Consider the following 57,671-nt stretch of genomic DNA (forward strand, 5'->3'; position numbering starts at 1 on the left):
GCTACGGCCATCAGCGCGGACGGGCCCATGAACATCTGGCAGGCAGTACAGGTTGCGGCAGATGTAAGCGCGAAAGGGCGCGGCGTGCTGGTGGTGATGAACGGGCAGATTAACGCAGCGGAAACCGTTACCAAGGTCAATGTGAATGCGCTGGAAGCGTTCCGGTCACCGGGCGGCGGGCCTGCAGGCGTTATCGTAGACGGGAAGGTTTTCTGGAATGAGTGCGGCGCAGTATGCGTTCTCCAAACAAAGCAGCGTGGAGCGTCAGGACAGGAAGCCGGTGTGGCGAAAAATGAGGCATGTGTATGCCTGGAAAACAAACGGTACTTTTCTGTTAATAATCTTACGCAGCTTCCTAAAGTCAGAATTATCTACGGCTGCGTGGGCGGCGACGACGGACTGTTCGTGAAGGCGGCTCTGCAGGATGGAGCCGGGGGATTGGTGTATGCGGCCTGCGGTAACGGCAGCGTGCCGGAAAAACTGGCAGGATTGTTTAAGGAAACGGTTGCTTCCGGTGTGCCGGTGGTGATTGCTACCCGTTGCGGCGGCGGGATCGTGGTACTGTCTGAGGAAATGACGGTAAGGAATGGATTCATTGCCAGCGGACTTCTGAACCCGCAAAAGGCAAAAATTTTATTGCAGCTTGCGCTGACGAAAACAAACGAAATGAAAGAAATCCGGGCAATGTTCCAACGCCGGTAAACTGATCTGTGAAAAGGAAAAGAAGCAATCCCATGAAAGCAATTTGGAAAAAAACGGCAGCTGCGGCACTAGCCGGGCTGTTCATGCTGGCAGTTGCTGGCTGTGGCAGCGGTGAGAAAAAAAACAGCCAGAAAGAAATCCTGAAGGTCGGCGTTGCCGGCTTTGCGGACAATCTGGAGTCTGCCAGTCAGACAGGCGGTTTGACTGTGATCCGTTACGGCCTGGGGGAAACGCTGGCAAAGTTTGGCAAAGACATGCAGGTGGTTCCCTGGCTGGCGGAAAGCTGGAAGGTTGGCGCTGACAAACTGACCTGGACCTTTACGGTCAACGATAAAGCGATGTTTTCCAATGGAAATAAAGTGACGGCCGAAGCAGTTAAATCTTCCATAGAGCGGACTCTTTCCCTGTCTGTGGAGGCATCGGATTGGGCCAGGATAGATTCCATGAAAGCAGAAGGGCAGACCCTGACCGTCAGAACAAAAACACCGCTGCCCGGTTTGCCGGGCGTATTCTGTGATCCCCGGTTTAGCATCGTGGATACATCTGTCAGGGACAGGGATATTCCGCACCTGGGTCCTGTTTGCACCGGTCCGTATACAGTCAAGTCTTTCGCCCGTGACAAAGCTGTCATGGAGGCCAATTCCCATTACTGGAAGGGGCCGGTTCCTTTTAAGGGAGTAGAGATTCTGTCTTTCGATGATCCTCATACCCGTGCCATGGCTCTGAAGAAAGGGGAAGTGGACGTTGCGGCCGGTATTTCTTCCGGCGATCTCAACCTGTTTAAGGACGCCAATGCGTTCCGCATCAGCGAGAGGAATTCCCTCAATTCCGTTTTGGCCCGGCTCAATATACAGCCGGGACGCCCGCTGGCCGATCAGCGAATCAGGGAGGCGCTGGCTTTTTGTCTTGATCGTCCAGCTTATTGCAAGGTGCTGCTGAGGGATACGTTTATCCCCGGCGGGCCTGTGCTGGCGCCGGGTCTTGGCTACGGTTACAATGAACTGATGAAGCTGGATGCATGCAGGCGGGATGTAGCGAAATCCAAGAAACTGCTGAAAGAAGCCGGCTGGAAAGATACCAATGGAGACGGCATCGTGGATAAAGGCGGAAAAAACCTGGAAATCGGTTTTACGATTTACACCAGCCAGGCTGAACTGCCGCTGTTGGCGGAGGCGGTGAAGGCAGACGCCAGAAACGTCGGGATAAAGATCAATATCAAAGCGGAAGATTACAATGCGGTGGAGCAGGCAGAAAAATCCGGTGATTACGACATGCTGATCCATACGGGTATGACGCTGCAGGCAGGAAGCCCGCTGTATTATATGAATATGTACTGGAAATCAAATACAAACGGTAACAATCCGCATAATACATCCGGCTACAGCAATGTAAAATTTGATGCCCTAAGCGAAGCGTTGTCCGTGGAACCGGATCCGGCAAAACAGAAACAGATGACTATTGATATGCAGAAGATTTTGCTGGAAGATACGGCAGCCATCGTATTCGGCTATCCGAAAACGAATATAATCAGCAGTGCTGCTATTGCTAATGCGGACATTATGCCCTGTGATTATTATTGGATCACCGGGGACTGGCAACGCAGCAAATAACATAAAAACTTTTAATATTAAGAGATGTTTCATGCAGGCTGTTATATAATTGGTTCAGGGGGGGATAATATGCAGTCGAATCAGACTGAACACCAACATAAATTCAGTATGGGGATGTTCCTTGTAGCGCTCGGTATCGTATACGGCGATATCGGCACGTCCCCGATGTATGTAATGAAATCCATCATCGAAGGAAACGGCGGGCTTGGCCATGTGGATCAGGAGTTTATTGTCGGCTCGCTGTCACTGGTAATCTGGACAATCACGTTGCTGACAACGATCAAGCATGTGCTGATCGCGCTGCGGGCCGATAACCATGGTGAGGGCGGGATCTTTGCGCTTTACAGTCTGATCCGTCAGTGCGGAAAATGGCTGATCATCCCTACGATGATCGGCGGCTGTACCATGCTGGCCGACGGCGTTCTGACCCCTGCTGTTACTGTCACAACGGCAGTAGAAGGGTTGCGCAGTATTGAAGCGGTGGACGCTATGCTGGGAACCGGGGAGCATATTGTGGTGCTGATCACGCTGGTGATTATCAGTGTTCTGTTTCTGATTCAGCGGAGCGGGACCAGTTCCATCGGCAAACTGTTCGGTCCGGTTATGATGGTGTGGTTTTTGTTTCTGGGCATCACGGGCGCCTGGCTGACCCTTAATGATCTTTCAATCTTACGGGCATTTAATCCGTTGTATGCTGTACAGGTCCTGCTCAGTCCCCACAATAAAGCAGGTTTCCTGATATTGGGAAGTGTATTCCTGTGTACCACCGGCGCGGAAGCCCTGTATACGGATATGGGGCATGTGGGCCGCAACAACATCTTCGTCAGCTGGCCTTTTGTAAAAATCTGTCTGATTTTGAATTATATGGGACAGTGCGCCTGGATCATTCAGAATCATACCAATCCGGCCTTATGGGCTTTGGAGGATTTTAATCCGTTTTATATGATGCTTCCGGAGGTTCTCCGGCCGGTGGCGATCCTGCTGAGCGCGCTGGCTGCGATCATTGCCAGCCAGGCCCTGATCAGCGGCAGCTATACGTTGGTGCATGAGGCTGCCAACCTGGACCTCATGCCCCATTTAAACGTGCGGTATCCGTCAGATACGAAAGGACAGATCTATATTCCTTTTGTCAACAACACGCTGTGGCTCTTCTGTGCGCTGGTGGTTCTGTACTTCCGCAGCGGGTCCCGGATGGAAAACGCCTACGGTCTGGCCATTACCATCAGTATGCTGATGATGACAATTATGTTTTGTGTTTATATCGGCGTGCTGCATAAACACCCGGTGGCTGCTTCTGTATTCGGCCTGGTCTTCTTTGCCCTGGAAGGCGTATTTTTCGTATCAAGTCTGGGAAAATTCGTGGTGGGCGGCTATGTGGCCATTATTATCTCCCTGGGAGTTCTCTTTATTATGCTCGCCTGGTACCGCGGGACGCAGGTTGAAATGGCGCAAAACACATTCCTGAATATGCGGGAACATCTGGCAGCCATTAAAAAACTGCAGAACGATGAATCCATTCCGTTATGCAGCCATAATGTGGTGTATCTGGTCAAAGGGGAAGACCCGGAAAAAATCGACCGGGATATCCTGTATTCGATTCTGGATAAAGATCCGAAGCGGGCGGACGCCTACTGGTTTATCAGTGTCAATACCACCAACGAACCGTATCAGAAGCAGTATGAGGTGGAAACCTTCGGAACGGATTACATCTTCCGGGTGAATCTGTATCTCGGCTATAAGGTAAGGCCCAGCGTCAACATCTATCTGAGGCAGGTCGTGAGCGATCTGCTGGCATCGGGCGAATTGCCGAAACAGCATCGGCAGCATTCCATCTACGGGCCTTCGGACATAGGTTCTTTCAAATTCTGCCTGATTCGGAAAATGATGCCGCAGGAAGGGGATATTGATGAAGTGGATAATGCGCTGATACGTGCGAAATATGCAATCCGCCGCTTCGTCGGGAATCCGTTCCAGTGGTTCGGGCTGGAAACATCCAACATACTTATCGAATATGTGCCGTTATTCCTTCCCCAGAGGCAGAAAGCAGACCGGCTGGAACGGGTTTGAAACGTTCCTTGTGGTATATCTTTTCAAAATATCATATGGGCAAAAGCCGAAGCGATAACAAGGCTGATGACCGTCCGTTCTAAGAATAAGACAAAAAGTTCCGGCAGGTTCACCGGGATTTTGGAACCCAGGATCAGGCCGCCCACTTCGGACAGGTAAATCAGCTGGGTGACGGATACAACCGCAACGATAAACCTTGTCATGTTGCTGGTGATGGTGCTGGCCGCCAGGATGGACGGGGTAAACATGTCGGTGAATCCCACCACCATGGTTTTGGATGCGGCGGCGGCTTCGGGAATATCCAACAGGTTCAGCAAAGGCATAAAGGGGAGCCCCAGGGTTTCAAAAACGGTGGTGTTTAATGCCAGAACCAAAGCCAGGGTGCCGATGCACATGACGACAGGCAGCACGCCGAACCACATGCCGGCGGCATTCTTCAGACTGCTTTCCAGGAACTGTTCAAGTCCTTTGTATTCCGCAACCCGCTTGCAGGCCAGGTCCAGACCGTAGTCCCAGGAAGAGGTGTAACCTTCGGGAAGTTCTTCCCCCATGGCTTTACCGGGGACAAGGAACGTATCCTTTTTCAAAGACAGGGGAGGGATGCGGGGCAATATCAGGGCGCAGATGATCCCGATGACGCAGACCACCAGATAATAAATCCCAAAATAATCCATCAGCTTGACCTGGGCCAGCACCACGATGCTGAAAGTGATGGAAACGGCGGAGAAGGTGGTGGCCACAATGGCCGCTTCCCGTTCGGAATAATAGCCGTCTTCATACTGGTTGGCAGTAAGCATGACGCCCAGCGTGCCGTCGCCGATCCAGGAAGTGATACAGTCCACCGCCGCGCGGCCCGGAATGGTGAAAAGGGGACGCATGACTTTTGTCAGCAGTGCTCCGATAAATTCCAACAGGCCGAAATCCAGAAGAAAGGGGAGCAGCAGTCCGGCCAGCAGAAAGATGATGACAAGGACAGATAACAGTTCGGTGAGTACGAAGCCCCCGGCGTCTGCCATGGTAATCATATGGATAATACCGGTGGCATCTTCCCCGGCGTCAACCTTCAGGTACGTCAGCCAGATAAAGACGGCACCGATGACCCGGATCAGGGCCCAGACGGGCGTGGCGGAAAAAGTTTTATCTATGATGGGGTAGGTGGTAATGAAGCTGGGACGTTTCAGTGAAATTACTCCCAAAATGGCTGAGACAGTTACGATGGCGACGCACAGCAGCGGCAGGTAATCGCCCAATGCCGTGCCGATCATATCGGCAAGTATTTTGACTACGATGGTCCAGTTGTCATTGTATTTTATCGGTACCATAAATAAAAGAATACCGAGGAGCGAGGGGATCAGGAACCCTGCCATGAGTTTTCCGTTTCTTGTTTTCATAAACGTATTGTAATCCGGCGTTTCGTTCAGGGAGGCCGGATTTTCCTTTCCCCCGGTTATCCGGGTTGATTGGTTTGTTTCACAATGTGTTCCTTTCAACGGCTTTACGCGTTTGAAAATGGGATGCGGCTTACTTACGATAACTATATCACTAAATCGAAAAAGTTAAAATAACAAAATGTAAAAAAGAAACTTCTTCATTGTGTTTCTGCCGAAACTGTGATAAATTTTACTTGTAGAAACCGAAGCGGAAAATCGGGATAAACGTATCCGGCCGTATTTGTTTCTGGCTGTAAAACCCCGGGCAAATCCGGGAGAAAGGAAGATCCGGTCACGTTTCAGGAGATTGGATCATAAGCAAAGAAAATGAAAAAATATTTATTGTGCTTCATCAGTATCCTGATGGCACTTTTCGTTACCGCAGGTTGCGGTGTAGAGAAAAAAGCAGAGGGCCCTAAGGTGCTGAAAGTCGGGACGGAAGTCACATTCCCGCCGTTTGAATTCAGAGAGAAGGGTAGCAAGGAGATTGCCGGTTTTGATATGGATCTGATCCGCGCGATCGGAAAAAAACTCGATATGCAGGTCGAAATCCTGGACATGGACTTCGAGGCACTGATCCCTGCTGTCAAACGCGGGAACCTGAATCTGGTCATTGCCGGTATGACGATTACGCCGGACCGGCAAAAAATCGTAGATATAAGCGAGCCTTATTATACTTCGGGGCTCGTTATTGTAGTGGATAAAGGGAACACCGCAATTCGAAAACCGGAAGACCTGAAGGGGCGGGCTGTTGCCGTCCAGACAGGGACAACCGGGGAAGAAAAAGCGAAGCAGCTGGCCGGAGAAAAGGTCCGGAACTATAAGACCAACGAAGAAGTTTTCCGCGCCCTGAAGGATAAGTCTGTGGAAGCCATCATCATCGACAAGCCCGTTGCCCGGTATTTCATTAACAAATATCATCCGGATGCAGTGATTGTTGGAAATACGTTTGAAACAGAAACGTATGGCATCGTGATGCGCCGGCACGGAGAACTGACACCGAAAGTCAACAAAGCTCTCGCGGAACTGAAAAGCAGCGGGGAATACGACAAGATTTACGAAAAATGGTTTGGGAAAGAAAGCAAGTAATAGAAAACTGATTCTCCCGGCAGGCATAAATAAACAGGACGCTTTCAACTTGTTTGAGTTGAGATGCGTCCTGTTTTTATTACCCGGTGTTTTTGCTATTCTAAAAAAATAACGTCAACCTATTCGAAAATAAAGTTGACGTATTTGCGATTCCGCCTTATAATTTTAACGTAAACCAATGCCTAAAGCGCAGTTAACGTTGCAGGGCAAATGGTGAAGGCATCTATTAAACCAAAGAAAGAGGGTATGGGTTTGCTTGCAATAGGCATTACAGCAACGGATACGGAAATGGGAAAAACCGTGGTGACAGGGGCGTTGGCAGCTGCATTGCGTTTTCGTGGAATTACACCGGGCATTTTCAAACCGGTTGCTTCCGGATGTGTGCGGCGGCAGGATGGGGAACTGATTTCAACAGATGCGGAGTTCCAGATGAAATGTGCGGGTTATCCTGACACATTGCGCAAGGAAGTGATTCCTGTAATATTAGAAGCTGCTTTGGCTCCGGCAGAAGCCAGCAGACTGGAAGGCGTAACACTTCAGCCGGAAAGAATGATTGAAGGCGCGAAGGCCTGTATGACCGGTCATGAGGTTTCCGTGCTGGAAGGTATTGGAGGTATCACGGCGCCGATTACGGAAGAGTTTCTGGTGAAGGACTATTTTAAAGCACTGGGCATTCCGGTTTTAATTGTAGTAAAACCGATATTGGGAAATGTTAATCACGCGGTGCTGACTTCCTATTACTGTCAGCAGCACGGTATTCCGGTTTTGGGATTTATAGTGAACGAATGGAATGAAGAAACAGCGGGAGATTTGGAGAAAGGCAATCTGTATTACTACGAAAAGCTGACGGGGCTTCCGGTTTTGGGAAAGCTTCCCAGGATGACAGAAGAAGAAATGAACGATCCACGGAGGCTGGCCCTGACTACGGAGCAAACTGTTGAACTGGACAAAATCCTGGAACTGGCGAAAGAAATGCGTAATTAAAGAACAAGGAGACGCTTCGATGAACAAATGGGAAGAATTGGACAAAAAATATATCTGGCATCCTTTTACCCAGATGAAAGGATGGTTGGAGAATCCCCAGCTAGTAATTGACCATGGGGAAGGCGTGAAACTGTATGATACGGAAGGAAAAGAGTATCTGGATGCTATCAGCAGTCTGTGGGTCAATATCCACGGGCACCGGCGGAAAGAAATTAATGAAGCGATTATTGCGGAATTAAACAAAGTGGAACACAGCACGCTGCTGGGACTGATTAACGAACCCTCTGCCGAACTGGCGGAAAAGCTGGTGGAAGTTACGCCGGATGGATTAAATAAAGTCTTCTATTCCGACGACGGTTCCACTGCCGTGGAAGCTGCTATCAAGATAGCATTCCAATACTGGAATTACGCCGGACATCCAGAGAAGAAAGATTTCATTAATTTAGGCGATTCCTATCACGGCGATACGGTAGGCGCAGTTTCCGTTGGTAATGTGGAAGTGTTCCACAAGGCCTATAAACCGCTGCTGTTTTCGACTCACCGTGTCAGCTGTCCCTCGTTCTACCATACCAGGATGGACGTACATTCGGAAAAGGAATTCCTGGATGCTTTATTAAAGGAACTGGAAGCGTATCTGAAAGAGCACGCGTCCCATACGGCGGCCATGATTATCGAACCGTTGTGCCAATGTGCCGCAGGCATGCTGATGCAGCCGAAAGGTTACATCAAAGGCGTCAGGGACCTGACGAAAAAATACAATGTGCTGCTGATTGTGGATGAAGTAGCGGTGGGGTTTGGGCGAACCGGATTGATGTTCGCCTGCAATCATGAAAATGTGTTGCCGGACATGATGTGTCTTTCCAAAGGCATCAGCGCCGGTTATCTTCCGTTAGGAGCGACGCTGGTGACGGACGAAATTTACAACGCGTTTTTGGGCGAGCCGACAGAATATAAGACGTTTTATCACGGACATTCCTATACGGGGAATAACCTTGCCTGCGCAGCGGGACTGGCCAGCCTTCGCATTTTTAAGGAGGATAATGTGATTGCCGGCCTGCCGCCTAAAATGGAAATGATCCGTCAGCATTTTAATCGTATCAATGAAATGGAATATGTGGGAGAGGCGCGTCAGTGCGGCATGCTGGGTGGCATTGAACTGATGCGTGACAAAGCGAACCGGATTCCCTTTGATCCCGGTCTCTTAATGGCGGGCGGTATCTGTCAGAATGCGCGGAAGTACGGACTCATTATTCGTAACATAGGTGATGTAATCGTCTTTATGCCGCCTTTGTGTTCCACACCGGCAGAAATTGATGAAATGCTGTCGCGCTTGACAAAATCTATGGAAGAAATCTTTGATAGGGTACGTAAACAGGACGTGAAAGCGTTTTCCGATCCCTGCGCGTTTTGATAGGAGGCCTCTGCTGTGCGCAATTCAAAATTACGAAACCAGATTCTGTGTGCGATTTTTACCGCGCTGATTGCCATCGGAGCATTCATTCGCATTCCGGTTCCCGTAGTGCCGTTTACCCTGCAGTTTCTGTTTACAACCTTGGCAGGCGTACTGTTGGGTTCACGCCTGGGAGCAACCAGCGTGATCCTGTATATCGTGCTGGGGCTGCTGGGAGTGCCTGTCTTTGCGGAAGGCGGTGGGCCCGGCTATATCCTTAAACCAAGCTTCGGTTATCTGCCTGGATTTGCCATCGGCGCCTATATTTCCGGATACTTTGCGGAAAAAACCGGAGGCTCCTCATTCAAAAATCTGCTGCTGGGCAATGCATTGAACCTGGCCGTTGTGTATTTGTGCGGTATGGTTTACTGTTATGTGATCAGCAATTATTACCTGGGAACACCTATTGCAATCTGGCCGCTGGTGTTGTACTGTTTCATTCTGGCAGTGCCGGGGGATGCCGTGTTATGCGTGGTCGCTGCCATTTTAGGTTCCCGGCTTGTGCCGGTGATCGGTGTGAAAGCGTGTCATACGACCGGAAGCCACGTATAACTCTATTGAAAAATCAGGGCTCTTCATTTTTGTGAAGCCGTCCTGATTTTTTTTGTAAAAGTGGGTACCATTATGTTATAGTAACAGTAAGCAGCAGTAACATATTTCCATAAAAGTGAAAAGGAAAAGCAAAACCAGTATGAAAAATAACAGAACGGCCCCCCGTCACATAATCGTCCGCGGGGCAAAGGTACATAACCTGAAAAACATTGACGTGGACATTCCTCTCGGCAAGCTGGTGGCTATTGCGGGCGTTTCCGGATCCGGAAAATCTTCGCTGGCGCTGGGCACGTTGTACGCGGAAGGGTCGCGACGGTACCTGGAAGCCCTTTCCACCTACACCCGACGCCGCATTACCCAGGCCGGCCGGGCCGAGGTAGACGAAATCAAACATGTTCCGGCTGCGCTGGCCCTGCACCAACGTCCGGGTATTCCCGGCATCCGCAGTACATTCGGAACCGCTTCGGAACTGCTGAACAGCCTGCGTCTGCTGTTCTCCCGCCTGGGCAGTCACTGTTGTCCTAACGGACATCCCTGCCCGCCGGACATGAACGTGGCGCTGATGCTTCCCACAAAATGTCCCGTCTGCGGTGAAGAGTTTTACGGCCCCGGTGCGGAAGCGATGGCCTTTAATTCGGAAGGGGCCTGTCCGTCCTGTTCCGGCACGGGCGTGATCCGCACCGTGAATGAGGATTCGCTGGTGCCTGATGATTCCCTGACTATCGACGAAGGGGCCGTGGCACCCTGGCAGACCCTGATGTGGTCCCTGATGAAAGATATCGCCCGGGATCTGGGCGTGCGCACCGATGTACCGTTCCGCGACCTTACTCCGAAAGAAAAGGAAATCGTCTTTCACGGCCCGGCCAAAAAGCATCATCTTCTCTATATGAACGAGAAAACGAATATGGCGGGAGAGATGGACTTCACGTATTATAACGCTGTCTATACGGTGGAAAACGCGCTGGCCAAAGTCAAAGACGAAAAGGGCATGAAACGGGTGGAAAAATTCCTGCACGAATCTGCCTGTCCCGATTGCGGCGGTACCAGATTATCGGCGAAAGTTCGCTCCACAACACTGGCCGGAAAAAATCTGGCGGAAGCGACAGCCATGACACTGGCGGACCTGATTCCGTGGGTGCAGGCTGTACCGGGAACGCTGCCGGAAGAGATGCGTCCCATGGCGGATAGTATCATCCAGTCATTTTTGGACAATGCAAAACGACTAATTGACCTGGGCCTCGGGTATCTTACCCTCGACCGGGCCAGCAATACGCTGTCTACCGGTGAACGGCAGCGGGTGCAGCTGGCCCGCGCCGTCCGCAACGAAACAACGGGCGTCCTGTATGTGCTGGACGAGCCCAGCATCGGGCTTCATCCGTCTAATATTGACGGTCTGATGAACGTGGTGGACAGTCTGATTGCCGACGGTAACTCCGTGGTGCTGGTGGACCATGACGTCCGGGTGCTGAAGCAGGCAGACCATATGATCGAACTGGGACCGCTGGCCGGTACCCAGGGAGGAACTGTCCTGGCCCAGGGTACCATCGGTGAGATTATGGCAGCCGGCGCATCCAAAATTGCGCCCTTCCTGGCAGATACCGGGCATAGGAAGATACGCAGACGCGCCAAAGCGTCGGACGTGTTCCATCTGGGTACGATTCGTATGGAGACGTGTCCGATCCACACCGTGCACGCGCTGAACGTTGCCATCCCCAAAGGCAGGCTCACGGCGGTCACGGGCGTGTCCGGCTCCGGCAAAACGACGCTGGTGCTGGAGAGCCTGATTCCCGGTCTGGCGACGCACTGCGCAGGGGAGAAACTGCCGTTTCCGGTGAAAACTGTGGAGGCGGAGGGCATCCGCCGCGCCAGTCTGATCGACGCATCGCCCATCGGCATCAATATCCGTTCCACGGTTGCAACCTACAGCGGTATTCTGGATGAACTGCGCAAGCTGTTCGCAGGGACGGATGCGGCGAAAGCCGGGAAACTGAAAGCCGGAGACTTCTCCTACAACACCGGTTCACTGCGCTGCCCGGTCTGCGACGGAACCGGGCAGATTTCCCTTGACGTACAGTTTTTGCCGGATGTAACCATAACCTGTCCGGAATGCGAAGGAAAACGCTACAGCGGGGAGGCGGAGAAAATCCTCTGGAAGCCGAAAACATCAGAGAAGGCTTTTTCTCTTCCCGAACTGATGGCGATGACTGTGGACGACACGATGGAACTTTTTAAGGACAGGAAGAAAATATACGAAAAGCTGAACGTGCTGCACGACCTCGGCCTGGGCTACCTTACGCTGGGAGAAGACACCCCGGCTCTCTCCGGCGGCGAAGCGCAGCGTCTGAAACTGGCCAGCGAAATGGGACGGACCCAGGAAGATTCCGTGTTCGTATTTGATGAACCCACCATCGGCCTGCACCCGCTGGATGTGCAGGTATTGCTGGGCGTGTTTGACCGTCTGGTGGAAGCTGGCGCTACCGTTCTTGTGATTGAACACGATTTAGACGTAATCGCCAACGCGGACTATGTTATCGACATGGGACCGGGCGGCGGCGAACAGGGCGGGCGTATCGTGGCCTGCGGAACTCCGGAGCAAATCCGGCAGTCCAAAGAAAGCATTACCGGCCGGTATCTGTGAAGAAACGCTGAACATTTCGTAAAAAACCGGCCGGTGGCCAGTCATTTCCGAGTCAGACGGTTCATACAACAGATACGTAAAAGAGGTTGTTTCGTTGTAAAAAGCGCTGATAAGTAAGTCAGAGAGAACAGGAGGGAAGACCATGAGTTCTATTCTGGATAAGTATAAGGTATTTTATAATGACAAGGTAATCGGTTACTACTATATCTACAGCAACCACAAGGCAACGTATTACACAGAATGGGGCTGCCCCTGGGATATGGAAGACAAGTTGAAGGAACTGGGGCTCGAAAAGGAATTACAGGAAACAACCCCCCTGAAGGTGTTCACCGATTTGATCAATGACGCAAACCGGGTGCCTGGAAGAAGGCGTATCCTGTATCAGAAGGGACCCTTGCTGCTGGAACGTTATCCCATGGATACAGGGGAACGGTTTACAGTCTACCGGCGCGGAGCAAAGAAAGGGACGCCGGAGTATTCGCCGCTTTCTCACGATGCGCCGCATTACGAAGGACCAAAAACCCCGGAAGGAATGCGCGAATGGGCTTCCTGGTATGCTTTCAACAAGATGGATGACGGAACGTATGAAGCGGAACTGGATGAAGCATGGTGGTGGGGCGGCGGTCATAATGACGGCGGTACCATCCACCGTGAGATACCGGAGGAATGGTTTGACTTGCCCTACGAGGACTTTCTGCGGAACGTAGTGACTCTTGCGGCGGCATCCCACTATGGATTTACTGCTGAATTATTGCTGGAGAAAGACGGACTGAAAGAGTTCTTTGGATTCAGCGGATGATATGGCCGCTGCGGAATCCCTCCAGTTGGTTGCGGACGTGTTAACAAAATATACAAAATTTATACCGCCGGACAAAGGCGGTGGAAAGGATGGATCATGAAAGTATCTGTGAAAAAAGTTCTTCCGATTTTATTGACCGCATCTATGGTGGCTGCCTGTGGCGGCGCTACGGCGAAACAGCAACCAGCCCCGGAGAAGAAAGCAGAAACCAAACCGGCTGCGGTGGCGACCGTTAATACAGACGGCTCCAAATATATTCCGATGGATAAACGGAGCGGCCCGAAATCCGTGGTGTATTTCACCCGGGATCTGAGCGCCAAAGGGCTGCAGAAAATTTATGAAAAAGTGAACCAGGATATCACCGGCAAGGTTGCCATTAAGCTGCACACCGGTGAAAAGAACGGCCCGAACATCATTCCCCGTGACTGGGTGAAAGAACTGATTGCAAAGGATATCCCCGGCGCGACCATCGTGGAAACCAACACTTACTACAACGGCGACCGTTATACGACAGAAGGACACCGGGAAGTCCTGAAGGTAAACGGCTGGACCTTCTGCCCGGTAGATATCATGGACGAAGAGGGTACGGTGATGCTGCCGGTGAAGGGCGGCAAATATTTTAAGGAAATGTCCATGGGAAGCCATGTGACCCGGTACGATTCCCTGGTGACGCTGACCCACTTCAAGGGGCATACCATGGGCGGCTTCGGCGGTTCCAACAAAAACCTGGCCATCGGCATGGCAGACGGGCGCATCGGTAAAAAGATGATTCACGCCGGCGACAGCGGCTCCCAGTGGGGCATTACCAAAGAAGAATTTATGGAACGCATGGTGGAATCCACCAAGGCTACCGTAGATCACTTCGGGAAACACATCACCTTCATCAACGTGCTGCGGAACATGAGCGTGTCCTGCGACTGTGAAGGAACGGCAGCTGCCCCTGTCACCACCCCGGACATCGGTATTCTGGCCTCCAAAGATATCCTGGCGGTGGACCAGGCTTCCGTGGATATGGTTTATGCCTTGCACGACGGTAAGGGCCACGACCTGATTGAACGGATGGAAAGCCGTCACGGCCTGCGACAGCTCACTTATATGAAAGAGATGGGCATGGGCAACGATCTGTATGAAATTGTAGATCTGGATAAATAAGAAAACAGCTCTGCATAACATATAACCAGCCGGTAACCGGAAGGCTTACTGTTGCGCAGAGCTTGTTTTTTGGGGCAGAAAAACACAACGGGTACGGGTTATACATTGCGGAGTTTGCTGATGGCAAAGGCAATAAACCGTTTTGCTGCAGGGGATAGTTCAGTTTCTGACGGATAGGCAATACCGAGGGAGATAAACTGCGGGGGTTCCGCCGCAGCACTGAGGCTTCCAAGTTCAACAGCCTTGATGACTGCTTCACATTGAATAATTTCCATGGTGAGATCATCTTTCTATGAATTAATTCATGATAATGATAACAAAACATCATTTTACTTATGGATGATTTCATTTATAATCTGTTCCAGAACGAGTCAAGGAGGCAACAAGATGAAAACAGAAAGTAAAAAACTGTCCTTTGCATGCGATTATATGAAGGGAGCGCATCCTTTCATCATCCGCAGGATTGCGGAAACAAATATGATGAAAACCGCAGGGTACGGTCAGGATGAGATTTCCGCGGAAGCCAGGAAGAAAATCCGGAAAGCCTGTCAGAGCGAAGATGCTGCTGTAGAGTTTTTGCTTGGGGGTACTCAGGCGAATGCGGTGATGATCGATGCGCTGCTGCATTCTTACCAGGGTGTGATTGCGGCCGAAACCGGGCACATCAGCGTACATGAAGCCGGAGCTATTGAAACAAACGGGCATAAAGTTCTTGCGTTGCCGCACAAATTCGGTAAACTGGATGCCGAAACGGTGCGCCGTTATGTGAGGGATTTTTACAATGACGCAAATCATGAACACATGGTGATGCCGGGCATGGTATACATTTCCCATCCCACGGAATACGGCACACTGTATTCCAAAAACGAGCTGAAGGCATTGCGCGAGGTTTGCAATGAATATCGTCTTCATCTTTATCTGGATGGGGCGCGGCTGGCCTATGCCCTCGCCTGTCCCGAAAACGATATTACGTTGCCGGACCTTGCGGAACTGTGCGATGCTTTCTATATTGGCGGAACCAAATGCGGCGCTTTGTTCGGGGAAGCTGTGGTCATACCCGATCCGAACCTGATTCCGCACCTCTTTACGATTATTAAACAGCATGGCGCATTGTTTGCCAAAGGGAGGCTTCTGGGGATTCAGTTTGATGAATTGTTCCGGGATGATTTGTATCTTCGGATCGGTCAGCCGGCGATTCAGGCTGCGGATAAAATACGGGATGCATTGCTTGCAAAAGGATATCAGCTGTTTTTTGAAACGCCGACCAATCAGGTTTTCTGTGTTGTGGAGAACGGAAAACTGGAACAGCTGGGGCAGGCGGTCGAGTACGGCTTCTGGGAAAAGTTTGATGCCACACATACCGTGGTCCGGTTTGCTACGGACTGGGGCACCACACCGGAGGAAACAGAAGCATTGATAGAAGTTTTATAAATTGTTATGTTAAATTAATATACGGAATAAAAGAATTAAAGAAACACGATACATTTATTTTGGTGGGATTGCAAATGAAACAATATGTAGTTGACGCATTTTCCAAAGAAGTATTTCACGGTAACTAGGCGGCGGTTTGCGTGATGGAGCAATGGATTCCGGAAGAACTCATGATGAACATTACCAAAGAGAACAATTTTTCCGAAACCGCCTTTACCGTAAAAGAAGGAAATGCGTATCACCTGCGCTGGTTTACGCCGGGTGGGGAAATCGACCTGTGCGGCCACGCGACGCTGGGAACGGCGTATGTGATTCTGAATTTTTATGAAACGGAAGCGGAGCAGGTGAACTTTCAGACACGCAGCGGTCTGCTTACGGTGAAGCGGAGCGGTGATTTATATGAAATGGATTTTCCTGCTTACAATCTGACGCCGGTAACGGTTACCGATGCAATGGAACAAGCGCTGGGCGCAAGGCCTGCAGAAGCGTTTATGGCAAGAGATCTTCTTTGCGTGTTTGAAGAGGAACAAACGGTACGGAACCTGACGCCGGATCTGGAAAAAGTGAAAGAACTGGAAGGGCTCCTGTTGCATGCTACGGCAGCAGGAAATGAATACGACTGCGTTTCCAGAAGCTTTGCGCCAAAACTGGAAGTGCCGGAAGATCCGGTCTGCGGCTCCGGGCACTGTCATATCGTTCCGTATTGGGCAAAACGAAAAGGAAAAGAAGAAATCGTGGCGTATCAGGCTTCGGCAAGAGGCGGTGTATTATACTGCCGTATGGATGGCACGCATATCAAAATGAGCGGTCACGTGGCCGTGTATTCAGAAGCTGAATTGTTCGTGTGACAGCTGCGGGATTGTTTACAAGAGTAAGGTTTCTGGTATGCCTTAAAAGCATTACAGGTAATTGACAGCAGGTATTTGTTTTCCCTTCATATATTGCTTATAATGATCGTGTAGCAATACAACCTATGAGGGGGAGCAAACATATGAAAAGGAAATGGAAAACCGTGGCGGCAGCCTTTGCAGGCGCGTCAATCTTACTGTCAGTGAATTTGGTAAACGTGGAGGCGGCAACAATGACAAACGCAAATCAGAAAGTTGCAAAGAAAATTATACAGACGGCAGGCAGGAATGCATTGGGTGAATTCGCACCCGATTTTGCCCGCTACAACGATGATATTTTGTTTGGCGAAGTGTGGTCGAAGAACGATGTGTTATCCTTGCATGACCGGAGTATCGTGACCGTATCGGCGTTGGTGTCTTCCGGCATCATTGACAGTTCGCTGAAATATCATCTGCAGTCTGCCAAAAATAACGGCGTGACAAAAGCGGAGATGGCGGAGATCATCACCCAGTTAGGTTTTTATGCCGGCTGGCCCAAAGCATGGGGCGCATTTAACATGGCCAAGGAAGTGTATGCGGAACCGGCGGCAGCAAATTCCGCAACGCTGACAGATAAGGAAAAATTCCAGCAGGAAATCATGTTCCCCATCGGCGAACCGAATACAGCATATGCCGACTATTTCATCGGCCAAAGCTATCTGGCTCCTGTTTCCACTCAGCAGGTGGCCATGTATAATGTCACCTTCGAACCGGGCTGCCGAAATAACTGGCACATCCATCATGCCAAAGCCGGCGGCGGCCAGATGCTGATCTGCGTAGGCGGCGAGGGCTGGTATCAGGAATACGGCAAACCGGCGGTGAAACTGCTGCCCGGAACCGTAGTCAACATTCCTGCCAATGTGAAGCACTGGCACGGAGCGGCGGCAGACTCCTGGATGTCCCATCTGGCCATTGAAGTAGCTGGCGAGGAAACCAGCAACGAATGGTGCGAGCCGGTAACGGATGAAGAGTATAAAAAGCTGAAATAAGAAAACAGGTCAAAGAAAGAAAAAGCATAACAGCAAACCGTACTGCTCTGGATCCTTTGATATTTTAGTTAAAGCGAGGCTTTTATTATGGAACTGCGCCAGCTTTTATATTTTGTCACCTGCGCGCGTTGCGGGTCGCTGACAACGGCGGCAGAAGAACTTTATACAACACAGCCCCACGTCAGCATGGTCATTCGCGAATTGGAGAAGGAACTGGGAACGCCTCTGTTTTTGCGCCGGTCTAACGGCGTCGAGCTGACGGAGGCGGGCACGCGGGTCTACGGTTATGCCCAGGACGCACTGCGAAACGCTGAACTGTTTCGTTCTGTGGGGGCCGAGCAACGGAACCATTCATTGCGCGTGCTGACAAACAATAGCAGCAACATGGCGGTCATGGTGACAGCGTTTTACAACGAGCGGACCCGTGACGACAAAAAGGAGCCGGGTCTTTATTTGCAGTTTACGGAATGCGGCATTGAAAAGATGATTACACTTCTTTCCGCAAACGAGTACGATTTGGGCTTTCTCTTTGTTCCGGACACAAAACGTTCCGCGCTCCGTTATCTGATTGACCGGCGTCAGCTCATGTTTACACCGCTTCTCGATACGGATCTTGTTCTTTATGTTGGAAAAGATCATCCCCTGGCCAACCGTTCTTCCGTAACCCCGGAGGAACTGGCATCGCTTTCCTTCATTCAACTGGAAGACGATTTCTTTACCGTTGAAGATCTGTTGACAGGATCGCCCGCGTTCAGCAAACAGACGCTGGCTATCCGCCGCATGGTACGGACGAACAGCGACCACATGATGATCCGTATGTTGGAAAAAACAGAGCTTTGCAATCTGGGCAGCTATTGGTTAAGGGATACCTATCGTCAGTACGATTTCCGCCGCATTCCCGTCGAGGGCATGCAGGGGCGTATTGCTTTTGGTTACATCTCACGCAAGAGTGAGCCGTTGAGTGCAGATTCGACTGACTTTCTGGGATTTCTGCGCCGCACATTACAATCGGATGCGGTGGGAGCAAAATGAAATATTGATACAGATAACTACGCCCTGATTCGTTTGCAAGCTGTCTGCGCACAGGAAATGTATGCAACAGACCCATAAGGATTTGTTATACCCTGACATAAAAATCATACCATATCGAAAATACGTCTTATTTGCTATACTTTTTTAAAACAAGAATGTAGCAGGGAAGGCGTTTTTTTTATGAATATTACTTCTTGTGGCAAATCAGATCAGGAATCTCTCTCAATAAAAGACAGGAACTCATCCGGATTGCCTGAAGAAGCGGCCACGGGCGAGGTGCGCATGGACGTGGGCCCTATTCACCGGAAACTGCTTGCGTATGCTGTGCCGCTGCTTCTTATGCAGCTTTTGCTGCAATTTTACAATATTGCGGACTGCGCGGTAATCGGACGGTTTGGCGGCGCTTTCGGTCTTGCGGCGGTTGGCGTTGCCGGGCTGGTGCTGGCGGTACATATCAATTTCTTTATCGGTTTTGGCGTCGGCGTCACGTCCGCTGTCTCACGGCTCTTTGGTGCGTGCCAGTATGACAAACTGCGCCGGGCCATTGCCACATCGGTGGCGATTGCGACTGCTGCAGGTATTATCCTGATGTTTATGGGGGAGCTGCTGGGCAAACGTTACCTGTTATGGCTCTCCTGTCCGGCTGAAGCGATGAGTGAAGCGCTTTTGTACGTTCACATCTGTTTCCTCGGTCTGATTCCGCAACTCGTATATAATGTTTCCAATGGTGTTTTGCGTGCCCTTGGCAATACGAAAACACCGCTCTGTTTTCTGGCAGGCTCGGCTGTTTTGAACGTAGTTCTCGACCTTGTGCTTGCAGTGGGAATGAACTGCGGTCTGGAAGGCGTCGCCTGGGCCACGGTGTTCTCACAGTGGGGGCTGGGGCTTGCCATGCTCTGGCGGCTTACGCGGCTCGATGAACGTTTTCGTCTTACTGCCGGTACAACTCTTCTGCCTATGTCCGAACTGCTCAGGCTGTTACGTCTTGGTATTCCGTCGGGAATGCAGGCTGCGTTCATGAGCATTTCTTCCCTGTTGATCCAGGTCAGCATTGACGGTTTTGGACCTGCGGCCATGGCGGGTATGGTAGTCTATGCGAAAATCGAAGGCTTTTTGTATTATCCGGCCTTTGCCTATGGCATGGCGCTGACGGGTTTTATCGGGCAGAATCTTGGCTCCGGACGGCTTGACCGCGTGGAGGAAGCCATGCGCATCAGCCGGCGCACGGCGATATACGGCACGATGGCTGTCGGTGCCGGTCTGATACTGATCGCACAACCATTGGTAGCCTTTTTTACGGAAGACGCGGCGACCCATGCAAACGCCCTTGCCGCCGTATACTGGACCTTCCCGTTCTATTTCCTCTATTCATTGAACCAGGTGTACATCGGTGGGCTCAAAGGCATTGGCGAAACGGGTATCCCCATGTTTTCCGCGCTTTTTGCTTACGCCCTGTTCCGGGTGCTTTGGTGCGAAGCGTTACTGCCTCACTGGAATGATATGGCGGTCATCTACAACGCCTATAACGTCAGCTTCCTCATGTCATTGGCGATTCTCGTGCCTGCCTACCGGCGTGTTTATTATAGATTGTACACATCCAGTGCCTTTGAAAGACCGGCACTGTGAAACTGTATTGTTCTAACAGTCTGTTGACAGGTTTAACAAATTCTGTTATTATATCATTAGTTAGCAAACGCTAACCAATTTTTAAATCATGATGTTAGCGATTGCTAACTGCGGTAACTGACTATGTGCGAAGAAGATATCATCCGTTATTGCGCTCCCACGCTGGCTGGGATGAAGGCCGGCAGCCTGTTTGCCTGCTGTTATCCCTGTAAAGCGTTGTTGCGGGAGGAAGTGCGCAGCCTGAACCGTCGCCTGGGTGGGAAGGGGCTGCGCGTGCTTCCCTTAAATTACAAAAAGAACCGGGCGCTTCTGTATTTTTTCCGGCCGGATATGCTGAAACAGAGCTTACGCAATTCCCTTGCCTGCCAACTTCTGGAACAACGCGGATATCCTTGTGAGAATCTGGATCGTTGCATTATCAGGCTGATGGAACAGCTCAGGGCTGCACAGGAATTCCCGCATGAAATCGGACTGTTTTTGGGATATCCGCCAGAGGATGTTAAGGGTTTCATAGAACAGCGGGCGTTGAACAGTAAATGCACCGGTTGTTGGAAGGTGTACGGAAACCGGGAAGAAGCGGAGCAGACTTTTGACCGTTACAAAAAATGCACGGATTGTTATCTCCGGAACTGGAAGCAGGGAAAGTCATTGGAGACTCTGACAGTTTCCATGTCAGTAAAGAACAGGTCATGATGTTTTAAAATTTATTAATCAGACAGGAAAGGTGATCAAAATGAGTAAAGTAGCAGTAGTGTATTGGAGCGGAACCGGTAATACGGAAATGATGGCGAATGCAGTCGCGGACGGCGCGAAAACGAAAGGCGCGGAAGTGGAAGTTTTCACTCCCGCAGCGTTTGACTCCGCCAAAATGGATTTGTACGACGCCGTTGCATTCGGCTGCCCGGCTATGGGCGCGGAAGTGTTGGAGGAAAGCGAATTCCAGCCGATGTTTGATGAGTGCGCGGCGAAATTATCCGGGAAAAAGATTGCCCTGTTCGGTTCCTGGGGCTGGGGCGGCGGCGAATGGATGCGGAACTGGGAAGCTCAGTGCCGTGATCTGGGCGCGGTTCTTGCCTGCGATTCTGTCACCTGCGCCAACCAGCCGGAGGAAGATACGCTGGGCGCCTGCATGAATCTGGGCGCCGCGCTGGCGTGATGCCGGTCTTTTCTTGTTCTATTGACAAAAACAAGTTTTTGTGTTACAGTACCAACTTAATAAGGGAGTAGTCAGCACGTATATCGTGCGGGATATCAACAGACTGGAGCAATCCTGGTATCACCTTAATTGGCGAGACTTATCTGCAGCGAGTGGATAAGGATCGCCTTTTTTATTCACCGCTGAATAAACCATCAGGGGAGATAAAAATTATGACGTTTTTAGAGTTGCTGCTTCTGGCAGTAGGATTAAGCATGGACGCCTTTGCCGTTTCGATTTGTAAGGGGCTGGCTATGCGAAGGGCGACATTCAGGGCGGGAATGACCTGCGGCATCTGGTTCGGCGGTTTTCAGGCTCTGATGCCGCTGATCGGATTCTACCTGGGCATGTTATTCGCGGATACCATTCGCGCCATCGATCATTGGATCGCCTTTGTTCTGCTGGGGCTGATCGGAGCCAATATGCTGAAGGAAGGGTTTGCGCAGAAAGAGGCAGGCGAAGTGGATGGAAAAGGCGCGGACATGTCCATGAAAACAATGTTTTTGCTGGCGGTGGCTACTTCCATTGACGCCCTTGCGGTCGGTATCTCCCTGGCTATGGCGGGCAATGTGGATATTTGGACAGCCATTGCCCTGATCGGTATCTTTACCTGTTTCTTCTGTGCGGCCGGGGTAAAAATCGGCAATGTGTTCGGCAACCGGTTTGAAGATTCGGCGCAGATTGTCGGCGGTGTCATTTTGATTCTGCTGGGTACTAAGATTTTGCTGGAGCACCTTGGTTACCTTGCGTAATCGGGGATGCCTGAAATGTGACGGACTGCTTTGTGCAAACAGATGCGGTTTGCGGCTGCAGGAGTTTGTCTGCAGATTAAGTTTAAAATAGTAATGGACGACAATGACGATGGGAACTCTTATGGTGATGTTGAGCGCTGCGATGTGGGGGCTCAGCGGGGTATGCGGACAGTTTCTGTTTGAGAATTATCATCCGTATCCGGTCTGGCTGATTGCAGTGCGGCAGGTGGCAGCGGGGATATTATTTCTGCTGGTTATGCGTATTAAAGGAGAACCGCTTTTAGCCTTGTGGCGGAGCGGTCGCAAAAATATTACAGAAATGCTTTGGTTCACTCTGGGACTTTTGGGCGCGCAGTTTATGTACTATTACACAATCAGCGTTTCTAATGCGCCCACTTCGACCATCCTGCAGTATCAGGCGCCGATATTTATTATCCTGTGGCAGGCTTTTGTCCAAAGGCGCATGCCGGAAGGGAGGGAACTGCTGGGCGTTGTGCTGGCCATGACCGGCGTGTTTCTCATCAGCACCCATGGCGATCCGTCGCATCTGGTCATTTCACCTGTGGCGCTGGTGTCAGGCGAGCTTTCGGCCATTGCGCTTTGCATTTATATGATTGCGCCGGAAAACATCCTGAAACAGTTTCCAACCATGCTGATCATGGGCTGGGGCCAATTAATCTCCTCGTTATTCCTGTTGCCTTTCTGTAATCTCGCTGATTCCGGCGTAAGTCTCTGGACACCGGCGGCTGCGGGCGCGGTAACATTTATTATTCTGGGGGGAACGATTATTCCTTTTACCCTGTTTCTGGCAGGGGTGAAAATTATCGGGCCGACGAAAGCGTCGCTTATCAGCTGTTTTGAACCCCTCGCCACAATCCTCTTCACCGTTTTCTTTTTGGGGACCGTGTTGCTTCCCGTCGATTACGCAGGGATGGCGTTCATTATGATTACGGTATTTTTGTTAAGCGTGAAGAAAAATACGTGAAGGTTGTAAACGCAAGGAAGGGATAAATGAGCGTGGATTACGTTCATCATTTTTTGTGCCCGGGGGATTTTTGCTATAATGAATAAAAGAGTCGCTGAGTATTTGGGGGAGAAACCTGACTTGAAGTAATGGAACAATATGTTATAATAAATATAATAGTATAATTAAAAAGTAATTCCAAAACGTGAGCATTATAAAAGATAAAGACGAAAGAAGTACAAAGCGAAAGAGCGCGCTCGCGGGTGTTAAAGAGAATGTAAAAAATACAAAAATAGTTCCGTAAAAGGGGTTGACAGGAAATGTCAGGTCGGACTACGCTTTTCAGAGTAGAGCAGAGCAGAGCAGTAGCTAACTGCGCCCTTTTGCAATTACATATAAAACAGGTTAACCGTTTGATGTAACATGATGCATGTTGCATTAAGCGGTTATTTTGTTTTCCAGGGTAATTTGCTTACGTGTCAACCGGTAAAGACGGAGGGAATGTCCATTGAGCGGATGTATTTTAGTTGGTTTAGCGATTGCGTGCTGTGTGGCAGGTTTTGTTCTGAACAGCAGGTATTCAAATAAATACGGCGAAGCGGCGGTACAGTGGAGACCTTTCGTTTTACAATTTGTATTTCTTTGCGGTGTGTTATCGCAGCTCCCCGGCGATGGGATATCCTGCTGGTTCTTATTCTGGGCAATCGGTGTAGTAATTTCTTGTGCAGCAGGCTTGTGGATGTGCCGACAACATGCAAAGCGTCAACAGGCCGGAGCTGATGACACGGTTGCCGCCATGGCAGCGCAGGTGATTTTGCCCATTGGTATAGCAATTGTGGTTCTGTTGGTTGCCGGTATGATAGCGTTTGGCTTTCTTTGGGATCATTAATTCATGATGAGATACATAGATTTTATGGGGAGGTGAAAATTCGGTATGAGAAAAAGCGTGCGATTCGGCTTGGCTGTAATGTGTGCAGCATTAACTCTGCTTTCTGTTACAGATACGGCAAACGCGGCTCCTGCAACGGGGAAGAATGCGGAACGTTCTGTAGCGAACTGGTATTGGAGCGATGAGGGCGAAATATGGCCGCCTGCTGCCGGACGGTATGAACGGAAAAATGACAACGGTGTGACAAATGCGTATATCAATGTAACGGTGCTGCCGGATCAATGGCCGGTGATCACACTGCGCGCCTGTGATTACAATGGAACCGATGATGAAAAAGGCTGGGAAGCGTTATCCCAGGCTCCGGCTGTCGCACTGGGCGGGCAGATTATCGGTCTGGCAATCACGGATTCCCCTCCGGACAAGAAATATATCAAAGCAGGAATGAAACCTGTCCAACTCCGTCTGGGCGCCCAGTTCGCCACTGGCGCCGAAGTCCGGGGTATCCATAGAGGAAACGGGACTGGGTCCATGCTGGATGATGCACAGATCCAGCTGATGCATGCAGGCGTCACTTCGGAAAAAGACGGACTGGTTCTGGACTATTTCGGGCATAACGGACTGCGTTTACCAGACGTCCGCGGTGAATATGTATTGAATAAAAACCGTACGCCGCGGGCTGACGAGTTCGCCGCCTGTGCACTGGTTGCCGCGCTGCCTGTTCGCGAAACCGACACCGACTTTACGGATAAGACGTTGCAAATCATACCGGAGGCTGTAACGGGCAGCATGATGCCGAAATACAAATACATCATTAAGAATTATGGCTTTGCCGTTAAAGTATTCCAAAATGGTAAACTGCTCCGCACCTTCATGGTGCCGAAAGATTTAAGCGCTGTGTACCGCTTCGACAGCGATGGCGGCGATGTGATGATTTACAATATCGACGGATCGAAAGGGTGATGAACAGATCCTCCGCATGGAATGGAAATGAGGGAGGATGTATTATTCAGGTTGTTTAATATTTATACACATTTAAGGAGGTTTGTTATTATGGATCGGGCACGAAAAATTATAGCCCTAAGCCTTGTGGCGGTATTTCTTGTTACCGTGACAGTGTTTGCTGCCGTAAAAGGGTTTTCGTCAAAAGTAACTTTTAACGGTACAAAAGGCTTTGCGTGGATGTCTTGGGCAGGACATACTTCGCAAAGGGGAGCTTATATCCTGGACAGTAAAAATAAGAGAATCGCGAATTTTAAAGTCATGAAGCCCCAAAAAGTGTATAAAAAGAATAACACAACTTACGGGTATTACTCATACCGGCTTAACATGTCCCGGTTTAAAGCCGGAAAATACAAACTGGTCACGTATAAGCCGTATTACAATTGGGGTGAAGAATATATTACGATTCCTTTTACATACCCCGGTGCTTCTTTTCTGCAATATCATTCTACAAAGGTTATCCGGAACGATAACGGCGACCTGATGCAGCGGTTATATTTCAAACGGAATAATGCCAGAGGAAAAGGTTTGCATTTCCAGATATTCAATAATAAAAATCAACTGGTGCGTAGTTTCAACTTCAAGTCGAGTAATTCTAACCAGTGGTTCTGTTTCGACTGGAACGGCTGGGCCGCAAAGAATTCGGGCAGACGTTCTCCCCGAGGTGTATATACGATTAAGTACTGGGTTGACGGCAGATCGCCCCGTACGGCAAAATTCAGGCTGGCACTGTAAGGAGGCGTAAGGACATGAAACGAAATATTAAGATAACAAAGCTTGCGGTTTTTATGCTGACGCTGATTGTAATGCTGGCCGTTTCCGCTGTGGGCATGGCTAAAGGCGGCGAGGAATGGAAAAAGGCGGAAGGCAATTATACCTGGAAAGAAAGCTCCCAGTACAACAACGGGCACCTCATTATTAAACCCATGGAAGAAGGTCTCTTCCTGTTTGAATTTGACGTAATGCGGGGCAGTGAAGCGGAAGACAGTTCATATGATTTCAGTACGGCCGGCATTTTACTGGTCAATGATAACGGCGTGGGCGAAGCTGAATTTGATGTAGATAAAAAACCGGTGAAACTGACATTTACCCTGAAAGACAAAACGATTACCGTGAAACAGGAAGGCTCCATGCCGGCTGATGTGAGCGGCGCTTATGAATTTATGGAAAAGGGATTTGACGTTTCGGAAGCGGCGGCGATGGCGGTCCTGGAAGGAATTTCCCCGGTAAAGACCAGCCTGAACAGTGCTAACAGACCGTACCGGCTGATATATGCTCATGAAGCCGTTGGAGGTTGGTTCTATGATATACGGGCCATTCATCAGCCGGATAACAAACTGTTTGCCCGGTTCCTGGTGGCAGCAGACCTGACTGCGGTCTACCGCAACGATGATGTTAAGAACCCGAAGCTGATTTACGGCTCGCCTGCTACCATGCTCACGACAAAGAAAGCGCCCCTGTTACCGGAAGAAGAGGAAGAAGAGGTTCCCGTGCCGGAAGGGGCTACTGAGGAAAAGACAGATGGGAAAGATGCAGACGCTAAGGACAACCTGTTTACTATCAGTGCCGTGGTGAATGTGGAACCGGCAGACCCTGCCATTAAAGTAGGAGAAAGCAGCAAACTGAGAGTTACCATTCCCGGTAATCTGAAATATAAATTGTCCGATTTAAAATCCAGCGCCGATGACAAAGTCAGCGTGGCCGGTGACGGTACACTGGCCGCCAAAGCTGACGGCACTGCGACAATCAGCGGAAAATTAACCGTAGATAATGCCTCCCGTGATTTTAAGGTGGAGGTGACTGCTTATGTCCCAAAGCTGGAATGCAATGCACTGCCTGCACACGTTGACGTTAACGAAAAGTTGGAGTTGTCAACTTACATCACCGGACAGGAAGGGGAGGTAAAGCCCCAGTGGAGCGTCAGCGACAGCAAGATTGCAGAAATTAAAGACGGCGTGCTTGTGGGTAAGGCTGACGGCGTTGCAGATGTGACTGCAAAAAACGGTGATATGACCCGCACCTGGAAGGTTGCGGTAGGAAAGGCAGAGCTGCCAAAACCCAAAGCAGGAGAAGCGGACGACAGCGACTTTGATATTTTTGACCTGCTGATCCTTGGCCTGCCGGTGATTCTGATCGGCGGCGGCATCTGGATGTTCATGAAACGCAGAAAGAAATAACAGAATATCCTTATCTGACAAAAAGCCGTAGAGGATGAAGCAAAAGAAGAAAAAAGTAATGAAAAATCGTCCAGTACAACTGGACGATTTTTATCTTTTCTAATATACTGACCAGTAGGAAGTTCAAGCCGTCGGAAACAAAATATATTTAAAACACATATAAGCATGATGCAAATCCGATAAATTCGGTTTTCTGTGTGCAAGCCTGCGCCTCAGTTTGGGAGTCGCAGGTCTTTTTTTGCATTTTACGCGATACGTATCCGGTACGTTCCGCTTCGCAAGGGCGCGCTTCTGAAAATCCTGCAGCAACGTGCGCATCCGTTGATCCGGGATCCACACATAAACGGGCTGGGTTGAATCCTGCACGCGTACGTTGGAGCGCCAGATGAACTGTACGAGTTCGGACAGCGCGTAATTGTCGTCATTGAATTTCAGCTCCGGATTCTTTTCCACTTCTGCCCGGTCCGCAAGAAAATGCGTGCAGGTTACGTCAAAGAACCGGTTGCACAGATAGGCCACGCCGGTGCAGTTGCTGTATTTGTTGGTGGCTTTCGTATTGCAGGGCAGGAACCGGCGAAGGGACGGGTAATGCCTTCCGTTACTGCGCAGCAGCTCTTTGTAGGCGTTAAACGTGGTAAACATAAAGGAATCGCTGCGCACGCCCCGGGCTTTCATGAATTCATAGGCATTGCGGAACTTCTGTTTCAGTTCTTTCAGTCCTGCCTGGCTTTTATCTTTGGCGGCGCGGCTGTACCAGCGTTTGGAGAGGCTACTGTCCATATTAAACGGCTTCCCGTCCAGAACGACCAGTTTCTCAATTCCGTCCGGATAGGTTTCCATGAACCGGCCGCCGGGATTCCGCATGATGCGCCTGTCGACGATCTGATAATATTCCATATCAATACGGTTTAACGCGCAATACTTGTGCAGCATGCTGTCCTGCGTCAGGTAGGAAAAGAACCAGCATTCTTTAAAGCAGGAAAACAGTTCCCGTCTCGCGAACGCGATGATGGAAGTGAACCGTCCATCTTTATTTCCGTAGGGATACAAGGTGCAGCTGTAACTCAGTTTTTTTACAGCGTCGAATATTTTGTAATCGGAATCGGTTTTTGCGTAATCGCATTTGGGATTGAATTCGATTGCGCCATTGAGGACTCTGACCATGCCGGTCTGCTGCATCAGTTTAACATCGGCAGGACCGAAACGTATGCTTCCCGGCGGTTCATCCAGCTTGTTGCCCACGCCGACCACATCCTGGAAGAGCGGGGGTACTTCGTCGAAAAGCGCTATATAGTGAAACCCGCAACGGTGAAACGCTTCAAGTGTCTCATCGTTGAACGTGCTCCAGAGCGCATGGGTCGTGACAATGTTTTCGCCGTTACGGATTAAATCCAGGATACTTTTATTATAAGGTTTCGTTTCCGGGCATTTCAGATTCACCACCGGTGCATACCGGCAGTCCCGTTCCCGGATGGTGGGAACGAACACGATGAAACGCGTAGGTTCCTTGTCATCCCAGCTGTTGTGAAAGCGGATCCGGTCGATGAGGGTTTCGCTTTTCCCTATGCCCATGGGCGAATCAACGATATTGAATTTCAGCGACTGCTGTTTATGGATCGGTTTACTGTAATGCAAAGAAATGCCTCCTGTTTTTTTGGATTACGGAGTGGAAGCTGTTGCCAAAGACCGGCAGCAGGGTTTATTTCCTTTTTCCGTACAGGAATGTATTATACGCTTATCAATCCGGGAATGCAAGCAGGACTGGAATGCTGCAGGTAAACTGCCGGGAGCAGCCGTAATTGAAAAAAAGGAAGTAAACCGTTTTTGGCGGGTCGGCGTACTGGCAGCTCTCGCGAACAAAGCAATAGAATGAACGAAATGTATGCCATCTGGAGACAGATAAACAGACTGCCTATATTAATAACAGAGAGCAGGCTGAAAAACCGCACGGCCACTGGAGTTGCGAAAAAAATCCGGTCACTTAAGTGACCGGGGACGGGTAAGGGATCCGGCGTTCAGACCTTTAACATATCCCGGTCTGATGGTATAATGTTACTGCAAGAGGATAAGACGAAGAACGAAGGCTTTTGTTACTTCATGGTATTTGAAAAGAAAAAAACGGCCTGGGCCGGTTGCAAATCAAAACAGTAGTTTCTTTAGTGACAAAGAAAATAACTATTACGCACAGGAGGGAGAAACATGAAATCTAAAAAATTATTCGCACTTACGCTCGCCCTGGCGGCGGCGCTCACACTTACGGGCTGCGGCGGCAGCGGCAGTGGAGGCGGAAATGAAAAGAAACCCGCGTCCCCGAAAAAAACCGTAGCGCCGATTGTAGAAATGGTGCAAAAAGATGGCGCCGAACTCAAAAATCAAAATGTCAGCATCAGAGTCCTCAAACTGGAGAGCGATGTTAAAGGGCTGTCCAATGGCGCCTATATGCCCCCAATGCGGTATCTGGACGGTGCGTTCTACGCGGTTTCCGGTAAAAAGGATCTGGTGAAGCTCGTTCTCAAAGATAAAAAACTCGTGGTGGATCAGCCGTCGCTGGCGCAGAACGTCAGCTTCCTCACCGGTGTAGCAGGAGACCGTCTGTTCTTCCGTCAGCAGGTGCAGGGCAAGCACCGCACGCACGGACTGGAAAAAGACAAAGACATCGGAGAAGTTTACGCCAACCTGGGTTATTTGACGCCTACCACTGATAAGAACAACGCGCTTGCCTGGACAAACAGCGGAGCGTTTCTAAAGACGCAGGCCAAGGCGGACGGAACTTTCCCGGTTCCTAATGCTAAACAGGCAGGCGGCTACCTGCCCCAGAACGATCCTTATATCACCTGCGGCTGGTTCAGCGTACATGGAGACCGGGCTCTGGTCCGGGGGCGCGTTAAGAGCGAAGCCCCCAACAATCACTATGTCCGTGAGCACGACCTGGATATGCGTCTGGTCAGGTCGTATGGTCCCAGCAAAGATTTTAATTTCGGCAGCTTTTATCTGACGGATGCTTATATGGTACATGCGCGCTCGAACAGTAAAGGGCTGGACATTTATTCCCGCAAGGATGCGAAGCTCGTGGCTAATTTCACGCCTAAGGAATTAGGTATTAACGCGACCTATGGCTGCCAGATTGACGGAAACACAATCGCGCTGCTGGATCACTGGACGGGCAATCCCAAACTCGTGCTGATTGCTTTCAAATGACGCGCCGGCTGCGTGGTATACGCTTATTCATCAGGAACCGCAAGATTACAACTTTGCGCTTTGTCTGCAACCGCGGTTGTATCGCGTAACGCCTGCAGGGTAAGCAGTGCATTGGCGCGCAATAACCGGATTAGTTGACGTTGTGGGATCTTTATTGGTGAATGCGATGCAAGCGGATGATTTTGTCCCAGGGAGACGATGGAAAAAGGTGCCAGCGTGCTTAAGATGGCAGTATATAACCGGGGATCCTCTTCCGGAAGATTCAGATATTCGCTGAAGATACTGACGACCACGGAAAATTTCGGCAGAATTTTTTTGGGGACTACCAGCTGCAGGAACGGAGAGGGTTCCATAAGTTCCCGGGTCCAAAGCTGCACGGGCCAGTTGTTTTTTTTGAAAACGGATGAAATAAAAAAGTCTAAGAATGTTTCTATTTTTTCCCGGGAAGAAATCGGAGAATTTTTGATGCGGCTCAGGGAATTCAGTTCCGTAATACGGTTTTGTATTTCTTCCAGTACCGCCAGATACAGTCCGTCCCGGCTACCAAAATGATAATTGACTGCGGCCAGATTCACATCTGCCATAGTGCAGATGCTTTTGCTCGTTGTTTTATCATATCCGTCCCTGGCAAACAGCTTACCGGCGCATTCGATGATCCGGTTGCGCGTTTCCTGTCCGTCCGACCGTATTACGGTGGGCGGATTTTCTTTTTTCAGTTTCAGGTTGAAAACCTGTGACGAATTATTCTTGGTGTGTTTCATGTTTAACCTCCGGGTCAATGCTTTCTACAGTTTATGGCGGAACATCCAGCCTGCGGTGGGCAGCGTAACAGAGGCTACGGCAAGCATGGGAATGAAATTTGGCGCAATCGTTGCCAGTGTGGCCCCTTCCAGATAAATCCGGCGGACGGCGTCGATGGCAAAACGAAGCGGGTTAATATAGGTGAACCACTGCAGGGCTTCCGGCATATTCCGTACCGGTGTAGCCATACCGGACAGCAGCATGATTGGCAACATGACTACGAAGCTGTAGACCATGACCTGCTGCATGCTGCCGGAAACAGCGGAAATGGACAGGCCGATCCCCACACAGCTTATTAAGAAGATAAAGATAGTCAAAAACAGCGTGGCCAGCGATCCCATAAATTTAACTTTAAACCAGAAAACCGCGACGAAGAGAATGATAATGCTCTGAAGCATTCCTATCAGAATCGGCGGAACCGCTTTCCCAATCAGGATATCGGTCGGGCCTAAGGGGGTGACCAGCAGTTGGTCGAAGGTGCCGTCTTCCCGTTCCCGGGCGACGGATAGTCCGGACAGCAGCATGACCTGTGAGAGGCTCATCATGGGAAGAAGGGATGCCAGGAAACTCCAGCGGGTGATCTGGTTTGGATTGTACCAGGTCACCGTCTTCACGTTGATCAGCTGTTTTCCGTTTTGTAACTCACTGTTGTAACTGGCGATTACAGAAGCCGCATAACCGGAAGCGAGCCCGCTGGTCATGGTGTTGCGCCCGTCGGTAATAATCTGGACCGGGGCAGTCTGTCCGGAATTAATCTGTTTGGCAAATTCTGAACCGATGGTGATGACCATAACGGCATCGCCGGAATCGATACAGTCTGCAATCTGGCTCGTGCTGTCCAGGGTGCGGATCCGTTTAAAGATGCCGCTGCCGTCCATTTTCGCCAGCAGTTCCGCAGAATATTTGCTGTGGCTCTGGTCCAGCACGGCGTAGGGCGCCTCATCCAGATTATACGTGGCTACATAACCGAACAGCAGGCTCTGCACAATGGCAGGCAAAACCAGTATAGCCCTGCTTTTCGGATCTTTCAGTGTGGCAAGCATCTCTTTGCGGATCATAAACAGGATGCGCCGCAGTGTTACAGAAAAAATTTCCTTCATTATTCCAGCCTCTTTTTCGTAACTTTAAAGGACAATGCAAGGAATGCAATGGCATACACTGTCAAAACGGAACAGTTCTTAATGATCAGCGGCCAGTTGTTACCTGAAAGGAACAGGGATTTTAACAGTTCCATAAAATATGTGGCCGGCAATATATGCCCAATGGCGCTTACTACAGCAGGTACGCTGCGCAGATCGAAAAGAAAACCGCTCAGCATCATGGTGGGCAGCATGGATACGATAACGGCCAGCTGTGAAGCGAGATACTGATTCCGGATGACGGATGAAATGGTAAGCCCCATTCCCAAAGAAGCCATCAGGTAAATGACGGAACTGAACAGAATAACCAGAAAAGAACCGTGGATGGGAACTTTATACAGATAGCGGGCAGAGAACATGCAGAGCCAGAAACCGGTCATAGCTACGCAAAAGTAGGGGATAATTTTCGAAAGAAGGATTTCCAGAATCCGGACGGGAGTAATGAACAGCGCTTCCAGTGTTCCGTGTTCCCATTCTTTTGCCATGACCATGGTAGTCAGCAGAACGCCCACCAGTGTAATGATCAGTACTACCAGTCCGGGCACAAAGACCCAGGTGCTGGTGTTGGCGTCGTTGAACCACTGGCGCGCGACGACCGTGATTGCGCCTTTTCCGGTAGACGCTGTAAGATATTGTTGCATGTGTAAGGCCTGCCATTGGGCAATACCGGCTTCGATGTAGCTTCCTGCTGTGCGGGCTGTTGTCGCGTCAACGCCCCAAAGGATAATCTGGATATCCGCGTTACCGCGTTTCAGCTGTTCCGTAAAATTACCGGGGATGCGTACGATGGCATCAGCTTTCCGGTTATCCATCAAATCTTCGGCCAGATGCATGCTGGTCACATAAGTCGGGTCGAAATAATCGGAACCGTTCAGGAAACTCACCACATCCTGGGACGTAGGGGAAGCGTCTTCCAATACTACGGCTACCGGCACGTTCTTTACATCTAACGAAAGACCGTAGCCGATGAGCAAAATCAGCATGATGGGGATGACAATGCCAATGATAAGGCTGCTACAATCCCGGATCAGCTGGTAATATTCTTTTTGTATCAGTGCCTTTAAGCGGCGGAGAAAATCATTCATACTGAATCACCGTTTGCATTTATATTGCGGTTCTGGTTCACAATAGAAATGAACGCTTCGTTCATGGTGCTGCTGTTACCACCTTTGCGCCTCACTTCTTCCGGCGTTCCCAGCACCAGCATTTTGCCCTGGTCCTGGATCATGATGCGGTCACAGTATTCCGCTTCTTCCATAAAATGTGTCGTAATGATGATCGTAGTTCCTGCGGCTGCAAAGGCGGTGATCTGCCGCCAGAAGGTACGCCGGGCTACCGGATCAATGCCGCTGGTTGGCTCGTCCAGAAACAGGATATGCGGCTGGTGGATCAGGCCTACAGCCATGGAAAGCCGTTGCTTATATCCGCCCGGTAATTCGCCAGCCGGTTTATCCATTACAGCTGTCAGGTCAAACTGACGGAGCATGGCATCCATCTGTGCTTTCAGGCGGCTGCGGTCAAGTCCGTAAACGCCGCCGAAGAATTCCAGGTTCTCTTTTACGGTCAGCGTTTTGTATAAGGAAAACTTCTGGGCCACATATCCTACGTTGGCCCGGGCCTGCCGCCTCGCATCCCGCAGGTTGACCCCGGCTACGGAAAGAAAGCCGCTGGTGGCGGGGAGCAGGCCGCACAACATTTTGAAGGTAGTCGATTTGCCTGCTCCGTTAGGGCCTAACAGGCCAAAAATTTCACCTTTATGAACCTGAAAGGAAGTATTGTTGACAGCGATGAAATCGCCGAACTTACGTACCAGATCCCTGACTTCGATCACGACATCCTGTGACGGAGGACGGACTGTGCTGTAGTCTAACGCAAATTCAGGATTTTTTTCTGCAGACTTTTCCGCATTGTGCAACAGGATCATGAAACTGTCTTCCAGACAGACCGGTACGGGAAGCGGTTTTAATCCGGGGAAAGGCTGCAGGGCTGCCAGTCGGCTGATACAGTCTGGCTTATAAACGGAAAAACGCACTTTTCCACTCTCGGGAACGGCGTCAATGACATTTTCTTTGTCGTCCAGCAGAGCGGCCTGCAGGTTCCGGGCCGGGATACCGGGTGGCGGTGACGCGACATAACAATGGTCGCGGGCGATTTCCCTCAGGGTTTCCGGGGAACCTTCCGCTAAAATATCTCCCCGGTTCAACATAAATATCTGCTGGCACAGTTCCGCTTCGTCCATGTATGCTGTGCTCACCAGTACGGAAATATGCTCTTCCGCTACCAGCTCCTGTAAAATAGCCCACAATTCCCGGCGGGACAGGGGATCGACACCGACCGTCGGTTCATCCAGCAGCAGGAGTTGGGGAGACCGGACCAACGTACAGGCCAGGCCCAGTTTCTGTTTCATGCCCCCGGACAACTGGCCGGCCAGCCGTCCGGTGAAAGGCTCCAGCCCCGTCATGTGCAGCAGTTTTTGGAACCGTGCCTGACGGATATCCCGGGGAATGCCGTGGAGATCTGCGTACAGATCCAGATTTTCCTGACAGGTCAGGTCTTCGTAGAGGCCGAACTTCTGGGGCATGTAGCTCAGTTGATCCTGCACTGCCTGGGGGTTCTGCGTAATATCATGTCCTAAGACGGTCAGCTTTCCGTTGGTGGGGAACAATAAACCGCAGACCATGCGCAGGAAGGTTGTCTTGCCTGCACCGTCCGGGCCGATCAGGGCTGTGATTTTCCCTTTTTCGATTTTCAGGTTAATGTTTTGCAGGGCGGTAATGGGTTTGCCTGTCGTTTTATCTTTGAACGTTTTATACAGGCCGTCTGATTCTGCAATGTATGTATGACTCACGGTTCTTCTCCGGTGTTTTTAAAATGTTACGGTAGCCGGCATGCCCATGCGCAGCACATTGTTATCATCGTTTACGTAAATGCGGATTTCATACAGCAGCGAGCTGCGCAGCTCTTCCGTTTGTACGGATTTCGGCGTAAACTCCGCCGTGTTGGAAATGTAACCAACCTGTCCTTTGATGGGCTGGTTGGGAAAACTGTCTATGGTAACAGTGGCTTCCATGCCTTCCTTTACTTCGCCTAAACGTTTTTCCGAAATATAAGCCCGGACCCATTTTGTGTTTTCCAGTCCGATCATATAAACAGCTTTGGAAGGGGAGGCCATATCGCCGGGCTCTGCCAGACGGGAACGGATGACTCCGTCCTGCGGTGCGGTCAGGGTAGCCTGGCTCAGATTATATTCCTGGGTCTGCAATGCAACTTTTAACGCTTCCAGCTGGGCTTCCGCAGCAGCGATATCTTCCTGCCGGGGACCAATGTTGCTTAACTGGAGAGCGGCCCTTGCATTTTCCAGATTGGCAGCGGCGGCTTTCCAGCGGGCTTCTGCATCATCCCGGCTCTGGCGGCTGACAGCGTTTTTGTCATATAGTGACTGCATGCGCTGATAATAGGTGCGGGCGTTCTCTTCTTCCGCAGCCATGGTGTTGAAAGAAGCCTGCGCCTGAAGGATTTCTTCCGGGCGGGAGCCGTTGTGCAGCTTGGCGACCGCGGCCTGCTGACTGGCAATCTGGGCTTTCGTCTGGGCAATGGCCAGCTTCAGGGTCTGTGTGTTCAACGTGGCCAGCACATCGCCCTTTTTGACACGGTCGCCTTCCTCTGCGTTCATCTTGTCGATCCGTTCGCTGGCATTAAACGCCAGTGAAATCTGTCGGATATCAACATTTCCATATAAGACCAGTGCTTTTTCTTCCGTTTTGCTCCGGTAAAAATAAAAACCGGCAGCCAGCAGCACAAGCAAAATTACCAACAGAATTGTTTTCTTATTGTTCTTTAACGTATCCATACTAAGATTCCTCACTTTAAACGTTAAACAGTGTCTCATTAATTCAAATTCGAATTTGAAATCGGGACTAAAAATAAACTGCGCCGGATACGCAGTTTTTTATCATTATATCAAATTCAAATTTGAATTTCAAGTTTGGGCGATATCGTAAAAAAAAGTCCCGGTAAGCGTACAGACGAATTGATCAGTGGTTCCTTAAGATATTTCGGGGTAAACCTAAATCCCTCTGCCAATTGACAGAAAACTTGGCAGGGAAATTTTTTAATTGAAATACTTTTTATTATAAATGCCCTCGCCCTGATTAGTTTCAGAGTGAGGGCATAAATTATGTTATCGATTTTATGATATATAAAAAAAAGATAATGTCATATATAATTTTCACTTTAACAATACACTGATTTATTATAAAATACCGGTAGGAATAAATCATTTAACACACCGGAGGCAGTTTATGAGAAGAAGCGTTCATTCTTACACAGGAGAATTATGTGTGATAGCTTCCGCCGTTCTGTTCGGCCTGATGCCGTTGTTGGTAAAGATCGTTGCGGCTCATGGCGGAAATGCGTACATGATAGCGCTGGGACGTTTTTTCTTTGGCAGCCTGATCCTTTTGGCTGTAATTACAGTACGCAGGGATGTATCGCTGCATATCACCCTGCGTCAGTTTCGGGAGATTATGCTGCTTTCCGTGTTTTATGCACTGACGCCGGTGCTTCTGTTTTCTTCCTATGGGCATATGGATTCAGGTATGGCAACGACGCTGCATTTTACCTTTCCGGTGCTGGTAATTGTTTTTTCAGTCATACTGTTCCGAGAGCGTCCGGACTGCCGCCAAATTTTCTGTACGTTACTCTGTACCATTGGCATCAGCCAGCTTTCCGGCGGGGAAACAGCAAGGACGGCCGGCGTTTTGTTGGCCGTTGCTTCCGGCGTGACGTATGCGCTGTACATTGTGTTTCTGGGAAAAAGTTCGTTGCAGTCCATATCGGCACTGCCTACTGTTTTCTGGCTCACGTTGTTATCCTCTGCTGAAATTGCGTTGTTTGCCGCAGTAACTGGCAATTGGGCTGTTCCTTCCGATGCAGCCGCCTGGGCCGGGACTGTTTTGCTGGCGTTTTTATCAACTGCGCTGGCATTAGTGCTGTTTCAGTTGGGCCTGTTCCGCTGTGGGCCGGTCCGCGCTTCGCTGCTCAGCACGTTTGAACCGTTGACGAGCGTCCTGGTCGGTTCCCTTGTATTTTACGAAATGCTGACAGTACAGAATCTGATTGGCATTCTCTGCGTGTTAGGTTCAGGGATTATGCTGGTAATGCCGGCTTCAGTGTTTACTTCTGTAAAACAGTTTTTGTTTGCGGTTCACGGTAAATGAATATTTTGCGCAACGGCGCATAATAAATTTTATTTTATACAAGGGGGATTAGTTATGCCGTATGTTAACATCCGTATTACAAAAGAAAAGAACGTTACGCCGGAAAAGAAACGCCAGCTGATTGAAGGAACGACGAATCTCCTGTGCGATATTTTAGGAAAACATCCAAAATCGGTGCACGTTACCATTGACGAAGTAGAAACGGATAACTGGGGTGTAGGCGGCGTTTCGGTGACAGAACTGTTAGAGCGTCAGCAGAGCAAACGGCCGGTTCAGGAAACCACAGAAGATTGAAAGGGGTAAACATGGATTTACAGGCCTTACGGTATTTTCGAATCGTAGCGAAAGAGGGCAGTTTTTCCCAAGCTGCGCAGAAACTGAATTACGCCCAGTCCAACCTTTCCACGAAAATACGGCAGTTAGAACAGGAACTGAATACGCCGCTGTTTTACCGCCATGCTTACGGCGTGAGGCTGACAGAAAAGGGCGAAACGCTGTTAGCCTATACGGATCAGCTGTTCCGGTTGGTGTCAGAAGTGGAAAATGTGATGAAAGACGATGGGGCGGCGCGGGGCAGCCTGCATATCGGTACGATGGAATCGGCTGCGGTCACCTTTATGCCGGAACTGTTGGCCGAATATCACCGCCGGTGCCCTGATGTAGCGCTGACCGTACAGACCGGTGTGTCGGCGGAATCCGTTCGGCAGGTTCTGGATTACAATCTGGACGGGGCGTTTGTGGCAGGTTCCGTTAACCATGCGGAACTGGCCAGCTGCTTTGTGCGAAAGGAAACGCTTGCGTTGTATTCTACAGCGGAATTTGACGTAGGGACGCCGGTTGCGGAGTTATTATCCCAACCGTTGCTGGTGTTGCCTCAGGGGTGTTCCTACCGATGGATGCTGGAAAAGTGGCTGCATGAGGAGCAGATTATTCCAATGCAGACGGTAGAATTTGATTCGCTGGGCGCGATCCTTGCCAGCGTCAGCGCCGGTTTGGGGGTAACGCTGTTTCCGGAAAGCCTGGCGGCTTTTTATAAAACAAAACAGATTGTAGTCAGCCATGCAGTGCCTGCAGCCTTCGCACAGGCGGAGGTGTCCTTTGTGTGGCGGAAGGACCGGGTGATGGACAGTACGTTGCAAAGTTTTATCCGACTGGTAAGAAAAAAGAAGGCATGAGGGGAGGCCGAGAATGAGTAAAACAACATTTGAAGTAAAAAACGGCGTTGCCATCATTTTACTGAATGATCCGGACCATCTGAATCCTTTAGACCAGGCGACAGATATTGAACTGCTAAACCACTTAACGTATTGCGAACAATCGCCGGAAGTGAAAGTGGTTGTGCTTGGCGGGGCCGGGCGTTCTTTCTCAGCCGGCGGCGATATGCGTTTTTTCAAAAAACAGTTAGACGACCAAAATTATGCGGGCCTGGATGAACTGGCAACGCATGTGAACCGCGTGATGTTGCAGATCCGGAAGATGAAAAAACTGGTGATTGCCGCAGTCCAGGGTTACGCTGTCGGCGGCGGCGCCAATCTGGCGCTGGCTTCCGGTTTTCATGCATACAAGAAAACAGGACGGTTTCCATCGTTGCGATGGAATCACGTCCTGTTTGTATTATAAGAATGCTCTTTACTTTTTACAGATACTTACGGAAGAAGCCTTCAATTTTATCAAAGGGGATGATGTCCATCTGGTCGTACAAGTCGGTGTGGGATGCGCCGGGGATGATCATCAGCTCTTTGTTGTTGCCTTTCAGTTTTTTGAAAGCGTCTTCGCCGAAGTAACGGGAGTGGGCTTTCTCCCCGTGGATAACCAAAACGGCGTTACGGATTTCGCCTGCGTAACTTAGCTGGGGCATGTTCATGAAGGACAGCGCGCTGGTCACGTTCCAGCCGCCGTTGGAATTCAGGGAGCGTTTGTGGTAACCGCGGGGCGTTTTGTAATAATCCCAGTAATCGCTGAAGAATTTCGGTTCCGCAGGCCGTTCGTCCGGAAGTCCTCCTGCCAGTTTGTAGCTGCCGTTCCTGTAATCTTCCGTACGCTGGGCGTTCATGGTTTCCCTTGCTTTATAACGGGCGTCTTCGTCCATGGCGTCAAAATATCCGTTGGCAGTGACGCGGCTCATGTCGTACATGGTGGAGATGACGGAAGCTTTGATGCGGGTGTCCATGGCCGCGGCGTTCAGCGCCAGGCCGCCCCAGCCGCAGATGCCGATGATGCCGATGTGATTGGGATCCACATTATCCAACGTGGAAAGATAATCCACCGCGGCGGAAAAATCTTCCGTATTGATGTCCGGGGATGCTACATAACGGGGGCTGCCGCCGCTTTCGCCGGTGAAGGAGGGGTCGAACGCGATGGTGAGGAACCCGCGTTCCGCCATGGTCTGGGCATATAATCCGCTGGACTGCTCCTTTACGGCGCCGAAGGGGCCTGCTACTGCCAGCGCAGGCAGTTTTTTGCCGCTGCTGTTTTTCGGGATATACATATCAGCCGCCAGTGTGACGCCATAACGATTATGGAATGTAATTTTCTTATGTTCTACTTTGTCGCTTTGAGGGAAAACCTTGTCCCATTTTTGTTCCAGTTGCAACGTCTGTTCTGTCTGCATAGCGGCTCCTTTCGTAACTAACGTGTTTTGAGCGGGGGTTTTTCCGGCGGCGAAAGCGCTGCCGGTTATGGCCAGCGTGCCGATTAATACGGCGGCCAATAATGTCCTGTTCAGTTTCATAAGTTTCTCCTTCCTGCGTAACGCGCCGGTTCCAAATCTGAAACGCGGTTGGGTTATCAGCCCTAACTTAAAAAACCGGGGCCTTTGAAAAATACGGGGAAAACATTTGGATTTGTTTTATCGCATTTTCATTATAAGGAAAAGAGAAAAAGAAGTCCAATACTTAAAACTAATTGCCAGATATGCTTTTTTTCTATACAGCAAACTCCGGATGGGTGATATAACAGTTCCGCAATATCCGGATAAAATCAGACACAATTTCACGTCTGTCGCTGGCGTGAGTGCAGAGGACGCAGGAAATCGTTTCTTTGCAGTCAAATGGCGTCCAGGCAAATTCCCCGTTGTGGTCGTTGAGAAAACCGGGCGCCAGGCAGATACCTTTATGGGACGCCACATGGGTGAGCGTAGTATCGTAATCATTGCTGTTAAAGTGGGCAAGATGAAGTTTCTGCAGTACCCGCTGCTGTACGGCGCGCAGTTCCGGTTGGGAACCGCCGCCTACCATCAGCGTGCGTCCTGCCAAATCTTCAATCACGATTTTGTCTTTTTGCGCCAGCGGATCTGTCGTTTCGCTGATGAGATATATTTTACTCCTGAACAGCGGATGGATTTTTATGTCGGGGACGCGTTTCATGTCTTCTTCTCTGGCGAAAACCATGTCCTGCTCGCCCCGCAGAAAACGGTCCGTGCTGTGGAGAGGAATAAATTCCGGCGTAACGGAAACCCCTTTGTGGGTGCGTTCAAACTCTTCAATCGCCTGAGGCAGAAAATAAACGGCGGAACGCATGGGCAGGCCGACGGTCAGGTTGGAGTGATACCGGCGGCTGTTGTTCTGTCCCTGTTCAATCGCGCGTTTTAATTCCTCCCTGAGATTTCGCAGAACAAGGCAGAACTGCTGACCCGCCGGGGTAAGGGCAGCGCCTTTTCCGGAACGGTGGAACAGTGGGAAGCCAATTTCTTCCTCCGCAGTTTTGATGTGGTAGGTCAGCGTCGGCTGCGTGATGTACAGGTTTTCGGCAGCCCGGTTGAAATTCAACGTCTGCGCCAGCATAAGGATGCAGTCGATTTGTTTGCTGTTCATGGTATTTTCCCTCCGTTAGTGTGTTGTACCTTGTCCCATATTTCGAAAAAAAGATGAGTAAGCCGGTTATGGCCGGAACTATCCGGGCCTGCAGGTTTTTCTTTTATTATAATCTGATAGAAAAATTCTATCAATAATAAAATAATACAATTGGACTTTTTACACATTCTTTTTTTATAATTAGTAGAGAAACGAAGACAGCTATATAACAGCTACATATTATAATCTTAAAAATTGAAACGGAGGACGCTATGATGAGCAAAGACGTAATGATTGTGACCGGCGCGGGACAAATCAGCATGGCAATTGCCCGCAGGGTTGGCTTGCCAAATGCCCGGCAGGCCGGCCCGGTACAGCAGATGAAGTGGCAAACGTGGCGGCGCTTTTAATGAGCGAAGCTGGCGCGTTTATCACCGGCTCCACCTTCCTCATTGACGGCGGGGCGACGGCAAGCTATTATTATGGGCCGTTGCAGCCCGGACTCGAAACCGGAATGCCGGAAAACAAAAAATAGCATTCCGCAGAAAACGGCGGAATGCTTCGTTGCTTCAGTACTATGCTTTTTTGTTATAGCATTGCTGCAAAACAGGCATTGTACATTCTGACGGAAATAGGTTATAACTGTATTATGAAGGTTTATATGTTTTTTTAAAACACGCCACGAAGGCAGGTTGCGGGACGCAGGAGCGTCCGGCGTAAGAAAGGAGACCATCATGAAAGAATTCAAACAGGCACCGGTTGTTGGAAGCAGGCGGGTGGACGCAGAAGCGCCCGGGACAAAAGCAAAAGTTTATTTTACCCGTACGATTGATGCGGAGCATCTGATCAAACTGTATAATCTGATCAATGAGAACATTTACGGCAAGGTTGCCATCAAGCTGCACACCGGGGAAAAGCACGGCCCCAACATCCTGCCCCGGGATATGGTGCAGGCATTCCAGGCAAGCGTTCCCGACAGCGCCATCGTGGAAACAAACACGTTGTATGCCGGCGACCGTTACACCACCAAAGACCATCGGGAAACGCTGAAAGTCAATGGCTGGACTTTTTGCCCGGTAGATATTCTGGATGAAGATGGCGATGTGGCCCTGCCGGTTCGCAACGGTTTACGGCTGAAGGAAGTTCATATGGGCGGTCATCTCACCGACTATGATTCCCTGATCGTACTGACGCATTTTAAAGGACATGCCATGGGCGGCTTCGGTGGTTCTATGAAAAATATAGCGATCGGCTGCGCTTCCGGACAGGTTGGCAAACGGGAAGTGCATCTGGTGGTGGATGATATGCCGGCTAATTTTGAAGAATGGCCTATGAAAGAACAGTTTATGGAAAGCATGGCGGATTCTGCCAAGGCTACCTGCGATTATTTCGGCAAACACATCGTGTTCCTCAATGTAATGCGCCGCATGTCCGTGGACTGCGATTGCGCGGGCGTGGCGGCGGAAGAGCCTACCATTGCGGATCTCGGCATCTGTGCTTCCACGGATATTCTGGCCATTGACCAGGCCTGCTGCGACATGGTTTTCACCAAACCGGAAGGAGACCAGAAAGATTTAGTGGAACGCATCACCAGCCGTCACGGTCTGCACCAGCTTACGGCTATGCAGAAACAGAAGATGGGGAATCCCCGGTACGAACTGATCGAAGTGGAATGAAATGCTTTTCAGCGGTCTGCGTGAAGTGTCTTACGTAAAGCTTGCGATGGACAGGCTGTAAAACAGTTTTGCATTACATGTTTTAAAGCAGGGGGAAACTAAATGAAACGGTTTATATTTTTCCTGAGCGCAATATTTCTGTTAGCTGCCTTTACAGGCGGCTGCGGCGGCGGTGAAAAGAAAGCGGAAAAGTCGGCGGACAAACCGGCAGCGATAGAAACGAAGAAGGCTGAAGCTGCTCCGGCTCCTTCGGCAGGGGGCAGGAAAATTTTAGTTGCATACTTCTCCCGCACGGGCGAAGAGTACGGCGTGGGCGTAATCACTAAAGGCAACACGGCGGTGGTTGCGGATGCCATTGCGGAAATCACCGGTGCGGACAAATTTGAGATTAAAACGGTGAAAGCGTATCCCCAGGCCTATCGGGAAACCACGGACGTGGCAAAAAAAGAGCAACAGGACAACGCCCGTCCGGAAATAGTGGGCAAGCCGGAAAACCTGAAAGACTATGACACGGTATTTTTAGGATATCCCATTTGGTGGAGCGACCTGCCTATGGCCGTGTATACTTTTTTGGAAAACAATGACTTTAGCGGCAAGACCATCGTTCCCTTCTGCACCAGCGCAGGCAGCTATATGACAGGCAAGGAAAGCCGCATTGCCGATCACGCCAAAGGCGCGACGGTCCTGAACAAAGGGCTGGGCCTGCCGGGCCGTATGTCCCAGGACGATCCGAAAGCGGTGAAGTCCGAAGTGGAAAAATGGCTGAAGGAAATTGGCTACGCAAAATAGAATATCATATTGTTACAGCCGCAGATTTGCGGCTGTTTTCGTTACTTACACTGTCGGTCCCAGAAGGCGGCAGCGCGATGGATCCAGCCTTCGGCAACAGTGCCTTCCCCCAGTCCGAAACCGTGGGGCAGGCCGGGGAAGATTTCGATTTCCGCATCAGTGCCATTGGCGCGGATGGCCTGTATGCGACGCTGCATGGTGTGGGAAGAAGCAATCCAGTCGCCGGCGCCGACGCAGCTATAGGTCGGGGGTTCGTTGCCGTAGACTTCAGACAGACCGGTGTATTGCATAATCACCGCTGCCGGACGGGGATACCGCTTTTCGCCAAAAGCTTCCGTGCCCAGAGAACCCAGCCAGGCAGCCATGCGGGCGCCGGCGGAACCGCCCCAGAGGGAATAGTTGGACGGATCGACCTGCAATTCGTCGGAGTGGGTATGGATAAAGGCGATGGCCCGGGCCAGATCTTCACAGGCCTTTTGCGCATCGGGACGGTAAATCAGCGCAAACGCGTTGTAACCTTTCTTGGATAATTCCAACGCATGGGGAAAACTGTCGTGCATAGCGCCTACGTATGAAAAACCGCCGCCTGCATTTAACAGAGCGACCCGGTTGCCCGGCCTGCCCCGGAAGAAGAAGAGACCCGTATTGCGTTTGCGCGGGTCTCTTTGTTTTTCTTCATCAGAGTAGATGTTGTAAAAAATCTGCTGGCCCTTTTGCGCCTGCGTTTTCATATAGTTTACGATTTCCACAGTGCGTTCCGGTCGGACATTATTATACCAGACCAAAATATCGCCGATGTCTTTTAAAGCAAGGTCACGGCTGATGTGCCGGTCTGCCGGAAAGATCAGCCGGCCGTGGCCGCGAAACGCAGGATCGTTTATTACATCAACAACCTTTGTTTCCAAATGGAACAGTGTTTCTGCTTGCATGGTGGATTCCTTTTTTGCGCTGCTTTCACCGCAACCGGTGCAGATGGCCAGCATCAGGGACAGGGCGAGGGTCTGAAAAATTGATTTTTTCATTTTTATCGTTTGCATTTATTTATCCAGCTTCTGTTCACGCAGCCACTTGTCAAACAAATCTGCCAGCTGCCCGTTGTTCAGATCGCTCATGAGAAAATGGGTGTTGCCTTTGATACCCAGCTTTGGCAGTTCCACCAGTGTGGCGTTGCCGCCGTGCCGGTTAATGGCTTCCGTAAATTTCCGGGCCATCTGCAGACGGACGCGCCAGTTTTCGCCGCCCAGTTTGTCGGTTACTTCTTCCGGAATATAATCGCCAAAATACATGACGATAGGAATCTCTGTCAGCCGCCGGAACTGTTCCACGGGAACGGGAACGCCGGAGGCTGTGCCCGTTAAACTGGGCATGGGGTCCGGTACTTCGCCTTCCGGGAACACGTAACCGCCCGGTTCGTAGGAAGCCACTGCTTTCACGTTTTTATTGCTGATAGCGGAAAGCCAGCCGGGGAAGCCGCCTGCGGAATGGGTGACCAGGACGACGCCGTTTGCGTTTTTGGACGCAGAACCGTTCTTCGCTGTCATGGCAACGGTCTTATCAATGGCGGCGCTGATGGATGCTACATCCGTTTTCATATTATGAGCGCTTACGTCCGGCGTCATTTCCCGGAAAAACTGATCCAGTGTTTCCGCGTCTTTGGGGAACTGCACATTGCTGTGATAATTCGGGTATTCGCCTAACCGCCAGATATCAAACCACAACATCTCGTCTGCTTTGGGAGTCAGAGTCGTTGTGGCAGAGGTTTTACCGGCGCGTCCCCGTCCGGGCAAATCCATGACAAAAGCGGGATAGCGCCTGCGCAGCATTAAGGTGGAGAAACCTTCCCGTCCGTCCGGCGTCATTTCCCAACAGAGACCGGACCCGCCGTAACCGTGGATGAAAAGCAACGGCGCGTTTTTGGCTTTGGCGGGAATCTGGTAGCTGACAATAGCATGGTCGGCGCGATAGCTTTGTCCCTGTTCGATGGGACTGGCCCAGCCGCCAAACTTTTTGTTGTCATAGGTTCCTTCGCGCTGGATGGTGATTCCTCCTGCGGCAAAATGTCCCTGGGTCTCCAGCGTCAGTTTTTCATTTGCAAGAGCGCCGGTAGAAAACAGTGTCAAAACGGTGAGCAGTATGGCAGTTTTTTTCATGATAAAATCCTTTCCTGTTATCAATTACCAAATTTATAGTTTCTGTTTAAATTGCAATAGCATTTTTATCTTTGTTTATTCGTTTACTTTTTTACCGGCGATCCGCCGAAGACAGCGGACATTTTCATGTGATTCAGCTTTGTATCTATAGCCGCCACTTCGTCTGCGGTTAAAATCACATCCGCCGCGCCGAGGTTTTCTTTTATGCGCGAAAGTTTACGGGAGCCGGGTATTGGTACAATATACGGCTTTTTACAGAGCATCCACGCCAGCGAGATCTGGGCGGGGGATGCGCTTTTTTCTTTTGCCAGCATATGAATCAGCGCCAGCAGTTCCCGGTTCTGCGCAAAGGCTTCGTCGGCATATTGGGGCATAACGCTGCGATAGTCTTCCTTGCTGAACGTTTCGCCCGCCTTGAAGGCGCCGGAAAGAATACCGTTGGCCAGCGGTGAAAAGGCGACATAACCTATCGTTAATTCTTCCAATACGGGGAACAGACTTTCATGCCAGCGGGCCATCATGGAGTAACGGTTCTGGATACAGGTGACGGGACAAACGGCGTGGGCTGCACGCAGATAGGTTTCGTCTGCTTCGGAAATACCCCAATGCAGTATTTTTCCTTCTTTTATTAAATCGGCTATCACTCCCGCCACTTCTTCCGCCGGAGTTTTGGGATCGATGCGGTGCTGGTAATACAGGTCGATTACATCCACGCCCAGTCGTTTCAAACTCCCGTCAATGGATTTGCGGATCGTTGCCGGGCGGGAATCCATGACGAGCTGGCGGTTTTCGTGGCGCACGCCGAACTTGGTGGCTATTTTTACCTTATTGCGGATGGGCGCCAGCGCTTTTCCCACCAGCTCTTCGTTATAACTGGTGCTGCCGTCGGCGTATTCTCCCACATAACACTCTGCAGTATCAAAGAACGTGCAGCCTTCTTCCGCCGCCGCGCGGATCGCTGCAATTGCGTCGGCCTCATCGGTGGGCGCGCCATAGGCATGCGAAAAACCCATGCAGCCCAGGCCTACGGCGGAGACGGTTAAATCATTGCCCAATGTGCGATAGTTCATAGTCATTTTCCTCGTCTTTCTTGCGGTCTGCGTGATGCATTATACTAATTATGTACCCCGCTTTTTCTGCGTTGTCTTTATTGTAAATTGCCTTTTCCCATTTGTACAATATCAGAAACGAATAACAGTATAAATGAAACGGATAGTGAAATGCGGTTTGATTTCGCTATGCGTTTTTGTTATAGCGCATTGCAGAATCGGCATTGTACTTTTTCAACGGAAGCCAATACAATAAAATCAGTAAAGCGGAAACAAAATCGGATTTCTCTATAAGCTGTATACTGCGCAGTTCCGTTTCCGCACTGCGCGGCAGCCGCCGGGACCGTTTTGACCGTTGGACATAAAAAAAGGAAGGATGAAAAACATGATGTTTAAGAAAAAAATGATGGCAGCTTCTCTGATGGCGCTCGTATTAGGCTTCTCTACCATGGCTTTTGCAGCGGAAGCACCGGCTGAAAACCCCTTTGGTCTTGTGTACCGCGGCGCTATTACACAAAACGAAAAAGGCAAGGTGAATATCCGTCCTGTGGAGTACAAGGTGGAAGGCATCAAGGTCGCGGCGAATCTCTACCTGCCGGCAGATTATGACGAGAAAAGCATCAAGAGTTATCCTGCCGTGACTGTCGCCCATCCCAACGGAGGCAGCAAGGAGCAGGTGGCCGGTCTTTATGCCCAGCGGTTGGCGGAGCTTGGCTATATCGCCATTGCCTGTGATGCCCGCTATCAGGGAGAGAGCGGCGGAGAGCCGAGACTGAGGGATTATCCCTCGAACCGCATAGAGGACATCAGCGGCATGGTGGATTATCTCTCTACGCTCCCGAAAGTGGATAAGTCTCGTATCGGCTCCCTCGGTATCTGCGGAGGCGGCGGCTACACATTGGCGGCGGCGCAGACCGACAAACGCATCAAGGCGGTGGCCACCCTCTCCATGTTTAACTCCGGCAGAGTGCGTCGGAACGGCTTCCTGGACGCGGATATCAAGGGCGCTCAAGCAAGAATGCAAAAGGCGGCGGACGCGAGAGATAAAGAACTGGCGGGGGAAATCGTCTATGAGGGCTTCCTGCCCCCCAATTCCACTGATGAACAACTGCGGGCGAAAATGGCAGAGCTTCCCGAAAACACCCTCTACCGTGACGGCATTGAATACTATGGCTTGACGCACCGCCATCCGAACGCCACGGGGAGCTACACCACGGAATCCTTCATGAAGCTCATGGCCTTTGATGTGGAAGACAGAATGGATCTCATCAACCAGCCTCTCCTGATGATTGCGGGAGAAAAGGCAGATACGCTCTATATGACGAAGGATGCTTTTGCCAAGGCAAGCGGCGCGGAGAACAAGGAACTTTTCATGATTGAAGGCGCCAGCCATATCCGCACCTATTGGGTGCCCGAGTATGTGGAAAAGGCAGTCAATAAGCTGAAAGAATTCTACGGAAAACATCTGTAATAATAAATGGTTGGGTAGTAACCGGCATGGTGGAAAGGTGATTTTTATGAACAAAAAAATGATTGCGGCGTTGGGATTGTGTCTGTGCAGCATCGCGTCCTTTGCGTTTGCCGACACAGGAAACTGGAAATATCCGCCGGGCAAGGATGTGTCCAGCCGGTTTGCCGGCACGGTGTATCGCAACGATCTGATTGATCTGGATCCTACATACAATGTTCCCCAGACAAATTGTATTTCTTTTGAGCCGGGCAGCCGCAGCGCCTGGCATGTACACGGCGGCATGGTGGTCGTGGGACTGGATGGCGTCGGTCTGCTGCAGATTGACGGGCAGCCTGCTATGATCATCCGCAAAGGCGATGTGGTACAGATTCCCGCCGGTGTCAGCCACTGGCACGGGGCGACAAAAGATTCCCGTTTCCAGCAGCTGGTGATTTACGATAAAAACTGGAAAGTGCCCGCCGGCCTGAAGGCCCGCACCGGCATGATTTCCGACGAGGAATACGCAAATCTGGAACTGGCAGAAGCGCCCCGTAAAGCAATTCCTGCCAAAGAGTTCACCTTTGCCGCAGAAAAATTCAATTCGCCGAACTTTAACAAACCGGTGTATCTGGGTCGGACCGTGACAACACCGAATGCAGCGGATGCGCCAGTATTTTCCTACGTATTCTTCCCCAAAGGCGTTTACAATAAATGGCATATGCACGGGGAAGGACAAATCCTGATCGCGACCGACGGTATCGGCCTGCACCAGATGCGAAACGGCGAGATTCAGGTGATGCGTCCCGGCGACGTGGCCTACTGCCCGCCGGGGGAAACCCACTGGCACGGCGCCGCGCCTGACAGCAGCTTTGCCCATCTGGCCGTGAGCCCGGCAGGAAAGCATACGGTGGAGTGGTACGACTTCCTGGATAAAAAGGAATACAAAAAGGCAGCGGTGAAATAAATACTGTTCTGTATAAGTTGTCTTCTTCAAAACGATTTGTAAATGCAACTTAAATTGAAAAACGCTCTGCGTGATGTGAAACAAACAGAAACGGGTTTCACAAACATACAGAGCGTTATTTTTACTTCTTATTTTTTTGCAAAATGGCAGAGATGTTTTAAAGATTTCAACAGCAGTACAGAAACGAATACATCGTCTTGTTAATACGCCGAAGCGAAAATTTCCCGGATGTCTTCCCGGGTCAGCCTGCGGTAGCTGCCGGGGGAGAGGAAGCAGGTGTCGGCAATTTCTTCCGCCTGTTGTTTGTCTGTTACGCCCAGTTCCCACAGGGTGGTGGGCAGGCCGATTTCCTTAATAAAATCTGCCAGGGCGTCAATCCCCGCCAAAGCCAGCTCTTCATCGGTTTTTCCTGTTGGATCGATGCCCCATACGTTTGTGGCGAAGCGTACGAATTTGGGCAGGCCGTCCTTATAAATGTGACGGTAGTAGGGCGGATGCAGTACGGCCAGGCCGCAACCGTGGTTGCAGTCTGTGTACGCGCCGAGCTGATGCTCCATCAGGTGGCACTCGAAGTCGGTCTTTTTGCCTAATTTCAGAATGCGGTTTTCTGCCATGGTAGAGGCCCATACCAGATTGCTGCGGGCTGTGTAGTCATCCGGATCGGCGATCGCTTTGCGCAGATCGCGGATGACGCCCCGCATCAGGGCTTCATTGATATCGTCGGATACGTTGTCCTCATTAGGAAAGCTGAAATAGATTTCCATCATGTGGGACAGCGAATCGAAGCTGCCGGAAACCATCTGTTTCTTCGGCACGCTGTAGGTGTACAGCGGATCAAGCAGTGCAAACTGTGCGTTCAGCGCCGGATAGTCGCGACCGGTTTTAATCTTCATGATTTCGTTGGTAATGACGGCGCCGCCGTTCATTTCGCTGCCGGTACCGGTCACGGTCATGACGATGCCCAGTGGGACAGGAGAGACAGAAACGGTTCCGGCTTTCATCCAGAAATCATCCCAGACGTCCCCATCGTATACGGCGGCCAGTGAGATTGCTTTGCAGCAGTCCATGACGGAGCCGCCGCCCACGGCCAGGATCAGGTCGATCTGTTTTTCTTTTGCAAGCTTTGCGCCTTCCAGCACTTTGGTGTAAACCGGGTTGGACATAATGCCGGAAAACTCCGTCACGGTTTTTCCCGCCGCTTTTAAAATTTCCTTAATTTCTTCATAAATTCCGTTGCGTTTAATGGAGCCTCCGCCGTAAGCAAGCATCACGTTTTCGCCGTACTGTTTCAGAATGTCCGGCAGGTACTGGCTGACACAGCCTTTGCCGAAGTATGCCTTTGTCGAATTCTCAAAAATAAAATTTTCCATGTTAGTTCCTCCCTTGACGTTGCACAGATGCAAAGCCTTCTGGCCTTTGTTTACAGTTCTATTGTAGAGTTTGCGGAGAAAAAAGTACAATACCAATCCTGCAATGTGTTATAATAAAATTGCATAGTGAGAGACGGGAACCCAGGATTGTTTCAGGAGGGAATTCATCATGATTGAATTGGCGCAGCTCCGGCATCTGGCAGCGTTCCATCAGTCTGGCACGCTGTCTCAGGCAGCAGAGGAGCTTCATATTTCCCAGCCGGCATTAAGCCGTTCTATGCAGAAGCTGGAAGAAGAACTGCAGGTGCCGTTGTTTGAACGGCAGAAAAATAAAATACGCTTGAACGCAAACGGTCAGATGGCGGTAGAACATGCTCAGCGTATTTTAGAAGATGTGAAGGAAATGGCGGAACAGGTACGGGCTTTGGACCGCCGCAGCCGTACCATCGCGTTGGGCAATTGCGCTCCCGCCCCCGGCTGGTCAGCTGTGCCGGTGCTTTCCAATTTATATCCTGGGATGACCATTTCTTCGGAAGTACAGGAGATTCCGCAACTGATTGACGGTTTGCGGGACGGAACTTATCAGATCATCACGCTTCCGTATGCGCTGGCGGACGAAGCCTTTTATTGCCAGGCTGCACAAAAGGAAACGCTGTTCCTTTGCCTGCCGCCAAAGCACCCCTGTGCACAAAAAGTCGAAACCGGGATGAACCTGGAAGAAATTGACGGAGAGACGGTGCTCCTGTTTTCCACGCTGGGCTTCTGGCATTCCGTTCATGTTAAGTTGATGCCCCATTCCCGTTTTTTAATTCAGCACGACCGGGATACATTCAGCGAGCTGGTGAATACCACCATGCTGCCATCTTTTATGACGAATCTTTCGGTAAAATATTTCGGGAAAAACAATGACCGGGTGCTGGTTCCCCTGTTGAACCCGGAGGCCAGCGTTACTTTCCATTTCCTTTGCCTTAAAGAGAATTACAAAAAGCTGAAACCGTTTTTCCGGCAGTTGCCAAAGGGTGAATAACAGATGTCGTGAACAGTTTCACAATGTCTTTGCAATAGAAATTACAGTTTTTTAAATAGAAAGCAGGAATACCACATGAAACACAGAAAAGTTTGGCAGTTGCTGCTCACAATATTGTTGATGGGAGTGATGTTTGCAGGCTGCGCGTCCGCAGGCACAAAAACGGTGAACAATATTGGAAGCGCGTCTGTGCCGCAAAAAGCGGAAGATACATCCGGTGCGGTGAAAAAGGAAGCTGCGGAAAAGAAAGATAATGGAGAAAAAGTAACTGCTATGCCTGACACAAACCTGAAAATTAAAGTGGTTGCAAATGGTAAAGAAATTGTATTTGCGCTGAACGATACTTCCGTGTCCCGGTCATTCTATGCGCAGCTGCCGTTAACTGTTGCTGTGGAGAATTACAGCAACAACGAAAAAATCTTCCAGCCTCCCAAAAAGCTGGACTGTAGCAAGGTGCAGGAAGGGGCGTGTCCTGTGGGGACGATTGCCTATTTCTCGCCCTGGAACAACGTGTGCCTGTATTACGGCGATGCGCCACGCTACTCCGGCTTATATGTGATGGGCAAAGCGGTAAGCGGAACGGAACAGATTCGGAACATAAAGGGAAAAGTGAAAATAGAAGCAGTCGGGCAGTAACGGCATACCTCTTGACTTAGAGAAGGCTTTAACGAATATAATCAGAACATATCACGCATAGAATCAGAGCACAGAGATGAAAACAAACGGAGGAATCACTATGGCGAAAAAAGTATTGGTTATCAGCACAAGCATAAGAGGTAACAGCAACTCGGAAAAGCTGGCGGAAGCGTTTGCGGACGGTGCGAAAGCGGCGGGCAATGAAGTGGAACTGGTTTCCCTGAAAGATAAAACGATTGCCTTTTGCAAAGGCTGCCTTGCCTGCCAGCAGACCAGTCATTGCGTAATCAAAGACGATGCGAATGCCATTACGGACAAAATGCTGGAGGCGGACGTGGTGGTTTGGGCGACGCCCATTTACTACTACGAGATGAGCGGACAGATGAAGACCATGATTGATCGCGCCAACTCCCTGTTCCCGAAAGATTACAAATTCCGGGACGTGTATCTTCTGACCGCAGCGGCTGAAGACGAACCGGATGTGGATGAAGGCGCTGTCCACGGATTAAAAGGCTGGATCGCCTGTTTTGAAAAAGCGCGTTTTGCGGGCAAAGTCTGCGCGTGCGGCGTAGGCGCTCCCGGAGAGATCAAAGAGAATGCAAAGCTGGCGGAAGCCTATGAAATGGGCAAAGGGATTGTGTGAGTATAATTGCTGGCCTGTAAACACAAGGAACCAGAGTTTTATTTAACGCAACGGATGAGAAATCAGGAGGACACGTGAACAGGGCAGAAAGCAATACAGCAATCATGAAACAGTTTGAAATTATGATTAACACGGCGGATGAAGCGTTATCCCGGAAACTGATATCCGAAAAAGCTTCGTTTTTTACACCGGCAAGCCCGGTTCCGTTATATGGCGGCAAGGGCTATTTGTCCGTTGTGCATTGGATGCGCCGGGGTTTTTCTGATGTACAGTGGAAATTAGAGGAAATGGTCGCTGCCGATGATAAAGTTGCGGTTCGCTGGACTATGACGGGAACACATGACGGCGACTTTTTAGGCATAAAAGCTACCGGTAAAAAGATTTCTGTCTGTGTCATGAACTTTTATTATTTTGATGAAGACGGGAAAATCAGTAACGATATTGCGGCGGAAGGTATGATTGGAATCCTGCGCGGCATAGGGGCTTTAACACTATGAAAGTTAAAGCAAAAGTTAAATCCTTGACTTAGAGTGAACATTAACGCATAAAAGACGCCGCCGTGTTACTGTATACGACCCGGAGTTATCCGGCGCCGATCAGTATTCTCGCGGCCTGGGACATTATTGATAAAAACAACGATAAACGTTTTGCGATTTTTATCTCGAAACGCAGGCAGTGTTGTCGAAATTTCCATCCGATAAAAGCAGGAACACGAACGTTATTCAGTCGAATTTTGCAAAATAATCTTGCTTATTCGGTTGAAAAATGTTATTATATCTGCGGAGGGAACTGCACATGGAAAGAACAGCATCTGAGCAGTTTAAGGCATGGAAAAACAAAATAAACAGGAAACCCCTGCTGGTTACCGGTGTACGCCAATGCGGAAAAACCTATCTGATAAAGAAATTCGGGCAGAGTGAATTTGAAGATATGGCTTACTTCAACTTTGAAGGGAACACAGGGCTTCAGTCAGTTTTTGCCTATGATTTTGATACAGACAGGATTCTGGACGAGCTTGGCAGCATTATCCTGGGGAAAAAGATTATACCGGGTTCGACACTTGTGGTTTTTGATGAAATACAGGATTGCCCGAGAGCCATACAGGCGCTTAAGTATTTCTGTGAGAATTTGCCGGAACTTCATATCATAGCGGCCGGATCTCTTTTGGGCGTGGCGTTGCGGGAAGAAGGAATTTCTTTTCCCGTTGGAAAAGTTGAACGGATCCATATGTATCCCATGAGTTTTGAAGAGTTTGTCCGGGCCGACGGCGGCGGGAAATATATTGACGGAGTCAGGAGAGTTGCTTTTGAACGGGAATTGACGGAGCTCTACACGATTCCTCTTGCGAAATATCTGAAGAACTATTATATCGTCGGCGGAATGCCGGAAGCGGTGCGAACGTGGACCGATACGCATGACTACAAAGCCGTGGAAGAGGTACAGGACCGGATCTTAAAAGATTATGCGGATGACTTTGGCAAACATACCATGCCCGATACGGCGATAAAGATTAAAATGATATGGGATGCCATCCCTTCGCAGATAGCGAGGGATAATAATAAATTTATCTTTTCCCATGTAAAGCAGGGAGCAAGGGCAAAAGATCTGGAAGACGCGCTGGCGTGGCTGGTGAATGCCGGTATCGCACGCAAGCTCAATCTGGTGAAAACGCCGGAGAATCCGTTATCCGGGATGGCGGATCATACATATTTTAAAGTTTATATGTCTGATGTGGGGCTTCTGAGAAAAAAATCCAATATAAACTACAGAACCATTTTGGAAGGCGATGCTGCATACATTCACTATAAAGGAGCGCTGACGGAAAACTATGTTTATACACAACTGGAATGTATGGGCATAGACTGTTATTTCTGGAGAACAAAAGCCGATGCGGAGCTGGATTTTATCACCGATTATGAAGGCGTGCTTTTGCCGGTTGAGGTAAAGTCGGCAGATAATACAAAAGCCAAGAGCCTGCATTTGTTTTGCAGCAGATATAAACCAAAGATGGCGATCAAGACCTCCCTGAAAAACGTAGGGGACAATATGGACGGAGATACACATGTATGGTCTGTCCCGTTATATGTTTTGTTCCGGTTTAAGGACTACGTATGTAACGAGATGGGATGGTAGCGGTTAATCAGCGTTTCCTTAATTCGGGAAATACCCAAGGGGGTTCTGTTATGGAAATCCGGGTACCGCGTTATTTTCTGGAAACCGCGCGGGAAGGGAACATTACCCGCGCTGTCGAACGACTGCACGTTACCCAGCCCACCATGTCGAGGCAGTTAAAGGATCTGGAAGAGGAGCTGGGGAAAAAACTGTTTGTCCGTACCAATTATGCCTTGCGGTTAACAGAAGCGGGGTTGCTTCTGCGCAAGCGGGCGGAGGATATTCTGGACCTGGTGGACAAGACGGAAACGGAATTTAAGATGCTGGACGATACCATGGGCGGCGAGGTTTTTATCGGCTGCCCCGAATCCGATTCCCTGAAGTATTTTGCCAGGGCGCTGAAACGGGTGCAGGAGCTGCATCCCGGAATTCGCTGCAACATCACCAGCGGAAACAGTGAAGACATCACGGAAAAATTGGATAAAGGCATTTTGGATTTTGCGCTGGTCATGGAGTATGTGAATCCTCTGAAATATAATCATCTGGAGATTCCGGCAGAGGATACCTGGGGCGTCTTCATGCGAAAAGACTCACTGCTGGCAAAGAAAAAAGCATTGCACCTTGCGGATTTATACGACCTGCCTTTAATCTGTTCAAGGCAAAACATGGAACAGAATTTTCCAGCCTGTTTCGGGGAAAAACTGGACCGTCTGAATATTGTAGCTACCTACAATCTGTTTTATAATGCTTCCATTTTTGTAAAGGAAGGGTTAGGGTATGCCATTGCCTATGATAAACTGGCGCATACCGGGAAAGGCAGCGATATGACGTTTGTGCCGCTGACGGATGTACCTGCTTCGGAAATGAAAATCATCTGGAAAAAGTACCAGGTGTTTAGTCCTGTGGCATCGCTGCTTCTGGCGGAACTGCAAAAAGAATACGGGGGAAAAAGCAGATATAGATGAAGAGCATAACTAAAAATGATTAGTAAGTATTAGACATTTCTGTGAGGCTCCTTTAGAATGAATCTGAAAGAAGCAAACAGCTTCCGATGAAATCAAAATAAGTGATGATGCTGGCTGTTTTAAGAAGACAGCAGGCATGTTGTGCAAAGCTGACAGACAAGAAGCGCAGTGTGAAACTGCAGCAGAACGGTCAGCGAAAAATTCAGATTTATGAAAAAGGAGAAACGCAAATGAAAAAACTTCCCGTTCTCGCAAACTGATGAAATCCGTTGTCCTCAGCCTGGCGCTGGCCGCTGTAGGTTTTGCAGGCGCCGCTTTTGCCGCTCCGGCCGATGCAAACGCTGCGGCTGTTATGGCAAGCCAGATGAAGAACTCTTCCATTACCGAACTGACCAACGATACCCGTGTGTTCAAAGTTGATAAAAAAATCCAGACGAAGAAGGTCCGTTTCCAAAACCGGTACGGCATTGAAGTAGCCGGTCACCTGTACCTGCCGGAAAACTTTGACGCGAACAAAAAATACAGCGCCATCGTATTCAGCGGTCCTTTTGGCGCAGTGAAAGAACAGTCTTCCGGTCTGTATGCCCAGGAGATGGCACGGCGTGGATTTGTAACCGTAGCCTTTGACTGTTCCTTCACCGGAGAAAGCGGCGGCAACGTACACGACGTGGCGTCCCCCGATATTTTTACGGAAGACTTCCATGCAGCGGTTGACTTTGTGGGCCTGCTGCCCTTTGTTGACAAAGAACGCGTCGGCGCCATGAGCATCTGCGGGTTAGGCGGCATGGCTGTTACCGCGGCGATCAACGACGTGCGTATTAAAGCGGTGGCAACCTCTGCCCTGTACAATATGAACGACAGCATCCGGAACCACTATAAGGGAGATTACTATACGCCGGCCCAGCGGGAAACCGTAAAAAAATATCTGGCCGGTATGCGCTGGCAGGAAGCGGAACTGGGCAAAACGCTGCCCGGTTATCATGAAGTTGCCATCGGGGCTGACGGAAAAGCCGTTCACGCTACTGGCGAAGGCGTAACGTTGCTTCCCAACAAACTGCCGGAAGGGGCAGACCCTGTGACCACCGATTTCTTCAACTACTATAAAGGCCGGGCGTTCCATCCCCGTGCCATCAACTCCAACGGGATCTGGTCTTCTACCACGCCGTACGGATTCTTTGACTTCGACCTGATGGCCCATGTGGAAGAATTGAGCCCCCGTCCGCTGCTGCTGATCACCGGCGACAAGGCCCATTCCCGTTACCATTCCGAAAACGTTTA

Annotated in this window: 54 protein-coding genes and 2 pseudogenes (2 of these 56 only partly in view); 42 read left to right on the plus strand and 14 right to left on the minus strand. The window is 50.1% G+C overall.

The genetic code is table 11. From position 1 onward, the window contains the following. The 3 genes from ACZOWY_RS02610 to ACZOWY_RS02620 all read left to right on the plus strand — a co-directional run. A protein-coding gene (locus ACZOWY_RS02610; RefSeq protein WP_484392609.1) for an asparaginase crosses the window boundary here: on the plus strand, positions 1-702 show its 3' portion. 369 nt of this gene lie to the left of the window's left edge; 702 of the gene's 1,071 nt are visible here — the last part of the coding sequence; the start codon falls outside the window, past its left edge; the stop codon is at positions 700-702. Between the two features lie 32 nt (positions 703-734). Further along, positions 735-2,312: an ABC transporter substrate-binding protein gene (locus ACZOWY_RS02615; RefSeq protein WP_484392610.1), complete on the plus strand. Its 1,578-nt coding sequence runs from the start codon at positions 735-737 to the stop codon at positions 2,310-2,312. Between the two features lie 69 nt (positions 2,313-2,381). After that, complete coding sequence (locus ACZOWY_RS02620; RefSeq protein ID WP_484392611.1) at positions 2,382-4,379, plus strand: KUP/HAK/KT family potassium transporter; 1,998 nt, start codon at positions 2,382-2,384, stop codon at positions 4,377-4,379. A gap of 23 nt (positions 4,380-4,402) precedes the next feature. Here ACZOWY_RS02620 and ACZOWY_RS02625 read toward each other — a convergent pair whose 3' ends face one another. Then, positions 4,403-5,770 (minus strand): YjiH family protein, encoded by a 1,368-nt coding sequence (locus ACZOWY_RS02625; RefSeq protein WP_484392612.1) that lies wholly within the window; start codon positions 5,768-5,770, stop codon positions 4,403-4,405. Positions 5,771-6,136: 366 nt separating this feature from the next. Here ACZOWY_RS02625 and ACZOWY_RS02630 point away from each other — a divergent pair, with 366 nt between their 5' ends. From ACZOWY_RS02630 to ACZOWY_RS02660, 7 genes are all read left to right on the plus strand, one after another. Further along, positions 6,137-6,898, plus strand: a complete 762-nt coding sequence (locus tag ACZOWY_RS02630; protein WP_484392613.1) for a basic amino acid ABC transporter substrate-binding protein — start codon at positions 6,137-6,139, stop codon at positions 6,896-6,898. A 252-nt stretch (positions 6,899-7,150) separates the two neighbouring features. Beyond that, a complete protein-coding gene (gene bioD, locus ACZOWY_RS02635; RefSeq protein ID WP_484392614.1) occupies positions 7,151-7,882 on the plus strand; it encodes a dethiobiotin synthase in 732 nt (243 codons plus the stop codon). Positions 7,883-7,901: 19 nt separating this feature from the next. After that, positions 7,902-9,293 (plus strand): adenosylmethionine--8-amino-7-oxononanoate transaminase, encoded by a 1,392-nt coding sequence (bioA, locus tag ACZOWY_RS02640; RefSeq protein WP_484392615.1) that lies wholly within the window; start codon positions 7,902-7,904, stop codon positions 9,291-9,293. Positions 9,294-9,308: 15 nt separating this feature from the next. Continuing rightward, a complete protein-coding gene (locus tag ACZOWY_RS02645) occupies positions 9,309-9,884 on the plus strand; it encodes a biotin transporter BioY (RefSeq protein WP_093730360.1) in 576 nt (191 codons plus the stop codon). A 139-nt stretch (positions 9,885-10,023) separates the two neighbouring features. Beyond that, entirely contained in the window at positions 10,024-12,522 is a 2,499-nt protein-coding gene (locus ACZOWY_RS02650; RefSeq protein ID WP_484392616.1) for an excinuclease ABC subunit UvrA, read from the plus strand. A gap of 142 nt (positions 12,523-12,664) precedes the next feature. Then, positions 12,665-13,321: a hypothetical protein gene (locus tag ACZOWY_RS02655; protein WP_484392617.1), complete on the plus strand. Its 657-nt coding sequence runs from the start codon at positions 12,665-12,667 to the stop codon at positions 13,319-13,321. Between the two features lie 261 nt (positions 13,322-13,582). Next, complete coding sequence (locus ACZOWY_RS02660; protein ID WP_484392787.1) at positions 13,583-14,473, plus strand: DUF362 domain-containing protein; 891 nt, start codon at positions 13,583-13,585, stop codon at positions 14,471-14,473. A 98-nt stretch (positions 14,474-14,571) separates the two neighbouring features. On the opposite strand, the gene ACZOWY_RS02665 is transcribed toward ACZOWY_RS02660, so the two are convergent. After that, complete coding sequence (locus ACZOWY_RS02665; protein ID WP_484392618.1) at positions 14,572-14,748, minus strand: hypothetical protein; 177 nt, start codon at positions 14,746-14,748, stop codon at positions 14,572-14,574. A gap of 112 nt (positions 14,749-14,860) precedes the next feature. On the opposite strand from ACZOWY_RS02665, the gene ACZOWY_RS02670 reads away from it, so the two are divergent. The 13 genes and pseudogenes from ACZOWY_RS02670 to ACZOWY_RS02730 all read left to right on the plus strand — a co-directional run bounded on the left by ACZOWY_RS02670 (position 14,861) and on the right by ACZOWY_RS02730 (position 27,414). Next, positions 14,861-15,904, plus strand: a complete 1,044-nt coding sequence (locus ACZOWY_RS02670; protein WP_484392619.1) for a threonine aldolase family protein — start codon at positions 14,861-14,863, stop codon at positions 15,902-15,904. A gap of 74 nt (positions 15,905-15,978) precedes the next feature. Further along, a pseudogene (locus tag ACZOWY_RS02675) lies at positions 15,979-16,752 on the plus strand (PhzF family phenazine biosynthesis protein). 233 nt (positions 16,753-16,985) lie between these two features. Then, entirely contained in the window at positions 16,986-17,780 is a 795-nt protein-coding gene (locus tag ACZOWY_RS02680) for a carboxymuconolactone decarboxylase family protein (RefSeq protein WP_484392789.1), read from the plus strand. 87 nt (positions 17,781-17,867) lie between these two features. Further along, complete coding sequence (locus ACZOWY_RS02685) at positions 17,868-18,812, plus strand: LysR family transcriptional regulator (protein ID WP_484392620.1); 945 nt, start codon at positions 17,868-17,870, stop codon at positions 18,810-18,812. Between the two features lie 180 nt (positions 18,813-18,992). After that, positions 18,993-20,438: an MATE family efflux transporter gene (locus tag ACZOWY_RS02690; RefSeq protein ID WP_484392621.1), complete on the plus strand. Its 1,446-nt coding sequence runs from the start codon at positions 18,993-18,995 to the stop codon at positions 20,436-20,438. A 123-nt stretch (positions 20,439-20,561) separates the two neighbouring features. After that, positions 20,562-21,131 carry a DUF3793 family protein gene (locus ACZOWY_RS02695; protein WP_484392622.1) on the plus strand — a complete coding sequence of 190 codons (570 nt, stop codon included), beginning with the start codon at positions 20,562-20,564 and terminating at the stop codon, positions 21,129-21,131. A gap of 40 nt (positions 21,132-21,171) precedes the next feature. Continuing rightward, complete coding sequence (locus tag ACZOWY_RS02700) at positions 21,172-21,594, plus strand: flavodoxin (RefSeq protein WP_484392623.1); 423 nt, start codon at positions 21,172-21,174, stop codon at positions 21,592-21,594. 212 nt (positions 21,595-21,806) lie between these two features. Next, a complete protein-coding gene (locus tag ACZOWY_RS02705) occupies positions 21,807-22,385 on the plus strand; it encodes a manganese efflux pump MntP (protein ID WP_484392624.1) in 579 nt (192 codons plus the stop codon). 103 nt (positions 22,386-22,488) lie between these two features. Beyond that, a complete protein-coding gene (locus tag ACZOWY_RS02710; protein WP_484392625.1) occupies positions 22,489-23,370 on the plus strand; it encodes a DMT family transporter in 882 nt (293 codons plus the stop codon). A 487-nt stretch (positions 23,371-23,857) separates the two neighbouring features. Beyond that, positions 23,858-24,238: a hypothetical protein gene (locus tag ACZOWY_RS02715; RefSeq protein ID WP_484392626.1), complete on the plus strand. Its 381-nt coding sequence runs from the start codon at positions 23,858-23,860 to the stop codon at positions 24,236-24,238. Positions 24,239-24,316: 78 nt separating this feature from the next. Beyond that, on the plus strand, positions 24,317-25,198 hold the full coding sequence (locus ACZOWY_RS02720; RefSeq protein ID WP_484392627.1) for a hypothetical protein: 882 nt from the start codon (positions 24,317-24,319) through the stop codon (positions 25,196-25,198). 90 nt (positions 25,199-25,288) lie between these two features. After that, positions 25,289-25,972 carry a hypothetical protein gene (locus ACZOWY_RS02725; protein ID WP_484392628.1) on the plus strand — a complete coding sequence of 228 codons (684 nt, stop codon included), beginning with the start codon at positions 25,289-25,291 and terminating at the stop codon, positions 25,970-25,972. Between the two features lie 14 nt (positions 25,973-25,986). Next, complete coding sequence (locus ACZOWY_RS02730) at positions 25,987-27,414, plus strand: LPXTG cell wall anchor domain-containing protein (protein WP_484392629.1); 1,428 nt, start codon at positions 25,987-25,989, stop codon at positions 27,412-27,414. A 123-nt stretch (positions 27,415-27,537) separates the two neighbouring features. Here the strand turns inward: ACZOWY_RS02730 and ACZOWY_RS02735 are convergent, their stop codons facing one another. Then, the gene (locus ACZOWY_RS02735) at positions 27,538-29,049 is read right to left on the minus strand and encodes a hypothetical protein (protein ID WP_484392630.1); all 1,512 of its coding nucleotides are present in this window, start codon (positions 29,047-29,049) and stop codon (positions 27,538-27,540) included. A gap of 19 nt (positions 29,050-29,068) precedes the next feature. On the opposite strand from ACZOWY_RS02735, the gene ACZOWY_RS02740 reads away from it, so the two are divergent. Together ACZOWY_RS02740 and ACZOWY_RS02745 are read left to right on the plus strand one after the other, a co-directional pair. Next, entirely contained in the window at positions 29,069-29,287 is a 219-nt protein-coding gene (locus tag ACZOWY_RS02740; RefSeq protein WP_484392631.1) for a hypothetical protein, read from the plus strand. Positions 29,288-29,613: 326 nt separating this feature from the next. After that, on the plus strand, positions 29,614-30,612 hold the full coding sequence (locus ACZOWY_RS02745) for a hypothetical protein (protein WP_484392632.1): 999 nt from the start codon (positions 29,614-29,616) through the stop codon (positions 30,610-30,612). Positions 30,613-30,635: 23 nt separating this feature from the next. Here ACZOWY_RS02745 and ACZOWY_RS02750 read toward each other — a convergent pair whose 3' ends face one another. From ACZOWY_RS02750 to ACZOWY_RS02770, 5 genes are read right to left on the minus strand one after another with little or no spacing between them, the layout of a single operon-like run. Then, positions 30,636-31,373: a TetR/AcrR family transcriptional regulator gene (locus ACZOWY_RS02750; protein WP_484392633.1), complete on the minus strand. Its 738-nt coding sequence runs from the start codon at positions 31,371-31,373 to the stop codon at positions 30,636-30,638. A gap of 24 nt (positions 31,374-31,397) precedes the next feature. Continuing rightward, a complete protein-coding gene (locus ACZOWY_RS02755) occupies positions 31,398-32,513 on the minus strand; it encodes an ABC transporter permease (protein WP_484392634.1) in 1,116 nt (371 codons plus the stop codon). Continuing rightward, positions 32,513-33,637, minus strand: coding sequence for an ABC transporter permease (locus ACZOWY_RS02760; RefSeq protein WP_484392635.1), 1,125 nt, complete (start codon positions 33,635-33,637; stop codon positions 32,513-32,515). Before ACZOWY_RS02760 ends, ACZOWY_RS02755 begins: the two co-directional genes overlap by 1 nt. Next, a complete protein-coding gene (locus ACZOWY_RS02765; RefSeq protein WP_484392636.1) occupies positions 33,634-35,400 on the minus strand; it encodes an ATP-binding cassette domain-containing protein in 1,767 nt (588 codons plus the stop codon). The genes ACZOWY_RS02760 and ACZOWY_RS02765 overlap by 4 nt, the downstream gene beginning before the upstream one ends. A gap of 18 nt (positions 35,401-35,418) precedes the next feature. After that, positions 35,419-36,402 (minus strand): HlyD family secretion protein, encoded by a 984-nt coding sequence (locus ACZOWY_RS02770; protein ID WP_484392637.1) that lies wholly within the window; start codon positions 36,400-36,402, stop codon positions 35,419-35,421. Positions 36,403-36,853: 451 nt separating this feature from the next. Between ACZOWY_RS02770 and ACZOWY_RS02775 the strand changes: the two genes are divergently transcribed. Genes ACZOWY_RS02775 through ACZOWY_RS02790 form a run of 4 tightly spaced genes read left to right on the plus strand, consistent with a single transcriptional unit; the run spans position 36,854 to position 39,391 of the window. Further along, positions 36,854-37,771 (plus strand): DMT family transporter, encoded by a 918-nt coding sequence (locus ACZOWY_RS02775; protein WP_484392638.1) that lies wholly within the window; start codon positions 36,854-36,856, stop codon positions 37,769-37,771. A gap of 54 nt (positions 37,772-37,825) precedes the next feature. Next, on the plus strand, positions 37,826-38,065 hold the full coding sequence (locus ACZOWY_RS02780; protein WP_484392639.1) for a tautomerase family protein: 240 nt from the start codon (positions 37,826-37,828) through the stop codon (positions 38,063-38,065). Positions 38,066-38,076: 11 nt separating this feature from the next. Then, entirely contained in the window at positions 38,077-38,946 is an 870-nt protein-coding gene (locus ACZOWY_RS02785; protein WP_484392640.1) for a LysR family transcriptional regulator, read from the plus strand. Between the two features lie 13 nt (positions 38,947-38,959). Continuing rightward, on the plus strand, positions 38,960-39,391 hold the full coding sequence (locus ACZOWY_RS02790) for an enoyl-CoA hydratase/isomerase family protein (RefSeq protein ID WP_484392641.1): 432 nt from the start codon (positions 38,960-38,962) through the stop codon (positions 39,389-39,391). A 16-nt stretch (positions 39,392-39,407) separates the two neighbouring features. Here ACZOWY_RS02790 and ACZOWY_RS02795 read toward each other — a convergent pair whose 3' ends face one another. Together ACZOWY_RS02795 and ACZOWY_RS02800 are read right to left on the minus strand one after the other, a co-directional pair. Further along, complete coding sequence (locus ACZOWY_RS02795) at positions 39,408-40,502, minus strand: alpha/beta hydrolase (RefSeq protein ID WP_484392642.1); 1,095 nt, start codon at positions 40,500-40,502, stop codon at positions 39,408-39,410. A gap of 193 nt (positions 40,503-40,695) precedes the next feature. After that, positions 40,696-41,583, minus strand: a complete 888-nt coding sequence (locus ACZOWY_RS02800) for a LysR family transcriptional regulator (RefSeq protein ID WP_484392643.1) — start codon at positions 41,581-41,583, stop codon at positions 40,696-40,698. 251 nt (positions 41,584-41,834) lie between these two features. Between ACZOWY_RS02800 and ACZOWY_RS02805 the strand changes: the two genes are divergently transcribed. The 4 genes and pseudogenes from ACZOWY_RS02805 (at position 41,835) to ACZOWY_RS02820 (ending at position 44,027) form a co-directional block, all read left to right on the plus strand. Then, positions 41,835-41,972 (plus strand): hypothetical protein, encoded by a 138-nt coding sequence (locus tag ACZOWY_RS02805; protein WP_484392645.1) that lies wholly within the window; start codon positions 41,835-41,837, stop codon positions 41,970-41,972. Beyond that, a pseudogene (locus ACZOWY_RS02810) lies at positions 41,906-42,097 on the plus strand (SDR family oxidoreductase); the annotation flags it as partial. The gene ACZOWY_RS02805 and the pseudogene ACZOWY_RS02810, both read left to right, overlap by 67 nt. Before the next feature lie 199 nt (positions 42,098-42,296). Next, positions 42,297-43,238 carry a DUF362 domain-containing protein gene (locus tag ACZOWY_RS02815; protein ID WP_484392648.1) on the plus strand — a complete coding sequence of 314 codons (942 nt, stop codon included), beginning with the start codon at positions 42,297-42,299 and terminating at the stop codon, positions 43,236-43,238. A gap of 102 nt (positions 43,239-43,340) precedes the next feature. After that, positions 43,341-44,027: a flavodoxin gene (locus tag ACZOWY_RS02820; RefSeq protein WP_484392651.1), complete on the plus strand. Its 687-nt coding sequence runs from the start codon at positions 43,341-43,343 to the stop codon at positions 44,025-44,027. A 41-nt stretch (positions 44,028-44,068) separates the two neighbouring features. On the opposite strand, the gene ACZOWY_RS02825 is transcribed toward ACZOWY_RS02820, so the two are convergent. The 3 genes from ACZOWY_RS02825 to ACZOWY_RS02835 form a co-directional block, all read right to left on the minus strand. Then, positions 44,069-45,049, minus strand: coding sequence for an alpha/beta hydrolase (locus ACZOWY_RS02825; protein WP_484392653.1), 981 nt, complete (start codon positions 45,047-45,049; stop codon positions 44,069-44,071). 15 nt (positions 45,050-45,064) lie between these two features. Beyond that, positions 45,065-46,177, minus strand: a complete 1,113-nt coding sequence (locus ACZOWY_RS02830; protein ID WP_484392655.1) for an alpha/beta hydrolase — start codon at positions 46,175-46,177, stop codon at positions 45,065-45,067. Between the two features lie 83 nt (positions 46,178-46,260). Next, a complete protein-coding gene (locus ACZOWY_RS02835; RefSeq protein WP_484392656.1) occupies positions 46,261-47,247 on the minus strand; it encodes an aldo/keto reductase in 987 nt (328 codons plus the stop codon). A 367-nt stretch (positions 47,248-47,614) separates the two neighbouring features. Between ACZOWY_RS02835 and ACZOWY_RS02840 the strand changes: the two genes are divergently transcribed. After that, positions 47,615-48,697: an alpha/beta hydrolase gene (locus ACZOWY_RS02840; protein ID WP_484392790.1), complete on the plus strand. Its 1,083-nt coding sequence runs from the start codon at positions 47,615-47,617 to the stop codon at positions 48,695-48,697. 46 nt (positions 48,698-48,743) lie between these two features. Further along, complete coding sequence (locus ACZOWY_RS02845; RefSeq protein ID WP_484392658.1) at positions 48,744-49,640, plus strand: cupin domain-containing protein; 897 nt, start codon at positions 48,744-48,746, stop codon at positions 49,638-49,640. 200 nt (positions 49,641-49,840) lie between these two features. On the opposite strand, the gene ACZOWY_RS02850 is transcribed toward ACZOWY_RS02845, so the two are convergent. Continuing rightward, complete coding sequence (locus ACZOWY_RS02850) at positions 49,841-51,010, minus strand: iron-containing alcohol dehydrogenase (RefSeq protein ID WP_484392660.1); 1,170 nt, start codon at positions 51,008-51,010, stop codon at positions 49,841-49,843. A gap of 169 nt (positions 51,011-51,179) precedes the next feature. On the opposite strand from ACZOWY_RS02850, the gene ACZOWY_RS02855 reads away from it, so the two are divergent. The 7 genes from ACZOWY_RS02855 to ACZOWY_RS02885 form a co-directional block, all read left to right on the plus strand. Beyond that, positions 51,180-52,037, plus strand: coding sequence for a LysR family transcriptional regulator (locus tag ACZOWY_RS02855; protein ID WP_484392663.1), 858 nt, complete (start codon positions 51,180-51,182; stop codon positions 52,035-52,037). 75 nt (positions 52,038-52,112) lie between these two features. Next, entirely contained in the window at positions 52,113-52,673 is a 561-nt protein-coding gene (locus ACZOWY_RS02860) for a cyclophilin-like fold protein (RefSeq protein WP_484392665.1), read from the plus strand. A gap of 100 nt (positions 52,674-52,773) precedes the next feature. Beyond that, positions 52,774-53,316 carry a flavodoxin family protein gene (locus ACZOWY_RS02865; RefSeq protein ID WP_484392667.1) on the plus strand — a complete coding sequence of 181 codons (543 nt, stop codon included), beginning with the start codon at positions 52,774-52,776 and terminating at the stop codon, positions 53,314-53,316. A gap of 74 nt (positions 53,317-53,390) precedes the next feature. After that, positions 53,391-53,813, plus strand: coding sequence for an ester cyclase (locus ACZOWY_RS02870; RefSeq protein ID WP_484392669.1), 423 nt, complete (start codon positions 53,391-53,393; stop codon positions 53,811-53,813). 298 nt (positions 53,814-54,111) lie between these two features. Continuing rightward, positions 54,112-55,449 (plus strand): ATP-binding protein, encoded by a 1,338-nt coding sequence (locus ACZOWY_RS02875; RefSeq protein ID WP_484392671.1) that lies wholly within the window; start codon positions 54,112-54,114, stop codon positions 55,447-55,449. A gap of 50 nt (positions 55,450-55,499) precedes the next feature. After that, positions 55,500-56,393, plus strand: coding sequence for a LysR family transcriptional regulator (locus ACZOWY_RS02880; protein ID WP_484392673.1), 894 nt, complete (start codon positions 55,500-55,502; stop codon positions 56,391-56,393). Positions 56,394-56,652: 259 nt separating this feature from the next. After that, positions 56,653-57,671, plus strand: partial view of an alpha/beta hydrolase gene (locus ACZOWY_RS02885; RefSeq protein ID WP_484392675.1) — the 5' portion only. 130 nt of this gene lie beyond the right edge of the window; only the first 1,019 of its 1,149 coding nucleotides appear in the window; the start codon lies at positions 56,653-56,655; its stop codon lies beyond the right edge, outside the window.

The organism is Succiniclasticum sp. (assembly GCF_056977735.1).

What these genes read in the sequence shown, in the direction of transcription:
- ACZOWY_RS02615 (WP_484392610.1), top strand. Translation starts at nt 735, where the DNA reads ATGAAAGCAATTTGGAAAAAAACGGCAGCTGCGGCACTAGCCGGGCTG.
- ACZOWY_RS02620 (WP_484392611.1), top strand. Translation starts at nt 2,382, where the DNA reads ATGCAGTCGAATCAGACTGAACACCAACATAAATTCAGTATGGGGATG.
- ACZOWY_RS02625 (WP_484392612.1), bottom strand. Translation starts at nt 5,770, where the DNA reads ATGAAAACAAGAAACGGAAAACTCATGGCAGGGTTCCTGATCCCCTCG.
- ACZOWY_RS02630 (WP_484392613.1), top strand. Translation starts at nt 6,137, where the DNA reads ATGAAAAAATATTTATTGTGCTTCATCAGTATCCTGATGGCACTTTTC.
- bioA (WP_484392615.1), top strand. Translation starts at nt 7,902, where the DNA reads ATGAACAAATGGGAAGAATTGGACAAAAAATATATCTGGCATCCTTTT.
- ACZOWY_RS02650 (WP_484392616.1), top strand. Translation starts at nt 10,024, where the DNA reads ATGAAAAATAACAGAACGGCCCCCCGTCACATAATCGTCCGCGGGGCA.
- ACZOWY_RS02655 (WP_484392617.1), top strand. Translation starts at nt 12,665, where the DNA reads ATGAGTTCTATTCTGGATAAGTATAAGGTATTTTATAATGACAAGGTA.
- ACZOWY_RS02660 (WP_484392787.1), top strand. Translation starts at nt 13,583, where the DNA reads ATGGATAAACGGAGCGGCCCGAAATCCGTGGTGTATTTCACCCGGGAT.
- ACZOWY_RS02665 (WP_484392618.1), bottom strand. Translation starts at nt 14,748, where the DNA reads ATGGAAATTATTCAATGTGAAGCAGTCATCAAGGCTGTTGAACTTGGA.
- ACZOWY_RS02670 (WP_484392619.1), top strand. Translation starts at nt 14,861, where the DNA reads ATGAAAACAGAAAGTAAAAAACTGTCCTTTGCATGCGATTATATGAAG.
- ACZOWY_RS02680 (WP_484392789.1), top strand. Translation starts at nt 16,986, where the DNA reads ATGACAAACGCAAATCAGAAAGTTGCAAAGAAAATTATACAGACGGCA.
- ACZOWY_RS02685 (WP_484392620.1), top strand. Translation starts at nt 17,868, where the DNA reads ATGGAACTGCGCCAGCTTTTATATTTTGTCACCTGCGCGCGTTGCGGG.
- ACZOWY_RS02690 (WP_484392621.1), top strand. Translation starts at nt 18,993, where the DNA reads ATGAATATTACTTCTTGTGGCAAATCAGATCAGGAATCTCTCTCAATA.
- ACZOWY_RS02695 (WP_484392622.1), top strand. Translation starts at nt 20,562, where the DNA reads ATGTGCGAAGAAGATATCATCCGTTATTGCGCTCCCACGCTGGCTGGG.
- ACZOWY_RS02700 (WP_484392623.1), top strand. Translation starts at nt 21,172, where the DNA reads ATGAGTAAAGTAGCAGTAGTGTATTGGAGCGGAACCGGTAATACGGAA.
- ACZOWY_RS02705 (WP_484392624.1), top strand. Translation starts at nt 21,807, where the DNA reads ATGACGTTTTTAGAGTTGCTGCTTCTGGCAGTAGGATTAAGCATGGAC.
- ACZOWY_RS02710 (WP_484392625.1), top strand. Translation starts at nt 22,489, where the DNA reads ATGACGATGGGAACTCTTATGGTGATGTTGAGCGCTGCGATGTGGGGG.
- ACZOWY_RS02720 (WP_484392627.1), top strand. Translation starts at nt 24,317, where the DNA reads ATGTGTGCAGCATTAACTCTGCTTTCTGTTACAGATACGGCAAACGCG.
- ACZOWY_RS02725 (WP_484392628.1), top strand. Translation starts at nt 25,289, where the DNA reads ATGGATCGGGCACGAAAAATTATAGCCCTAAGCCTTGTGGCGGTATTT.
- ACZOWY_RS02730 (WP_484392629.1), top strand. Translation starts at nt 25,987, where the DNA reads ATGAAACGAAATATTAAGATAACAAAGCTTGCGGTTTTTATGCTGACG.
- ACZOWY_RS02745 (WP_484392632.1), top strand. Translation starts at nt 29,614, where the DNA reads ATGAAATCTAAAAAATTATTCGCACTTACGCTCGCCCTGGCGGCGGCG.
- ACZOWY_RS02750 (WP_484392633.1), bottom strand. Translation starts at nt 31,373, where the DNA reads ATGAAACACACCAAGAATAATTCGTCACAGGTTTTCAACCTGAAACTG.
- ACZOWY_RS02755 (WP_484392634.1), bottom strand. Translation starts at nt 32,513, where the DNA reads ATGAAGGAAATTTTTTCTGTAACACTGCGGCGCATCCTGTTTATGATC.
- ACZOWY_RS02760 (WP_484392635.1), bottom strand. Translation starts at nt 33,637, where the DNA reads ATGAATGATTTTCTCCGCCGCTTAAAGGCACTGATACAAAAAGAATAT.
- ACZOWY_RS02770 (WP_484392637.1), bottom strand. Translation starts at nt 36,402, where the DNA reads ATGGATACGTTAAAGAACAATAAGAAAACAATTCTGTTGGTAATTTTG.
- ACZOWY_RS02775 (WP_484392638.1), top strand. Translation starts at nt 36,854, where the DNA reads ATGAGAAGAAGCGTTCATTCTTACACAGGAGAATTATGTGTGATAGCT.
- ACZOWY_RS02780 (WP_484392639.1), top strand. Translation starts at nt 37,826, where the DNA reads ATGCCGTATGTTAACATCCGTATTACAAAAGAAAAGAACGTTACGCCG.
- ACZOWY_RS02785 (WP_484392640.1), top strand. Translation starts at nt 38,077, where the DNA reads ATGGATTTACAGGCCTTACGGTATTTTCGAATCGTAGCGAAAGAGGGC.
- ACZOWY_RS02790 (WP_484392641.1), top strand. Translation starts at nt 38,960, where the DNA reads ATGAGTAAAACAACATTTGAAGTAAAAAACGGCGTTGCCATCATTTTA.
- ACZOWY_RS02795 (WP_484392642.1), bottom strand. Translation starts at nt 40,502, where the DNA reads ATGAAACTGAACAGGACATTATTGGCCGCCGTATTAATCGGCACGCTG.
- ACZOWY_RS02800 (WP_484392643.1), bottom strand. Translation starts at nt 41,583, where the DNA reads ATGAACAGCAAACAAATCGACTGCATCCTTATGCTGGCGCAGACGTTG.
- ACZOWY_RS02805 (WP_484392645.1), top strand. Translation starts at nt 41,835, where the DNA reads ATGATGAGCAAAGACGTAATGATTGTGACCGGCGCGGGACAAATCAGC.
- ACZOWY_RS02815 (WP_484392648.1), top strand. Translation starts at nt 42,297, where the DNA reads ATGAAAGAATTCAAACAGGCACCGGTTGTTGGAAGCAGGCGGGTGGAC.
- ACZOWY_RS02820 (WP_484392651.1), top strand. Translation starts at nt 43,341, where the DNA reads ATGAAACGGTTTATATTTTTCCTGAGCGCAATATTTCTGTTAGCTGCC.
- ACZOWY_RS02825 (WP_484392653.1), bottom strand. Translation starts at nt 45,049, where the DNA reads ATGAAAAAATCAATTTTTCAGACCCTCGCCCTGTCCCTGATGCTGGCC.
- ACZOWY_RS02830 (WP_484392655.1), bottom strand. Translation starts at nt 46,177, where the DNA reads ATGAAAAAAACTGCCATACTGCTCACCGTTTTGACACTGTTTTCTACC.
- ACZOWY_RS02835 (WP_484392656.1), bottom strand. Translation starts at nt 47,247, where the DNA reads ATGAACTATCGCACATTGGGCAATGATTTAACCGTCTCCGCCGTAGGC.
- ACZOWY_RS02840 (WP_484392790.1), top strand. Translation starts at nt 47,615, where the DNA reads ATGTTTAAGAAAAAAATGATGGCAGCTTCTCTGATGGCGCTCGTATTA.
- ACZOWY_RS02845 (WP_484392658.1), top strand. Translation starts at nt 48,744, where the DNA reads ATGAACAAAAAAATGATTGCGGCGTTGGGATTGTGTCTGTGCAGCATC.
- ACZOWY_RS02850 (WP_484392660.1), bottom strand. Translation starts at nt 51,010, where the DNA reads ATGGAAAATTTTATTTTTGAGAATTCGACAAAGGCATACTTCGGCAAA.
- ACZOWY_RS02855 (WP_484392663.1), top strand. Translation starts at nt 51,180, where the DNA reads ATGATTGAATTGGCGCAGCTCCGGCATCTGGCAGCGTTCCATCAGTCT.
- ACZOWY_RS02860 (WP_484392665.1), top strand. Translation starts at nt 52,113, where the DNA reads ATGAAACACAGAAAAGTTTGGCAGTTGCTGCTCACAATATTGTTGATG.
- ACZOWY_RS02865 (WP_484392667.1), top strand. Translation starts at nt 52,774, where the DNA reads ATGGCGAAAAAAGTATTGGTTATCAGCACAAGCATAAGAGGTAACAGC.
- ACZOWY_RS02875 (WP_484392671.1), top strand. Translation starts at nt 54,112, where the DNA reads ATGGAAAGAACAGCATCTGAGCAGTTTAAGGCATGGAAAAACAAAATA.
- ACZOWY_RS02880 (WP_484392673.1), top strand. Translation starts at nt 55,500, where the DNA reads ATGGAAATCCGGGTACCGCGTTATTTTCTGGAAACCGCGCGGGAAGGG.